Here is a 54,315-nt window from a genome sequence, read left to right on the forward strand (position 1 = left end):
GCCCAAGCGAACGACGCCCTGTCATGACCAACGCCATCCGCCTCGGCCCCCGCTCCCTCACCGCCCTCGCCCTCACCTCCACCGTCGGCGTCGTCGCCTTCGGCTGGCCCTTCCTCGCGCCGCCGGACTCCACGCTCGCCGCCCACGCCCAGGACGCCCCCTGGCTCTTCGCCGGGCTGCTGATCCTGCTCGTCGCCGTCGTGGCCGCGACCATCGCCGAGTCCGGCCTCGGTCCGAAGGCCGTCGCCATGCTCGGCGTCCTCGCCGCGACCGGCGCCGCCCTGCGCCCCCTCGGTGCCGGAACCGCCGGTATCGAGCCGATGTTCTTCCTGCTGCTGCTCAGCGGCCGCGTCCTTGGCCCCGGCTTCGGCTTCACCCTCGGCTCGCTGACGATGTTCGCGTCGGCGCTGTTGACCGGCGGGGTCGGCCCCTGGCTGCCGTTCCAGATGCTGGCGATGGGCTGGTTCACGATGGGCGCGGGACTGCTGCCGGGCCCGGACCGCCTCCGGGGCCGTACCGAACTCGCCCTGCTCTCGGCGTACGGCTTCCTCGCCGCCCTCGCCTACGGCACCGTCATGAACCTCGCCGGCTGGCCCTTCATGGGCGCCCTGGCCTCGGGCATCGCCTTCGACCCGCACGCGGCCGTGCCCGCCAACCTGGCCCGTTTCGTCGCGTACTGTCTGGCCACCTCCCTCGGCTGGGACCTGGGCCGCGCGCTCGTCACCGTCGTCCTCACGCTCGCCCTCGGTCCTGCCGTGCTCAAGGCGCTACGCAGAGCCACCCGCCGGGCCGCCTTCGAGACCGCCGTCACATTCGAGAGCGGTTGAGCGGTGAACCGAACCACATGACCCAGATCACCCACTACCCTACCTAGTAGGGCATATCGGACGCCATGGGCATGCCATAACCGCCTCCGACCTGCACATTGAGAGCCAGGTCACAGGAATCACGTACCCCCCAGATGCGACCACAACTAGTAAAAGGGGTCATTGCAGACACCTTCCGAGCCTGTTTCTCTGGACGACGTCGCACGGCGCCGACAAGCCCCCGGGCCTCGGCGCCGACGCATGACCGCGACTCCCTGTCCCCGAAGAAAAGGTTCCTCGTGTTCGTCTCCCGCCTCGCCCGCCGCATCTCGCCGAAGAAGGCCCTCGCCTCCGCCGCCGTGGCCGCCGCCACCACCGGCATGGTGCTGACCGCGGCGCCCGCCCACGCCGCGACTGCCGACTCCGTGACCCAGGCCAAGGCGATCGCGCACAAGATGATCCCGAATGCCGCGCAGTACAACGCCTTCAACAACATCGTCGCCCACGAGAGCGGCTGGAACGTCACCGCGACCAACTCCTCCTCCGGCGCCTACGGCCTGGTCCAGGCCCTGCCGGGCTCGAAGATGGCCTCGGCCGGCTCGGACTGGAAGACCAGCGCCAAGACCCAGATCGAGTGGGGCCTGCAGTACATGAACTCCCGCTACGGCAGCCCCGCCGGCGCCTGGGCCTTCTGGCAGGCCAACGGCTGGTACTAATCCGGCACGCCGTCGAAGTACCGCACCACCTGGGGCGCCGACACCGCGAACGACCCGAAGTGGTCCACGGCACCCTGATCGACGACCCGCACCCTCGCTCCCTGACCTGCGAGGGTGCGGGCGCATGGGCGGGCGTTGCCGATGGGCACGTCGGTGTCCTCGTCCCCGGCGTACAGCCGCACCGGGACCGCCGGTTTCCAGTCACAGGTGTGGTCGGCCGCGCGCATCGCGGTGAGCAGAGCGCCGGTGGGGTGCTGGAGGCGCTCGTAGGCGGCGGGGGTGAGCAGCTGCTTCACCGTCGGCGCCAGCTGAGCGAGCACGTCGTCCTCCTCGTGGTCTCCGTCGTAGAGGGACTCGACGCGGTCGGCGTAGGGCTTGCGGAACACCTCGCCGGGGGTGTCGTAGAGGTGGTGCAGACGGTTCTGGACCACCAGCCAGTACGAGATGTAGAGGACGCCGCTGGTGTCGTTGACCCGGCCGTCGAACAGGGCCGGCATCTCCGTGCCCTCCAGGTCGTACGGGCCGCTGACCGGGGCGAGCGCCTTCAGACGGAAGTGCTGGTCGGCGCCCTGCGACAGGGCCTTCCCCAGCGCCATCGCCACCTGGCCGCCCTGCGAGAACCCGGTCGCGTAGAGGTTGCCGGTGAGCGGACGGCCGAGCCCGGCAGCGGCCGTCCGGGCCGCGCGCAGCATGTCGAGGGTGGCCGTGACGGAGGACCCGGTGTCCATGTAGGGGTGCAGGCCCGGCCCCTCACCGAGGCCCAGGTAGTCGGGCGCGGCGACCGCGCGCCCGGCGCTCGCGTTCAGATACGACGGCACCCGGTTGAGGTCCTCGCTCGCGGAGGGCGCGTCGGTGCGCTTGACCATGGTGCCGTGAGTGTCGGACACGACGTCGAGGCGGTGCGCCCCGCCCGTGGGGAGGGTGAGCAGGCCGGTCGCGGTGGTCGGTTTCCCGTACGGGTCCACCGTGCGGTACGTCAGCCGGTACGCCCGTACGCCGTACCGCACCGAGTCCGCGACGATGTCCCGCTCCTTCATGTACCGCCGCACCTGCCCGGCGTCATACCGGGCGAGCGGTGTGACGGCGACCAGCTCGCCCCGCCGGACATGCTGCTGCCCACCGGCGACCGCCGCCGGGGCGACCGCGAGCCCGGCGAGCAACAGGGCCGCCGCTCCGGCGAGCCCCCGCCGGGTACGCCAACTGGTCCGATTTTCTTGTGATTTGCGCGTCTCATCACTCATGTCACCGACGCTATGGACGTACGCTTCGCGTCGACATCCGAGAGTCCCCCGCGCCCATGGTGGACTTGGGTGCACCCCGCCCGTCCGGCCGACCGGAGCCTTCATGAGCGAGCAGAGCACGCAGCCGCAGAAACAGACGGACGAGCGCGAGGCGCGCGGACTGCGGCTCGTGGTCGTCCTGTTGGGGCTGACCGTGGTCAGCGGGCTGATCGACGCCGTCAGTTATCTGGGGCTCGGGCACGTCTTCACCGCCAACATGACCGGGAACGTCGTCGTCCTCGGATTCGCGGCGGCCGGGGCGCCCGGCTTCTCCGTGCCGCACACCGCCACCTCGCTGCTGTGCTTCCTGCTCGGCGCGGTGGCCGGCGGGCGGGTCGCGCGGTGGCGGGGCGAGGGCTCGCGCCGTACCTGGGCGCGGCTCACCCTCGCCTCGGAGGCGGTCCTGGTCGGCGCCTCCGCCGCCGTCGCGTTCGCCGCGCCGCACGCCACCGCCACCGTCTACGCCGTGATCGCCCTCACAGCCTTCGCGATGGGCCTGCGCAACGCCACCGTCCGCAAGCTCGGCATCGCCGACCTGACGACGACCGTCCTGACCATGACCCTCACCGGTCTCGCCTCCGACTCCCGCGCGGGCGGCGGCTCGGGCCGGCGCTCACCGCGCCGCAGCGCCTCGGTGGTCGCGATGGCGGCGGGCGCCTGGCTGGGCGCGTGGCTGGTCCTCCACCACGGCCTGGGCATCCCGCTGCTGGTCGCGGCGCTGACGGCGGGGGTGCTGGCGGTGGTGGCGTCGGGCCGGGAGTAGCCGGTCAGCCGAGGTCCACCGGGATCCGGTGGTCGGGCCGTCCGTCCTTGGCCAGGACCCAGTGGTCCCCGGCGACGGCACGGTACAGCCGCATCCCGGAGTCGCCTCGTACGTCGTCGGGCGTCCAGACCCTCCCTCCGTGCCGCTGCGAGCGGCGGGAGAAGACCTCCAACGCGCGCCCGGCCTCCTCCGCGTCGACCACCTCCTCCGCGACGGCCAACATGTAGACCCCCTGCCCGGTCCCGATGGCCGCCGACGAGTCGAACACCGAGATCCCCACCTGCGGCCGGACCGCGATGTTGTGGGAGTGCCGGGCCTCCGGCGAGGAGATCCAGAAGAACGTACGGCAGTCGTCATGCGCGAAGTAGACCGGCGAGCTCCAGGGGCGCCCGTCGGCGTCGGCGGTGGCGAGCACCAGGTACAGGGCGCTGTCGACGATCTCGCCTACGGTCCCGGCCCCGCTCATCGGCCCCTCCGGCGGTAGGTGAGACCGAAGTCCCGCTCCCACTCGCCCGAACCGTCCGCCGGACCCCTCTCCCAGGCGCCCGAGATGGTGTCGCCGTCCTCGCCGAGCCGCCCGACGTACCGCTGTCGGAAGGCGAGCGGTGTGAAGTCCGGCTTCTCGCGCAGCAGCTGCCATACCCCGTCGGCCAAGGTCATGGCGTACATGCGTACGACGCCCCGGGAGTCGTAGTAGTGCTGGGTGTAACCGCCCGTCTCCGGGTCCACGGAGATCACCGACATGCTGACCGGCGCGGGACTCGGCGCCTCGCTGCGCTGGACGAGGAACCGCCCGTCCAGTGTCCACTCGAAGACGCAGCGCCCGGGAGGCGCCTCCATCCCCGGGAAATCGGCCTCCATCACCCACTCACCGACCAGGACGTCCAGCCGCCGTTCCAGGGCTTCCCGCTCTGCCGTCGCGACCACCGCGACCACCTCCTCAACCAAGAGGAAGACACCACCGGCCGACAAAACTCATCGGTCGGCGAGTGTGGTGAGCCGGGCCGTGCGCAGACCGGTCTCCGCCGGATACCGGGTGCGGTTGCCGATCGTGTCGCCCGTCGACTCCTGGGGTGCGCCGATCTCGAACCCCAGACTGCGCAGGAACTCCAGCCCCGGCTCCCATCCCGACGGGCAGGTGGCCGTCACGGTCCCCATCCCCCGCCCGGCCGCCTCCTCGATCAGCCGCCGCGCGACACCCGTACCGACCCCCGCGCGCCGCACGTCCGGGGCGACGAGAAACAGCCCGACCGAACAGCTCGCCGCGTCCGGATGCCGGTCCACCAGATCGGCGAGACCGACGACCTCCTCGCCCCGGCACAGCACCAGCAACCGCTTCTGGTCGACGTCGGCGCCCTCGGGGAGCGCGTAGTACAGGCTCTGTACGTCCGCCGCGAGCGCCGGTGCGCCGGTCGCCGCGACGAAGTAGTCCTCGCACGCCGCGAACAGCCGGGCCACGCCCGCCTCGTCCTCCGGCGCCAACTCCCTGACCTCGATCTCGTCCATGCCTCACGAGTATCCCGAGATCTCGAACCACACCGTCTTCCCGCCCCCGGGCGCGGCCGCCACACCCCACTTGTCGACCACGGCACCCAGAAGCAGCAGACCTCGTCCACTCTCCGCGTCCTCCCCCAACTCGCCGCGCGCGCATGGAGGTTGAGGGCTCCCGTCGGATACCTCCACCCGGATGCCCGCCGTCTGCCGCAGCACCAGCAGCACGCAGCGGCGGTCCGGGACATGCCGTACGACGTTGGCGACCAGCTCGGTCACGGCCAGTTCGACGGAGTCGGTCAGCTCCTGCATGCCCCACTCCGCCAGCAACGCGCGGACGATACGGCGGATGTGACGGGCCGAATGCTCGCTCGCGGTGAGGCAGAGCCGGTAGGTGGGGGGAAGGTAGATGTTCACAGGACGAGGGTGATCCCCGTTGACTACTCTGGGCTACGGGACGAATACAACAAGTCCCGATGTAAGCAGGGTTGGTCGCACAGAGGGGCCGCGCGTGACTCACATCAACACTCTCGACCCAGGTGCTTCGCCACTCGACTTCTACGGCTTCGAGTTGCGCCGGTACCGCGAAGCCGCCGGGCTGACCCAGAGACAACTCGGGGACATCCTCAACTACACGGGTTCGTTGATCGGGCAGATCGAGACCGCACGCAAGCTGCCGACCCTGGAGTTCAGCGAGCGGGCGGAGGCGGCGCTGGGGACGGGCGGGGCGCTGTCGCGGCTCGTCGAGCTGGTAATGCGGAGTCAACTTCCGGCTTGGTTCAGGCAGGTGGCCGAGCTTGAAGTACGGGCCGTCGAGATCTGTACATTCCACACGCACCTGATCCACGGCCTACTGCAGACCAGGGCATACGCACAGGCCGTACTCGGAGCGTTGGACCGAACGGACCTCGACGACCGCACCGCCGTACGGCTCGCTCGTCAGCGCATCTTTGAGAAGGAGGAGCTGCCGCTCTTCTGGGCCGTGATCAGCGAGGCCGCACTATGCCAGGAGATCGGCGGTCCGGAGGTCATGCGAGGCCAACTGGCACATCTGTTGTCCTTTGAAAACGATCCCCGCATCAACATCCAGATCCTGCCCTTCTCGGCCGGGGCGCACGGAGGGCTGCAAGGCTCGTTCGACCTCTTCCGCTTCTCGAGCGACCCCACCATCGTCTACACCGAGGGCTACGGCAGCGGGCATCCAACCGCGAATCCGGACACCGTCAAGGACTGTTCGCTCCGTTACGATCATCTCCGAGCCGCCGCGCTTTCCCTCAAGGACTCGGCGGACTTGATCCGGCGAGTGATGGAGGAACGCTATGGAGAACAAGGCGACTCAGTGGCGTAAGTCCAGCTACAGCGGCGACCAGGGTGGCTCGTGTGTTGAATGCGCCCCCCTCGGCCCCATCACCTGGCGCAAGTCCCCGTTCAGCGGCGACCAAGGCGGCGATTGCGTCGAATGCGCGACCCTCGGTGCCCTGGCGTGGCACAAGAGTCAGCACAGCAGCGATCAAGGCGGCGAGTGCCTCGAGGTCGCCGAACTGCCCGGCGCCACCGTGGCCGTACGCGACTCCAAGAACCCCGTCGGGCCGGTGCTGGCGTTCCGGCCCGACGCGTTTCGTCAGTTTGTTTCCTGGGCCGGTGCCATTCCCGCCTGACGGCGGGATCTCCACTCTCTTCGGGCGAAGAAGAAGCGCAGGACGCCGACGGCCAGGAACATCAGGCCTATTCCGCCCCGGGCCAGGCCTCCGTCCGTGAAGAACCAGTAGAAGGCCAGGCCGGCGAAGAAGGCACAGATCGCGATGACGAGCGGCTCGCGGATGTAGAAGGGCAGGACGCGGAGGATCAGGTTGATCAGCATCGGGCAAGAAGACCGGTCCGGTCCCCCGCCTGTCTACAGCCTCTGAAGGATCGTGCCGGTGGCGAGTCCGCCGCCCGCGCACATGGTGATGAGCGCGAACTCCTTGTCGGTGCGCTCCAGTTCGTGGAGGGCCGTCGTGATGAGGCGGGCTCCCGTGGCGCCCACCGGGTGTCCGAGCGCGATCGCGCCGCCGTTGACGTTGACCTTCTCCAGGTCCTGTTCGAAGACCTGCGCCCAGCTCAACACCACCGACGCGAACGCCTCGTTGATCTCGACGAGGTCGATGTCCTTCAGCGTCATGCCGGCCTTGCCGAGCACCGCGCGGGTCGCGTCGATGGGGCCGTCGAGGTGGAAGTGCGGGTCGGCGCCGACCAGTGCCTGTGCGACGATCCGCGCCCGGGGTCGCAGCTTGAGGGCTCGGGCCATGCGCTTGGAGGCCCACATGATGGCCGCCGCGCCGTCGCTGATCTGCGAGGAGTTGCCCGCGGTGTGGATGGCGGTGGGCATGACCGGCTTCAGGCCGGCCAGGGCTTCCATCGACGTGTCGCGCAGCCCCTCGTCGCGGTCGACGAGCCGCCACATGCCCTGTCCGGCGCGCTGCTCGTCCTCGGTGGTGGGCACCTGGACGGCGAAGGTCTCCTTCTTGAAGCGTTCCTCGGCCCAGGCGACCGCCGCCCGCTCCTGCGAGATGAGGCCGAGCGAGTCGACGTTCTCCCGGGTGAGACCGCGGTGGCGGGCGATGCGTTCCGCCGCCTCGAACTGGTTGGGGAGGTCCACGTTCCACTCGTCGGGGAACGGCTTCCCGGGGCCGTGCTTGGATCCCGACCCGAGCGGGACGCGTGACATGGCCTCGACTCCGCAGCTGATGCCGACGTCGATGACGCCGGCCGCGACCATGTTGGCCACCATGTGGGAGGCCTGCTGCGAGGAGCCGCACTGGCAGTCGACGGTCGTCGCGGCGGTCTCGTACGGCAGGCCCACGGTCAGCCAGGCCGTACGCGCGGGGTTCATGGACTGCTCGCCGGCGTGGGTCACCGTGCCGCCGACGATCTGCTCGACCGCGTCGGCGGGGATGCCGGTGCGGCCCAGGAGTTCACGGTAGGTCTCGCCCAGGAGATAGGCGGGGTGCAGGTTGGCGAGCGCTCCGCCGCGCCTGCCGATCGGGGTGCGTACGGCTTCGACGATCACGGGTTCCGCGGCCATGGGGGATCCTCTCCTCCGGTACCCGCGCGGCGCGGGGGCGTCCCGGCCGGCCCCGCCACGCTGAACTAGTACGTGTTCTAGTTCTGAGTGCAGTCTGCTGACAGTGCGTCCCCAACCGCAAGGGTCGTGCACACAATTCGGGGTGCCGTACCCCTTGCCTCTTGTAGAACCCGTTATTACCTTCACGGCAAACCTGATGGTCCGTCAGAACACCGGCTGGAGTGAGTCCCCATGCCCTGTCCAGCTCTTCCCGACGGGTTCGACTTCACCGACCCCGATCTGCTGCACGCCCGTGTGCCCCTGCCGGAGTTCGCCGAGCTGCGCCGGGCCGAACCGGTCCGCTGGATCCCCCAGCCGGGCAACGTCGCCGGTTTCCAGGACGAGGGGTACTGGGCCGTCACCCGGCACGCGGACGTCAAGTACGTCTCCACACACCCCGAGTTGTTCTCCTCGTACCTCAACACGGCGATCATCCGCTTCCACGAGAACATGCAGCGCGAGGCGATCGACGCCCAGCGGCTGATCCTGCTCAACATGGACCCGCCGGAGCACACCCGGGTGCGCCAGATCGTGCAGCGCATCTTCACGCCCCGGGCGATCCGGGCGCTGGAGGAACGGCTGCGCGAGCGCGCCCTGAGCATCGCCGCGCAGGCCCGCGAACGCTCCGGCCCCTTCGACTTCGTCACCGACGTCGCCTGCGAACTGCCCCTCCAGGCCATCGCCGAGCTCATCGGCATCCCGCAGGACGACCGGGCGAAGATCTTCGACTGGTCCAACAAGATGATCTCGTACGACGACCCGGAGTACGCGATCACCGAGGAGATCGGCGCCCAGTCGGCCGCCGAGCTGATCGCGTACGCGATGAACATGGCGGCGGAGCGCAAGCAGTGCCCGGCGAAGGACATCGTGACCACGCTGGTGGCGGCGGAGGACGAGGGGAACCTGAACTCCGACGAGTTCGGCTTCTTCGTGCTGATGCTGTCCGTCGCGGGCAACGAGACGACCCGCAACGCCATCACCCACGGCATGCACGCCTTCCTCACCCACCCCGAGGCGTGGGAACTGTACAAGAGGGAGCGGCCCCAGACGGCGGCCGAGGAGATCGTGCGCTGGGCGACCCCGGTCAACGCCTTCCAGCGCACCGCGACCCAGGACGTGGAACTGGGCGGCAAGCAGATCAGGAAGGGCGACCGGGTCGGCATCTTCTACGCGGCCGCCAACCACGACCCCGAGGTCTTCACCGACCCCGACACCTTCGACATCCTGCGCGACCCCAACCCCCACCTCGGCTTCGGCGGCGGAGGCCCGCACTACTGCCTCGGCAAGTCCCTGGCAGTCCTGGAGATCGACCTGATCTTCAACGCCATCGCCGACGCCCTGCCGGACCTGACCCTGGTCGAGGACCCGAACCGGCTGCGTTCCTCGTGGATCAACGGCGTCAAGCACCTTCAGGTGCGGGCGGGTTGACGAGCTCGGGCCGGCGGCGTCCCGGAGCCGCCGGCCCGTCCCGCGGATCTCGAGGGAGGCAGGAACATCCCCCTACGCCCCGTTCCTGCCTCCCCCGAGGGCCGCGGCGCGGGCCGGCCGATCCCCTAAGCGGCCAGTACTCCCGCGAAGACCGGGAGATTGCGGATCACGCCCCAGGCGGCCACGAGAGCCAACCACACCCAGCCGGGAAGGACCCGTGAGGGGGACCTGCCGCCGGTGACCGCGCGCAGCCACACCAGGGCGCCGAACGGCAGGAAGACGACCAGGAACGCGTTGTGGTCCAGCGCCGCCACCACATGGCCGTGGGCGAGGTCGTACAGCGCGCGCAGGCTGCCGCAGCCCGGGCAGTCGAGCCCCGTGAGGGCGCGGAACGGGCAGGTGGGGAAGCGGCCGGGACGCGTGGGGTCCCCCAGCGCCGCGGCAAGCATCATGGCAGCCAGCAACCCGGCACCGAGCCATGCCTCACCGACAGGACGGGAGCGGAGCGGCCTCACGGCGCCGGCGGATGCCCGTACGCGGAGGAGTCGCCGGACGCGACGCCGACAATGATCATGATCAGCCAGAAGAGGAGACCGATCCCCACACTCACGAAGACGAGCATCCGGGCCTTCCGCGACGCGTCGGCCGCACCCTGGAAGTCGCCCACCGTGGTGCTGGACCCGGCTTTCGCCGCGAAGACTATGGCGGCGATCCCGGTCGGCAGGAAGCAGAAGAGCGTGACGAGGATGGACGGCACCATGTACGTCCGGGGCGGTGCCGCCGGTGTCCCGAAGGCGGCCCCCCTCCACCGGTCACCGGATGGGTGGCTCTGCCACGGCGACTGCTCCGACGCCGTGGGGTGCGGCTGATTCGGCGGCTCCTCGAAGGGAGTTCCCCGCTCCCATGTCCGGGAGGTGTACGGATCCCAGTCCTCGTTGCCGGGGTGTGGTGGTGGGCGCTTGTCCGCCATGGCCGACTTCCCTCCTCCAACCGCGCAGTGTCATTTCGGAACCCACATGGTGTTACGGGAATCCCAAGCCCAGCGCCCGTCGCGGGCATCCAGGTCCACTGCCTGCTTGTACGCCTGCTCGGGAAGATCAGGGGTGAAGGTGACCCGACCGCCGGTCGGCATCTCGAAGACCAGGCCTCGGGGCGCCGGTCCGCCTTCCGCGGAGGGCCTCAACAGCCGCTGCGTGAACGTCTTCAGCGCCGCGTGGGCCTCCTCGGCGAATTTCCGGAACAGGGTCCGCAGGAACGGCTCCAGCGCTCCGGTCGTGACGAGTACCAGTACGACATCGGCTGCCCCTCTCCGCGTCGGAAGGAGCATGCACGTGGTGTCGACGCCCGCCGCGCGCAGCAGGTCCTGCCCCTCTTCGGCGGGACGGGAGGGGAGGGCCGAGGGCCAGAGGATCTCAACCTCGACGTCGGTCATGATGTGTCCCTTTCGGCCATCCAGTCGGGCAGTGACCAGCGCTCGACGACGCCGGTGCGGGACGCGGTCACCAACGCCTCGGCGTCGTCCAGGAATCCGGCCCCCACCGGCCAGCCGGAGATGTTCCCCACGAAGAACGCGGTCCCGGTGCGCAGGTTCCGTACGGCCACCCCGCCCCCGTCGTCGGCGACTGCGAGTGCCGAGCAGTCGGCGGAGAAAGCCAGTTGAAGGACGGACCGCCGGTAGCCCTTGCGCCACAACTGCCGGCCGTCCCAGCTCCAGAGCCGCACCTGGCCGTCGTGGCAGCCGGTGGCGAGGAAGTCCTCCGTGTGGGCGAGACAGAGAACGGGCCGGGGATGCCGCCACTCCATGACCGTCCGCCCCTGTCCGTCCAACTGGCGTACCGGGCCGTCACTGCAGGCCACGACGACACCCTGGTCGCCGGGGGTGAAGCCGACCGGCCCGAGCGCGATCTTCTCGCCCGACGTCCGCACCCGGGCGTTCTTCGCCGCCCAGCCGGGGGCCGACGAGACGGGCAGGTCCCGCACCCGGACGCCGTGTGTGTCGTAGACCTCGACGCGGTTCTCCACGGTCAGCGCGAGCCAGCGGCCGTCCGCGCTGAAGGCGAGGGTGGAACCTCTTCCCGCCGCCCCGAAGACCAGCGCGGGCGTCTCGGTCTGCAGGTCCCACACGACGACCGTGCCGTCGTCGTGCCGACTGGCCACGTGCCGCCTCCAGGGGCTCCACGCGAGGCTCATCGGGTGTCCGCCGTGAAGGGGCAGGCACTGGGCGACGGGTTCCCCCTTCCTGCCGTCGAGGACTCGGACCAGGCCGTCGTCGCTGGCCAGGGCGAGCAGGTTGCCGGGCCCTCGTATGAAGTGACCGCAGGGGCCGGCCTCGGCGAGGACGGTCCTCCGTGGAGGCGGGGGCGGCGGGGGAAGGGGTGGCGGGGAGGGTGGCGCTGCCGCCTTGGAGGGCGGCCTCCGCGAGGCCGACGACGGCCCGGGGGGCGTCTTCGGGTGGGACGAGAAGATCTGGGTCGTGTCCGACGCGAGGAACAGGACGGGTGTCGCCCATTCCAGGCTGCCCAGGCTCATCTTCACTTCCTCGCGGGAGAGCATCACCGCGCGGTCGACCGGAAGTCCCTCGGCTATCCGCTCGTAGAAGAAGGACGCGAAGACGAAGGCGGCCTGGTCGGTGATCTCGTACTGCATGGCCACGACGGCCGGCACACCCGCTCGTACGAGACTGGCGGCGGTGCTCGAGAAAACGTCCTCGGGTCCGCTCACCGCGGACTCGCAGGCGTTCAGCACGATGAGGCGCAGATGCGGGCTGTACTCGATCAGCCGCTGGAAATCCCTGGCCTGGACGCGCATCGCCGCCCCGTCGGCGCCGGAGAGCTGGATGTATCCGGTGTCGCTCTCCTCGTCGAAACCCCCGTGACAGACGCAGTGCAGGACGTGCCACGTGTCGGAGCGCAGCGCCTGCGCGAGGTCCTGCCACCGGTCTCCGGGCAGCCAGTGGACGTCCACCTTGTCCGAGCTCTGCTGCCGGAAGACCTGGGCGATGCGATCCCGTTCCTTCTTCTCGTCCAGCTCGGGGAGATCGTTCGGGAGCGCCGAGATTCCGAGCACCCGGAGCGGAAGGGAAAGGGGCAGCGGGGATATCGGATCCATGAGCTGGAGGTCTCGTACGACCGGGACACAGAGGGCGAGATAGTCCCCGCGAGACGGATCGACCAGATACTCCCAGGGGATACGGCACACATGCCGGCCGTCCGGCCGCAGAAGCACGCGCATCGGCTTCTTCTCCGCCTTGGCGCGACTTCTGCACCGGTCGAACTGGACGGATATCGAACCCTGCATGATCGATTCCGCCAGACGTTTCCCGAATTCCCGGACGGATTTCTCGGGGGCCGTCGTCCCGCGCGTGACGTTCAGGCTGTACGACTTCGCCAGGGAGAGTTCCACCTGGGACAGGGCGGCGATGAGCTCACTTTCCGAATAGGGAGGAGGTACCCGTACGCTCGCTTCGCCGCACTCAGAAGAGCACTTCACGATCCACTGAGTGTCGCTCTCGATGATGTCGAGCCGAAACGGCAGCTCTTCCATCCCGCCACCTCCGACCCCCCAACACCCCCAGTTCCAGTCCACACCCGATGCTTCGGGGCGTCCACTCGGCCGGGGGGCGGTGCCGGATCAGCCCGGTGACCCCTCCTTCACCAACGCGGGCTCGCTGCTCACCGGGGCAGCCGTCGCGCTCCGCGCCCGCGGTCCCTGCAGCAGATACGTCAGTCCGAAACCGGCGCCGACGACGGCCGCGCCGCCCACCGCGTCCAGCACCCAGTGGTTGCCGGTCGCGACGATCGCGGAGACCGTGAAGAACGGGTGCAGCAGGCCGAGCGCCTTCATCCACCACTTCGGCGCCATGACCGCGATCACCACTCCGCACCACAGCGACCACCCGAAGTGCAGCGAGGGCATCGCCGCGTACTGGTTGGTGAGGGCGGTCAGGGTGCCGTAGTCCGGCTTGGAGAAGTCCTGGACGCCGTGGACGGTGTCGATGATGCCCAGGCCGGGCAGGAGGCGCGGCGGGGCGAGGGGGTAGAGCCAGAAGCCGACCAGGGCGAGGAGGGTGGCGAAGCCGAGGGCCGAGCGGGCCCAGCGGTAGTCCACCGGGCGGCGCCAGTACAGGACGGCGAGGACGGTCAGCGGCACCACGAAGTGGAACGACTCGTAGTAGAAGCCGAAGAAGCCGCGCAGCCAGTCGATCCTGGCGACCGCGTGGTTGACGGTGTACTCGACATCGATGTGCAGGAACCGCTCGATGTCGAGGATCTGGTGTCCGTGCGCCTCGGCCCGCGACCGCCCGCCCGCGTTGGTGCCGCCGGTCGCCGCGAGTCTGACCTTCTGGTAGGCGGCGTAGGTGACGCGGATCAGGAGCAGTTCGAGCAGGAGGTTCGGGCGGGACAGCACCCGGCGCAGCTGGGGCACCAGCGGCACGTGCTTCAGCCGCGCCGGGACCGGCTCCGCGTACTTCGTGGGGACCGGCGCCTGGTAGTACGGCGAGGTGCGCGACAGGAACGGGACCACGGTCGCCGCGGCGAGGGCCGCGAGCAGGACGACGTTGTCGCGCAGGGGGTCCATCGCCGACATGTTCGGCAGCATCATCTTCGCGGGCAGCGTCATCACCAGGACGACGGCGACCGGCCAGACGTACCGGTCCGAGGCCCGCTTGCCGACCCGGCCGACGACCGCGAGCAGCACCCACAGCAGTTGGTGCTGCCAGGTCGTCGGGGACACGGCGATCGCCGCGCAGCCGGTGACGGCGACGGCGAGCAGCAGCTGGCCGTCGCGGGCGTAGCGGACGGCCCGGCGGACACCGAGGACGGCGACGGCGGTGCCGAGCGCGAAGAAGAGGGCGATCTCCAGGGGACCGTTGAGGTCGAGGCGGAGCAGGGCGCCGTGCAGGGACTGGTTGGCGAGGTCGTCGGCCTTGCCGCCCAGGCCGGTGCCGGCCATGTGGTGCACCCAGTAGGTGTACGAGTCGTGCGGCAGCGCCGCCCAGGCCAGCGCGGTCGCCGCGGCGAAGGTGAGCCCGGTGGAGACGGCGGCCTGGCGGCGGCCGGTGAACCACAGCAGCGGGGCGAAGAGCAGCACGGTCGGCTGGAGGGCGGCGGCGAGGCCGATCAGCAGGCCGCTGGCGCGCTCACCTCGGACGACGAAGCAGCCGACCAGCACGAGCAGCACCGGCAGGATGCTGATCTGTCCGAGCCAGAGGGCGTTGCGCACCGGCAGGGAGAGCATCAGCAGGCTGATCGCGACCGGCGCGGCGAGCTGGGAGGTGCGGCGGCTGACGGGCTGGGGCAGGGCGCGGGCGGCGACCAGGCCGAGGGCGACCACCAGCAGCAGGGTGCCGAAGGTCCAGCCCCAGCCGAGGGCCTGTTCGGCCGCGCGGGTGAGCGGTTTGAGGACGAGACCGCCGAAGGGGGTGCCGGTGAACCGCGTGGAGTCATACAGCGACCCCTTGACGTGCAGGACGCCGTTCGGGCCGACCCAGGTCTCCAGATCCGTCAGCCGCTCGCCCCTGGGCGTGCTGAGGACGACGGCCATCTGCCGGACGGCGAGGACCGCCGCGACCAGCCACAGGCCCAGGCGGGCCGCGCGCAGGCGTCCCCTGACCGCCTCGGCAGCCGTTGCCTTGAGGGCATCTGCCGGTCGCCCGCCATGCTCCACGTTCGCCACGCCTCGTCGGCCTCCCGCCCCATTGTTTCTTTCAGCCCCCAGAGGAAGACGCAGGCTACCCCGGCTTCACCTGTCGTCCGGCCTCCTTTTGTCTGGATGACGATAGTCCGCGGGGGGTGGGGTTGCCTCCGGGGGTAGCGAGATGGATCACAGGTAAAGCCCGGGGAAAGCTCTCGGCGGCGGGCAGACGCACCTGCGTAGGCGGCATTTAGGTGCGCTGTGCAACGACTTGGGTACGACCCGTGAGGGCGACAAGTGCGCCTATGGTCGCTTTTCGGCCTGCCGCCAGCGCTGCCGCGTGGGCCCTGCCTCTGTCCCCAACGAAAGGCAGGCGAGCGAAGTCTTGGCCACCGCCACAGCCGCCGTCCCGTCCGTACCCACCCGATCCCGTGAGGTCACCGCCACCGAGCCCGCCCTGGTCCGCCGTGCCGTGAAGGCCGCCGCGCTGGGCAACGCGATGGAGTGGTTCGACTTCGGCGTCTACAGCTACATCGCGGTGACGCTGGGCAAGGTGTTCTTCCCGTCCGGCAACCCGACCGCCCAGCTGCTGTCGACCTTCGGCGCCTTCGCCGCGGCCTTCCTGGTACGGCCGCTGGGCGGCATGGTCTTCGGGCCGCTCGGCGACCGGATCGGGCGGCAGAAGGTCCTCGCCGTGACGATGATCATGATGGCGGCGGGCACGTTCGCGATCGGCCTGATCCCGTCGTACGCGACGATCGGCGTCGGGGCGCCGCTGCTGCTCCTGCTGGCCCGGCTGGTGCAGGGCTTCTCCACCGGCGGTGAGTACGCGGGCGCGTCGACCTTCATCGCCGAGTACGCGCCGGACAAGCGGCGTGGGTTCCTGGGCAGCTGGCTGGAGTTCGGCACGCTGGCCGGCTACATCGGCGGTGCGGGCCTGGTCACGCTGATGACGGCCCTTCTCTCCACGCACGACCTGGTGACCTGGGGCTGGCGCGTCCCGTTCCTGATCGCCGGTCCGATGGGCGTCATCGGCCTGTACCTGCGTATGCGCCTGGAGGAGACCCCGGCCTTCGCGGCGGAGGTCGCCAAGACCGAGTCGAACCGCCCGAAGGTCCCCCTCCGCGAGATGATCACGACCCAGTGGAAGGCCCTCCTCCTCTGCGTCGGCCTGGTGCTGGTCTTCAACGTCACCGACTACATGCTGCTGTCGTACATGCCGAGCTACCTCACCAGTGAGCTCCACTACGACGAGACGCACGGTCTGCTGGTCGTGCTCGCCGTGATGGCCCTGATGATGATCGTGCAGCCCTTCGCGGGCGCCCTCACGGACCGCGTGGGCCGCCGCCCGGTCATCGCGGCCGGCTGCGCGGGCTTCCTCGCCCTCTCCGTCCCGGCCCTGCTCCTGATCCGCCAGGGCAGCCTCGCCGCGGTGGGCCTCGGCATGGGCGCGCTCGGCCTCCTCCTGGTCTGCTTCACCGCCGCGATGCCGTCCGCCCTCCCGGCCCTGTTCCCGACCCGCGTCCGCTACGGCTCCCTCTCCATCGGCTTCAACATCTCGGTCTCCCTGTTCGGCGGCACGACCCCCCTGGTGGTCACGGCCCTGATCAGCACGACGGGCAACATGATGATGCCGGCGTACTACATGATGGCCGCGGCGGTGATCGGCGGAATCGCGGTCTGGTTCATGAAGGAATCGGCAGGCCGCCCGCTCCCGGGCTCGGCACCGTCGGTAGAACGCTGAGCGCACCGACGCAACCCCATCAGCGCGGCCCGCTCCCGGAACACCCCCGGAGCGGGCCGCGCCACCCCTGCCAACAAGCCCCCGCAACACCGGCCCGCCAATGCCGGGAATCCCGGCGTCGGGTCCGAGGAGCACCGCCCCGCGGGCCCACCAGCCTGGCACCCCGCCGACCTCCCTTCGCCTGTTGACCTGGCCGGCCCCCGCCCAGGCCGCAGCAGCCGCAGGCCTGAGCGCCGTACCGCGCTCCCGCGACCAGAACGCCCCCGGAGCGGGCCCCGCTGCGCCCTCCCCCGCGCAACCCCTGCCAAGAAGCCCCTGCAACACCCGCCCATCAGTCCCCGGAATCGCGGCACCAGGGCCTAGGAGCCCCGCCCCGCGGGCCTGGCAGCCCGCCGCCCCACCGACATCCCGCCGCCTGTAGACCCTCACGGCACCCGCCCTGGCCGCAGCAGCCGCAGGCCTGAGCGCCGTACAGCGCTCCCGCGACCAGAACACCCCCGGAGCGGGCCCCGCTGCGCCCGCGACCCCGCCGCGAAGGCCCCGCGCAACCCCCGCCGACAATCCCCGCACCATCCGCCCACCAGTGCCCGGGGTCCCGGCGTCGGGTCCGAGGAGTCCCGCCCCGCGGGCCCACCAGCCCGGCGCACCGCCGACATCCCGTCGCCTGTAGACCATCGCCGGCACCCGCCCAGGCCGTAGCGGCCGCGGGCCTGAGTGCCGTAGCGCGCTTCCGTCTGCGGAACCCGTGATCCGTCCGCTCGTTAGGGAGCCTAGTTAGAATTCTTAACCGACCGCATGGACCAGGCCATCGAAAGGCACAGGGGAATGAGCGAGTCGCAGCTCTGGGGCGCCGTTGACGACTACTTCACCAGCCGGCTCTCGCCCGACGACGAGGTGCTGGAGGCGGCCCTGCGGGACAGTGAGGCGGCCGGGCTGCCGGCGATCGCCGTCACCGCGCCCCAGGGCAAGCTGCTGCAACTCCTCGCCGAGATCCAGGGCGCCCGCACCATCCTGGAGATCGGCACCCTCGGCGGCTACAGCACCATCTGGCTGGCCCGCGCCCTGCCCGAGGACGGCCGGCTGGTCTCCCTGGAGTACAGCGCCAAGCACGCCGAGGTCGCCGTCCGCAACATCGCGCGCGCCGGCCTCGACCGGCTCGTCGACGTGCGCGTCGGCCCCGCCCTGGAGTCGCTGCCCAAGCTCGCCGACGAGAACCCGGCCCCCTTCGACCTGGTCTTCATCGACGCGGACAAGGCCAACAACCCGCACTACGTGGAATGGGCGCTGAAGCTCACCCGCGCCGGCAGCCTGATCATCGTGGACAACGTCGTACGGCAGGGCCGGGTCGCCGACGCGGACAGCACCTCCCCGGACGTCGTGGGCACCCGCGCCGCCATCGAACTCATCGCCGAACACCCCAGGTTGACGGGTACGGCCGTCCAGACGGTCGGCGGCAAGGGGTACGACGGGTTCGCGCTGGCGCGGGTGCTGTAGGCGGCGGAGCCGCCCCACGGGCCCCGGCTAGAACTCGTGGAAGAACCCCACGTTGACGCTGCGCGGGGCGGTGCGGTCGCGGATGACGATCTCGCCGTTGCCGCCCCGGGGCAACGCCACCGTCCCGCCGTAGGCGAGCGGCTGCGCGTACTCCCCGACCACCAGCCGGACCTCCGAGGACGGGTCGGGCTGCGAACCGCGCAGCCAGGTCACCTGCCAGGTGCCCTCCGGCCCGCACACGAACTCCAGATGGACCCGGGAGACGAACAGCCAGTCGTCCGGCGTCACCAGTCGGCACGCGGACTTGTCCCGGCCCACCCGCAGCACGGCACCGGGCTCGCTCGGCGCGTCGGCCATCAGCATGCCCGCCGTGGCCCCCTCTTCCCCGGAGACGGTGGCCATGGTCAGTTCGAGCACGTGCGCTCCTCGTGAAGTGTCCTTACACAGCGGGCGCATGATAAATCGCCCGGCCAGGTCGCGTCCGGCACAATGGAGTCATGACCGAGCGAAAGCCACCGGGCGTCCCGTTCGAGTCCTGGGTCGACAAACAGATCCGCGACGCGGAGAGACGCGGAGAGTTCGCCCAACTGGCCGGAGCGGGCAAGCCGTTGCCCGCCGGAACCGACACCACGTACGACGAACTGTGGTGGATCAAGCAGAAGATGGCCCGTGAGGGCCTCTCGGTCCTGCCACCGACCCTCGCCCTGCGCAAGGAGGCCGAGGACGCCCTCGCCGCGGCGTACGCGGCGCCCTCGGAACGCATCGCCCGCAAGATCGTCACGGACGTCAACGTCAAGATCCGGGACATGATGTTCAAGCCGCCGCCCGGGCCTCCACTCGGGATGAAGCCGTACGACGTCGAAGAGGTCGTACGCGAGTGGCACAGGCGCCGGACGGCGGCGGAAGAGTCGGCGGGAGAGTCAGCCGTGTAGCAGGCGCTCGGCGAGCTCGCGGTAGTCGCGCAGGGCGAGCCGGAGCTGTTCGGTGTCGGGGTGCGTGCCCTTGCCCTCGGCCTCGTCACCGTCCTGCCAGGACGACCGCAGGGTGCGCCGCCGCCGGGTCACGGCCTCCGCGAACCGGCCGGCGATCTCCTCGACCACCTGGTCGGCCTCCCGCACGGCGTTCCGCGGCTCGTCGACGAACCCGGAGACCGCCTGCCGCAGCCGCAGCTCCAGCTTGTCGCACTCCTCGTGAGGGAGCAGACGGGCGGTGGAGCCGGTGCCGGAGGTGCGGGAACTGGTGCCGGAGGTGCTGGAACCCGTGCCGGAGGTCGCGGTGCCGGGACCGGAGGTGGCCGTGCCGGGTTCGGTGAGGTCGCTGGTGTCCGTGACACCCGTGGTGCCGGAGGCAGAGGCTCCGGAGGCACCGGTGTCCTCGGAGCGGGCCTCGTCCGGGGTCGGGAACGGGGGGACCGTCCGGCCGTGGCCGCTGTCGCCGCCCGCCACGTCCTCCCGGTTCCGGTCCGTGGTCTCGCGCTCGGCCTCGTTCGGCGTCGGTGCCGCCGTCCGCCGCGTGGTCCCGTCGGCGTCGGCGCTCTTCCTCGCGCCCGTACCCGGGCCGGTCGTTGCGTCGGTCATGTCGCTCAACTGCCCTTCACATGACGTCGGTTGAGAGCGAACGGCAGGTGGCCGTTCGTTCGGGTGGCCGCCGGGGCCTGGGACTTCTCGTCGGCGTGGTGGATCGGCGAGGTGAGGTCCTCGAAGAGCGCGCGGGCCTCGACCATGGCCTCCCGCAGCTCCTCCGTGTCCGCCCGCTCGCCGTCCCGGCCGCTCGCTCCGACGACGCCGTGGACGCGCCGGTAGCCGTGGACGTGGTGACCGTGGTGCACGGAGATCGCCTCGAGCTGCTCCTCGTACTTGCCGTCCGGGAAGCCGCGCACGGCGGCCAGCTCCGACAGCAGCCGGTCGGCCTCGGCCACCGCCTCCCGCGGCGAGTCGACGAACCGCTCCTGCGCGGCCGCCCAGCGAGCCTCGAACTGCTCGCGCTGAGCCGGCTCCAGCGCCCGCTCGCGCAGCGAACCGTGCCGCTCCACGCGCTCGGTGAGCTCGCGCTCGGCGGCCTGGGTGTCCCCGTTGTGCCGGGCCAGCGTCCGGTCGTACTCGGGCCCGAAGCGCCGCTTCAGGTTCCGGCCGCCGTGCGGGCCCCGGGCGCGCGAGGTCAGGACGGCCGCGACAACGACCACGGCCGCCACGATCACAATCAGAGCAATGATCAAGCCTGTGGACATGGGTGCCTTCCAGTGTGTCGGCCCCTCGGGCCGGTTCTTTGACCGGGTTGCCCGCGAACCCCCGCTCAAACTGCGCCGGAAATCCATGGGACCGGCGTGTCGAATGAGCCGCGGCCCGATCGACGGCAGGGTGAGGGCGCCACCCAGGGCGCCGGATTCCGAGGAGGTCATGATCATGGGTGAGGTCATCGCACGGCTGGCCATGTCGCTGGACGGGTACATCGCGGGCCCCGAGTCGGGGCGGGAGCACCCCCTGGGGATCGGCGGGGAGCGAATGCACTCGTGGGTGTTCGGGCTGCGCAGCTTCCGCCGGATGCAGGGTGTGGAGGGCGGGGCGACGGGCCCGGACGACGACCTGATCGCCGAGCACATCGAGCGGCCCGGCGCGGTCGTGATGGGGCACGGCATGTTCATCACGGGCGAGATCCCGTGGGGCGAGGAGCCGCCCTTCCATGCGCCGGTGTACGTCGTCACCCACCACCCCCGCGAGCCCCTCGTCCGCAAGGGCACGACCTTCCACTTCGTCACCGAGGGGCCCGGGCGCGCGCTGGAGCTGGCCCGCGCGGCGGCCGGCGACAAGGACGTCTCCCTGGCGGGCGGCGCCGACCTGGTCCAGCAGTTCATCCGCGCGGGGTGGCTGGACGAGCTGCTGCTGCACGTCGTGCCGGTGCTCGCCTGTGGCGGTCGCCGGCTGTTCGACAACCTCGGCGACCAGCACATCGAGTGGCGCAAGACCCAGGTCCTGGACTCCCCCGAGGTCACGCATATCCGGTTGCGCAAGGTGCCCGCGTCCGGCTGAGAATGCCGTCCATGACCTGGACCGTAGCCCCGGAGCCCGTCGACTCGGCCGTGGCCGCCGCCCTGTGGCGGGCGTACTACACGGAGGTCAGCGACCGCTGGTACCTCCTGCACGAAGGGCACCGGACGGACCCCGCGGAACTGGAGCGGGAGATCGCCGCCAACCCCGGCTCCGAACTCGCCCCGCCCACCGGGCGGTTGCTCGTCGCGCGGTACGACGGCGTGCCGGCCGGCTCGGCGGGCGTACGGCTGCTGGACGCGGCGACCGCCGAGCTGACCCGGGTGTTCGTGGCCGAGGGGATGCGCGGCAGGGGCGGCGCCCCGCTCCTGGTGAGCGCCGCCGAGGAGGCCGCCCGCGCCCTCGGCGCCCGGCGGTTGGTCCTCGACACCCGCGGCGACCTCGTGGAGGCGCGTGCCCTGTACGCGCGGCTCGGGTACCGCGAGACCGAGGCGCACAACGACGACCCGTACGCCGAGCACTGGTTCCGCAAGGAGCTGGTCAACTGAGCTCGGTCGTCCGGCCCTTCTGCGGCTGTTCGCGTTCCGAGCCGCACAGCTCGTCGTTCAACTCCTTCACCAGTTGGACGAGGTCGGTCGGGCGGTCCGGGCCCCACCAGTCGCCCAGGAGTCCGGCGAGGGAGTCCTCACGGGCCCGGGAGAGCCGCTCGGCGACCTCGCGGCCGGTGTCGCTGAGGACGAGGTCGAGGCCCTCGCGGACGGCCAGGCGCCGTTCCTCGACCTGGCGGGAGGCGTCGAGGATGACCTCCAGCGGCACAGGACCGCGCTCGGCGAGGACACCCGGCTCGACCCAGCCGTAGCGCTTGATCCGCAGCAGCAGCCAGCTCGCGCCCGGCAGCAGGTCGTAGCCCGCCCGCTCGGTGATGGTGCGGTAGATCTCGCGCCGGCCCTCCCGGGTGCCGAGCACGGACAGCGCGCGGCACACCTCGTCGTACGAGGAGCGTTCGACCGGGTTGCTGGCCAGGGTCTCCGTGACGTCGGGCGCGGTGACCGAGCCGCGCAGCTTGTCCTCCTTGAGGAACCAGGCGAGCACGAAGCCGAGCAGCGCGACGGGGGCCGCGTAGAGGAAGACGTCGGTGATGGAGGAGGCGTACGCGTGCACGGCGGGGGCGCGCAGGGCGGGCGGGAGCGAACCGATGCCGCGCGGGTCGGACTTGAGCGCGTCCGCCGAGACCCCGCCCGGCAGCCGGGCGCCCCGGAAGGCGTCCGCGAGCTTGTCGGAGAGACGGCCGGCGAAGACCGTACCGAAGATCGCCACGCCGAAGGACGCGCCGATCGAGCGGAAGAAGGTCGCGCCGGAGGTGGCGACGCCGAGGTCCTCGTAGGAGACCGCGTTCTGCACGATGAGCACCAGGACCTGCATGACCAGGCCGAGTCCGAGACCGAAGACGAAGAAGTACGTGCTCATCACGGCGGTGGAGCTGTTCTCGTCGAGCCGGTGGAGCAGGAGCAGGCCGATCGTGGTGACGGCGGTACCGGCGATCGGGAAGACCTTCCAGCGGCCCGTACGGCTGACGATCTGTCCGGAGACGGTGGACGACAGCAGCAGGCCGAACACCATCGGCAGCATGTGCACACCGGAGAGGGTGGGCGTGACGCCCTGCACGACCTGCAGGAAGGTCGGCAGATAGGTCATCGCGCCGAACATGGCGAAGCCGACGATGAAGCTGATGACGGCGGAGAGCGTGAAGGTGCGGACGCGGAACAGCTTCAGCGGCAGGACGGGTTCGGCGGCGGCCCGCTCGACCTGCACGAACACGACGGCGAGGAGGACGCCCAGCACCGCGAGTCCGACGATCTGCGGCGAGCCCCAGTCCCAGGTGGTGCCGCCGAGCGAGGCCACCAGCACCAGACAGGTGGCGACGGAGGCGATGAGGACGGTGCCGAGGTAGTCGATGACGTGCCGGGTGTCCTTGCGCGGGATGCGCAGCACGGCCGCGATCACGGTGAGCGCGACGACGCCGACGGGGAGGTTGACGTAGAACACCCAGCGCCAGCTCAGATGCTCGGTGAACAGTCCTCCCAGCAGCGGCCCGAGCACACTGGTCGCCCCGAACACGGCCCCGAACAACCCTTGGTAGCGTCCGCGTTCCCGCGGCGGTACGACGTCCCCGACGATCGCCATCGACAGCACCATCAACCCGCCGCCGCCGAGCCCCTGGACGGCCCGGAAGGCGATCAGCTGGGGCATGTTCTGCGCCATGCCGCACAGCGCGGAGCCCACCAGGAAGATCACGATCGCGGTCTGGAACAGCCGTTTGCGCCCGTACTGGTCGCCGAGCTTGCCCCACAGCGGGGTCGCGGCGGTGGAGGCCAGCAGGTAGGCGGTGACGACCCAGGACAGGTGCTCGAGCCCGCCGAGGTCGCTGACGATCGTCGGCAGCGCAGTGGACACGATGGTCTGGTCGAGCGCGGCGAGCAGCATGCCGAGCAGTAGTGCGCCGATCGAGACGAGGACGTTCCCGGGCACGTGCGGGTCCCGCGCCTGCCGTACGTGCCCGGCCACAGCGGGCGCATCCCCTGCCATGAAGGCCTCCCTGGTTTCAAGTCGTTCCGCGGCGTGTTCCGCCGTGATTTCCCATCGTGGTGGGAGTGACCGGATATGGCTTGTCGAGTCCTGCGGAAGGAGGGATTCCGGGGGCTTGTGGGAGATGGGATGGAGAAGATCTGCATAATCCTTGGAGCTCGCGAGGCGAGCGCGTGTCCATGTGGAGGGAGGGACGAACGCGTGACAGACCCGGAGGGTCGGCGGTGCCCGGAGTGCGGAGCACCGAGAGACGCCGACAACACGCCGTCCTGCGCCTGCACCCGGCGCGCGTCCGAGGCCCTGCGTGAGACCCGTACGGCGGAGGCGGCAGCGGCGGAGGACTTCGACCCGCTGCGCATTCGGCCGTACGTGGAGCTGGAGGGCGCCGACGCGGGTACGACGATGCCGTTACGGACGGTCCGCCCCGAGGGACCGGGCCCGGCCGCGACGCCCGTGCCGCAGACTCCCCCCGAGGCCGGGCCCAGCACCCAGGACCTGCGGCTGTTCGAGGCGGGGCCCACGGAACACGAACCGGGGGACGACACCGGACGGCCGCGCGGCCGTCGCCGTACCGTGCTGCTGGGCGCGGCCGGGGCGGTCGTCGCCGTGGTGGCCGCGGCGGGGCTGGCGAGCGGGCTGTTCTCCTACGAGCCGCCCTCCCGGGACGACGCACTGCCGCACGACGTCCGCGCGAGCGTGCCGGACACGTCGCCGAGCACGGCGTCGGTGACGCCGTCGGGCCTGGCGGTCCCGGTGCGGCCGTCCGCCGCGCCGACACCGTCCGTCAGCTCCTCGGCGTCCGCCTCACCGACCCCGTCCACGACACCGAGTTCCTCGCCGACTCCGTCCCGCTCGCCGAAGCCGGCGACGACTCCGCCCACGGTCACGGCCACCGGCACCGTCGGCGCGCCGAACGCCCAGCCCAACACCCAGCCCCCGGTCCTCCGCCCCGGCTCCGAGGGCCCCGAGGTCACCGAACTCGAACTGCGCCTCACCCAGCTGGGCCTCTACACCCGCAAGCCTTCGGGCCACTACAACGAGGGCGTACAGGACGCGGTGACGAGATACCAACAGGCCCGAGGCCTCAGCGTCCCGGAGTACGGGGTCTACGACCTCGTGACCCGGTCACACCTGGAGTCGGAGACGACGGAGCCGTGACGACTCCGGTACCGGCCAACTGGCCGCCCATCCCGATCAGGACGGCCCGTCTCGTGCTCCGCGCGTCCGAGCCCAGGGACCGCGCGGCCTTCGTGAAGCTGTTCTCGTCGCCGGAGGTGGGCACCTACGTCGGCGGCCCCCGACCGCGCGCCGAGCTCGAACAGAAGACGCCGGAAGTTCCCGGACGACGGCCCGGTCTGTTCGTGGTCGAACTCGACGGAGCGATGATCGGCATGATCACGGTGGACCGGCGCGACAAGGAACGCCCGGGTCACGTCCGCCCGGAAGCGGGCGAGACGGAGCTCGGCTACATGTTCCTGCCGCACGCCTGGGGCCATGGTTACGCCGCCGAGGCTTGTGCGGCGGCGCTCGGCTGGTTCAGTGACGTGTCTCCCCGTGAGCCGGTGGTGCTGTGCGCCCAGACCGCCAACGTCCGCTCGACGCGCCTGGCGACGCGACTGGGGTTCGCCCAGGTGGAGCGGTTCGAGGAGTACGGCGCCGAGCAGTGGTTCGGCGTGTGGCGCGGGGGGCCGCTCCGGCAGCGGTCGCCGGACCAAACGGACCTGGTGAAGTCCGCTGCGGTTCGGTAGCGCCCCCGAAGGGGCGCGGGGAACTGCGCGACCGGCCACGATGGCGCCGCGGACGACCGACGACGCATCCGGCACTTCCAGCGGAGCGCTTAGCCGACGTACAGGCGGATTCCTCCGTCCGCGGTCGCCTCCACCCGTACCTGGGTGAGGTCCCGCACCACGACGTCCGGGTCGTGGAAGTCGGCGCGGGCGCCGACGCCCACCACGCGCATCCCGGCGGAGCGGCCGGCCGCGATGCCCGCGGCGGAGTCCTCGAACACCACGCACTGCGCGGGGTCCACTCCCAGTTCGGCGGCGCCCTTCAGGAAGCCCTCGGGGTCGGGCTTGCTGGCGCCCACGCACTCCGCCGTGATGCGGATCTCGGGCAGCTCCAGGCCGGCCGCGGCCATCCGGGCCGTGGACAGGGCCACGTCCGCCGATGTCACCAGCGCGTGGGGCAGGCCCCGCAGCGACGCCAGGAACGGGCCCGCTCCGGCGATCGGCACGACCCCGTCGACGTCCGCGGTCTCCTCCGCGAGCATGCGGGCGTTGTCGGCAAGGTTCTGCTCCATCGGGCGGTCGGGGAGCAGCAGCGCCATGGTCGCGTGTCCCTGACGTCCGTGCGCCACCTTCATCACCTCGTCGCCGTCCAGCCCGTGCCGCTCGGCCCAGCGCCGCCAGATGCGCTCGACGACGGCGTCGGAGTTCACGAGGGTGCCGTCCATGTCCAGCAGGAGGGCGCGGGCGGTCAGGACGGTGGGCACGGTGGTGACCGTCATCGGCAGCTCCAAGACGTGGCGGAAGGGCGCGTCGAGCAGACCCCGGAAGGGACAAAGCGCCCCGCCCGCCGGTCAGGGAAAACGGGCGGGGACCACTTTGTTTCTCCACGGTACAAAACCGGGCCGACATCCGCCACCACCGGGCGGAGAGTTCACCGGCCGTTCAGCTCGGGCCACGGCGGGCGCGCGCCGCTCAGCCCGCGATCGCCTCCCACAGCCCCCACACCCCGAGCCCCAGCATCAGCAGCGCCGCGATCTTGGTGATGAGCGCCAGCGGCACCCGCTTCATCAGCGCCTTTCCGCCGACGATGCCGAGCCCGGCCACCGCCCAAAGGGCCAGTACCGCGCCCAGGCCGACCGACAGCGGGTCGTCGTAGCGGGCCGCGAGGTTCGCCGTCATGATCTGCGTCAGATCACCGAACTCGGCGACGAGGATGAGCATGAAGCCGGCGCCGGCGACCTTCCAGAAGGACTGGTCCTCGGGCCGGCGGATCTCCTCCTCGTCCTCGCCCTTCTGCAACAGCAGCATCGCGGCGCCGGCCAGGAACAGCACCCCCGTCAGCGCGTGCACCAGCCCTTGCGGCAGCAGGGTCAGGACACTGCCGGCGGCCACGGCGAGCACGACGTGCAGCGCGAAGGCGGCGGCGACGCCCGCGAAGACGTACGAGGCGCGATAGCGCGTGCCGAGCACGAGCCCGGCCAGCGCTGTCTTGTCCGGCAGCTCGGCGAGGAAGACGACGCCGAAGACGAGCGCCGTGACGGTGATGCTGATCAAGAGGTCCTCAATCGGTCGGGCCGCCCCACCGAGAGTGATCACGTCTTCGGGAAGACACCTCGGCAGGGCAGCGCACTGGTCACCCGCGCCATGGGCACGGGCATGCACTGCTTGCCGAAGGTCTCGCTGGCGAGGTCCCTGGGACCCGCCTCCGGGCGCCGGCTCAGACGAGCTGAGCAGTATGTCGACGGTCCGGCGAAGAGCTACTCCCCTTCTGCGCCGTCCATGGTACGCGACGCCCGAGCGGGAGAAAGTTCGACCGTGAACCTTGTCGTGTCATGTACGCGTCACTAACTTCTTACCGAACGCTCACCCGTCCGCAACACGGCGCGACGAGCATTCCCCCGCTCGCCCTTCAACGCCCCAGCCCGACAAGGGAGTTCGCATGCCGAAGTTCTACGCGCGTCGACGGCTCAGCATACTCGCGGCTCTTACCGGTCTCATAGCCTCCGCGGCCCTCTTCAACGGCCCGGCCGCCTCCGCCGCCCTGCCCACCCCGGTCAGCGCCGCCACCGCCCGCAGCTACCTCGCCTCGCTCACCGTGGCCACCGAGAACCGCACCGGCTACAGCCGCGACCTGTTCCCGACCTGGATCACCATCTCCGGCACGTGCAACACCCGTGAGTACGTCATCAAGCGGGACGGCAGCAGCGTCGTCACCAACTCCGCCTGCACCGCGACCAGCGGCTCCTGGTACTCGCAGTACGACGGGGTCACCACCACCGACCCGAGCACCTTCGACATCGACCATGTCGTGCCGCTCGCCGAGGCCTGGGACTCCGGCGCCTCGGCGTGGACCACCGCCCAGCGCCAGGCCTTCGCCAACGACGTCACCCGCCCGCAGCTCATCGCTGTCTCAGCCAGCTCCAACCGCTCCAAGGGCGACGACGACCCGGCCGAGTGGGTGCCCACCCGTTCCGCGTACGTCTGCACCTACGTCCGCGCCTGGGTCCAGGTGAAGTACTACTACGACCTCTCCGTCGACTCGACCGAGAAGTCCGCCCTGCAGAGCTACCTCGCCGGTTGCTGATCGTTACGCACGGAGCCTCCCCCTGCACCTCCGTCGTTCCGTACCGTACGGTGCGACGGAGGAGCGTGATCTGGTGGCTGAGCTGCGTCTGGGGCCGTTGCTGAGGTACATCGGCGGCTCGAGTGCGACCGTGTGGGTCGAGGCCGGCCGGCCGGGCACCGCCGAGGTGCGGTGTGCGGACGGCGCCTCCGGGACGGCCCGCACCTTCCAGATCTGCGGACACCACTACGCCCTCGTCCCGGTCACCGGACTCACCCCGGGGGCCGCGACGGCGTACGAGGTCTTCCTGGACGGCACGCGTGTGTGGCCGGCGCCCGACTCCCCTTTCCCGCCCTCCGTCATCCGCGTCCCCGCCGACGACGAGGGCGTCCGCGTCTCCTTCGGCTCCTGCCGCTGGGCCGCCCCGGCCGCCGACGGGAACGACCCCGTCGGCCCGGACGCCCTGGACGCGCTCGCCCAGCGCATCGCGGCCGACCCGGACGGCGAACGCCCCGACGTGCTGCTGCTGTTGGGCGACCAGGTGTACGCCGACGAGGTCTCCGACGCCACCCACCGCTGGCTCGCCGCCCGCCGCGACCTGAGCGAGCCGCCCGGCGGCGAGGTCGCGGACTACGAGGAGTACACCCGCCTCTACTACGAGTCCTGGCTCGACCCCGAGGTGCGCTGGCTGCTGTCCACCGTGCCGACCTGCATGATCTTCGACGACCACGACGTCATCGACGACTGGAACACCTCCGCCGCCTGGCTCGACGACATGCGCGCGACCCCGTGGTGGCGGGAACGGCTGCTGAGCGGACTGATGTCGTACTGGGTGCACCAGCACCTGGGCAACGTGTCCCCGGACGAGCTGGCGGCCGACCCGGTCTACGCGGCCGTACGCGAACTGCCCGACGGAACCGACGAGTTGCGCGCGCACGCCTGCCGGGCCGACGCCGATGCGGCCGCGGTGCGCTGGAGTTACCGGCGTGACTTCGGCCGGGTGCGGCTGCTGATGGTCGACGCGCGGGCGGCCCGCGTCCTGGAGGAGGAGAACCGGGCCATGCTCGACCCGGGCGAGGCCAAGTGGCTGCGCGAGCAGGTGCTGGACGCGCGGGACGCGTACGACCACCTCCTCATCGGCACCTCGCTGCCCTGGCTGCTGCCGCACCTGGTGCACGACGTCGAGGCCTGGAACGCGGCCCTGTGCCGGGGCGACCGCGGGGCTCGCTGGGCTCGGTTCGGGGAGGATCTGCGGCGGAAGGCGGATCTGGAGCACTGGGCCGCCTTCCCGGCCTCGTTCGCCGCGCTGGCGGAGCTGATCGCCGAGGTCGGCTCGGGGGCCCGGGCACCGGCGACGGTGCTGGTGCTGTCCGGCGACGTCCATCACGCGTACGTGGCCGAGCCGACGTGGGTCACCGGCGCCGGGCCGGACGCGCGGGTGCTGCAGCTGACCTGCTCACCGGTGCACAACGCCATTCCGCGGGCGATGCGGTTCGGCTTCCGCTTCGGGTGGAGCGCGGTGGCCCGCGCACTGGGACGGCGGTTCGCCCGGCACGGCAGGTGCGCGCCGACGCCGGTCAAGTGGCGCAAGAAGGGCGGGCCCTGGTTCGGCAACCAGCTCATGTCCCTCGCGCTGCACGGCCGTTCGGCGCGGCTGCGGCTGGAGCAGGCACGGACGGACGGCGAGCTCACGCTGGTGGAGGAGTCCGTCCTCAGCAAGTGACCGGCCGCCTGATCCGGCGGGACCGCAGGTGAACGTCCTGTGCCGATCACATGTGCCCCCCGAGGAACTCCTGTCACACCACGGGCGTACGCTGTATGGCTGTTGATGGCCGCCCCTGCCGCTCCCCCGCGACGCTGCGGCTCGGTACGGGCCACCGGGGGAGTTCACGGGGAGTCGTGGTGCTGGAGAGTTTGGGCTCGCTGACCGGCAGCCCTTGGATCTACGTCATGGTGGCGCTGTCGGTGCTGCTCGACGTGTTCCTGCCCGTCCTGCCCAGCGGTGTGCTGGTGATCACGGCCGCGACGGCGGCGGCCGCGGGCTCGGCCACCGGCACGGTGCCGCACCGGGTCCCGGACATCATCGCCCTCACCCTGTGCGCGGCCTGCGCGTCCGTCCTCGGCGACCTGGTCGCCTACCGCCTCGCCTGGCGCGGCGGCGAACGCCTCGACCGCGCCATCGCCCGCTCCCGCCGGCTCTCCGGCGCGCAGGAACGTCTCGGCGCGGCCCTGGCCCGGGGCGGCGGCGCCCTGGTCATCCTCGCCCGCTTCGCCCCGGCCGGCCGCTCGGTCGTCTCCCTCGGCGCCGGCGCCGCCCACCGCCGGGCCCGCGACTTCCTGCCCTGGTCGGCGCTGGCGGGCCTGGCCTGGGCGGTCTACAGCGTGGCACTGGGGTACTACGGCGGCCAGTGGCTGGGTACGACATGGCTGGCGACCGGGGTGTCGGTGCTGGCGCTGTTCGGGGCGGGGGCCGGGGCGGCGTACGTGGTGCGCCGGCCGGCGAAGGCGTCCTAGCGACGGCGGGCCGACAGCTTCTCGGCCGCTCGGCCTCTCGGCCCCTCGGCCGCTCAGCCTCTCAGGCCGACGCTTTCTGTCCCCGCACCTCGAGGCCGTCCAGCAGTTCCGCCGTGGCCTGCGCGATCACCTCGACGGCGTGGTCGAACACCTCCCGGTTGTGCGCGGCGGGCGCCCGGAACCCGGACACCTTCCGCACGAACTGCAGGGCCGCGGCCCTGATCTCCTCCTCGGTCGCCTCCTCGGGCAACACGGGCGGACGAAGTGTCTTGATGCTCCGGCACATGCGACCAGTCTCACGCATGGGGCACGGCCCTGCCAGGCTCTTCGGCGGCCCGGGCGGTCAGGGAGACTCGTGCAGGTCCGCTCGCCAGTCGTTGGACTTGATCGGGTGGCCCTTCGGGTACTCCAGGTCGACCGGCCCGAGCAGGGTGAACCCGGCTCGCCTGCACACGGAGTTCGACGGTGCGTTCTCCACCTTCGGGAAGGCATGCAGAAAGCGGTGCTCACCAGCCTCCCGGGCGGCGACGATGACGGCCCGGGCCGCCGCGACGGCCAGCCCGCGTCCCTGGAACTCGGGCAGTACGCCCCACCCCGTCTCCCACACCACGCCTTCCCGCCACTCCCGCTCCCAGAACCCGACGGACCCGACCGTCTCCCCGCCCTCCGTCGACACGACCCGGTACATCTGCCCGTCCCCCAACGCGAGGTAGCGGCGGTGGCGCGCGGCGACCTTCTCCTCGCTCTCCGGCCCGCCCAAGTGCTCGGTCATCTCAGGGCTGTTGAGCCTGCGCAACAACCACAGGTCTCCTTCACCCCAAGGCTCGAGCCGCACCTGCTGCTCCCCACCCGTGATCTCCATGCCGCCACCATAGGACCCGGGTCTGACAGTCCCCCGTGTCTAGCCGCGCGGCCTGTCCGGTTCGGCGCCGGTGAGGGTGCGGCCGGCGTCCCACAGACGGGCCGCGACCGTCGGATCCGTGAGGTGGGTCCAGAGCGGTTCCTCGCGGGGCGTGCCGCGCAGGCCGAAGTGGCGGGGGCCCCACAGCTGTCCTCCGCGCACGGTGGGGTCGAGGACCGCCCGGACGGCCGGCCAGGCACCGGCGTCCTTGCCCTGGACGAGGAGGGCGGCGGGGGCCGCGCGCAGACGAGCGGCGGCGGTCACCGCGGGCAGCGGCGGGCGGGCGGGGGTGAGGGCGCCCAGGGCACCGCCGGGGTGGACCACCACGCTGGTCACCGTGCTGCCGTGGGCGCGCAGGCGGCGGTCGAGTTCCAGGCCGAAGTACATCTGCGCCAGTTTGGAGCGTCCGTAGGTGCGCTTGGGCCGGTAGTCCCGGTGGGACTGCAGGTCGGTGAGGTCCAGCCGTTCCGACTTCGCGGCGAAGCTGCCCACGGTGACGACACGGGCCGCCGGCGCGGCCGCCAGCAGCGGCATCAGGTGGGCGGTGAGTGCGAAGTGGCCGAGGTGGTTGGTGCCGAACATCAGCTCATGGCCGTCCCCCGTCTCACGGCGCGGGGGGTCGTCGAGCGCGACCCCGGCGTTGAGGACGACCGCGTCGAGCCGTTCCACCTCCAGCGCCCCCGCCGCCGTACGCAGCGACGCCTGGTCGGCGAGGTCCAGCCGCAGGGCACGCACCCGCGCGCCGGGCACCCGGGACCTGATCGACTCCAGGGCGGTCTCGGCCTTCGCCGGGTCCCTGCTGCCCAGCACGACGGTGGCCCCGGTGGCGGACAGCTGCTCGGCGGTGAAGTAACCGATCCCCGCGTTGCCGCCGGTGACCAGGAACACCCTGCCCTCGGCACGCGGTGGCCGGTGGACGTCCCAGGCGGACGGACTGGAGGACGTGAACGACATGAGGCGGACTCCCTTGCCACGGATGCTGCGAACGTGTGCCACCCACGCTTCCGGCCCCCACCGACACATCGCCCACCGATCCCCGACAGCCGCACCCCACGACCGACATCCCCCCGACAAACCACTCAGCCGTGCCACCCGGTTCGACGGAGGATGTCGAGAACGGCCCACCACCTCCGTCCCGGAGACGGCCGAACCACCCAGGCCACACCCCGGACCCCGCACCCCGCACCCCGCACTCAAGGAGCCCAGCATGACGATCCAGCGGATGGACAACGTCCTCATCGTGGTCGACGACCTCGACGCCGCCATCGCCTTCTTCGTCGAACTCGGCATGGAACTGGAGGGCAAGGGGCCCGTCGAGGGACCGTGGGTCGAACAGGTCATCGCGCTGGACGGCGTCCGGCAGGACGTCGCGATGCTGCGCGTCCCGGGTGGACACGGCCGCATCGAACTGGCGAGGTTCCACACGCCGAGGGCGGTCACCGCCGAGCCGAAGGACGCGCCGGCGAACACGCTGGGCATCCGTCGCGTCATGTTCGCCGTCGACGACCTCGACGACACCCTCACCCGCCTGCGCACCCACGGCGCCGAACTCGTCGGCGAAGTGGTCCGGTACGAGAACGTCTACCGCCTCTGCTACGTCCGCGGCCCCGAGGGCATCGTCGTCGGACTCGCCGAGGAAATCGGCTGAACGGCGGGGCGATGAGTTCGGGGGCCCGGGACGGTCTACCGGTCGTGGGCGGGTCAGGAGGCTCGTCGCGAGGGCGGCGGCAGGTCGCCACCGATCAGGAGGGCAGCGCGATGAGCGGACGTAGGGGCAGGGTGACCTGCGATCTCTCGATCTCGGTCGACGGGTATGCGGCGGGGCTCAACCAGAGCGAGGAGCGGCCGTTCGGTGACGACGGCGGTGACGGGTGGGGCGGCAGGCTGCACGCCTGGATGTTCGAAACCCCCGAGGAGAACCGGACCGAGTTGGGGCGGATGACGGCCGCCAAGGCGTACGTCCTGGGCCGCAACATGTTCGGCCCGGTGCGGGGCGCGTGGGACCGGGAGTGGAACGGCTGGTGGGGCGAGGATCCGCCGTTCCACGCCCCGGTCTTCGTGCTCACCCACCACCCGCGCGGCCCGCAGCCGATGAAGGGCGGCACCACGTTCCACTTCGTGACCGACGGAATCGAATCCGCGCTGGCACGCGCGCGTGAGGCGGCCGAGGGCGGCGACGTGTCCGTCCAGGGCGGCGCGACCACCGTCAACCAGTACCTCGCCGCGGGCCTGATCGACGAGCTGCGGCTGCACATCGTGCCGTTCACGCTCGGCGCCGGCACGCGGTTGTTCGACGGCGTCCCCGCCCTGCGTCTCGAGCAGGTGGAGTCCCGGGCGGCGAGTGCGGTCACCCACGTGACCTATCGCGTGCGGTCCTGAACGGAGGACGGTGGCACCGAACCGCCACTGCCCGAACTCCTCTCACCTTCGTTCGTGTGAACCCCCCTCGTTCGTGTGAACCACCCGAAGGAACTCGCATCCCAAATTCGAACAGGCGTAGCATTGTGGCGTGGCAACGACCTATGACTTCCCCAGTGACCTCCTCGCCGGTCAGGAGGAGCTGCCTCAGGTCCGGGCCGAGCTGTCGGCCCTGCTCAAGCGTCTCCCCTGGTCGGTCGAGCCCCTGGACGGTTTCAGCGACACCGGCGGCTGGCGCAAGGTGGAGCGGCCCGCCTCCCCGGGGTGGACGCCCGACGAACAGGCCGAGGTCGAGAAGCTCCGCCGCCGTGAGCACGAACTGGCGGTGTTCGTCACCACGCACCGCTTCTGGACCGAGGTCACGACCGACGACCGGGTGGACGCCCGCACGAGGCTGAAGCACGCGCGCGAGGAGAGGGAGACGGCGCGGGAGTGAACGCGGAAGACCCCGGCCGAGACGGCCGGGGTCTTCTCATCCGGTGGGCGCGGACGGTTTCGAACCGCCGACATCCTGCTTGTAAGGCAGGCGCTCTACCCCTGAGCTACGCACCCGAGACGAGTCGACAGCCTACCTTGCCGGAGGCAGTGCCCCGCAAACCCGTTTCGAACATCCTGCCCGGTACATCCTGCCCGGTCGGGGGGATAACCCCACCCCGCATCCGGGAGCGTCCCGGATCCCCCTCCCGCTCCCCGCTCCGTACGGTCGTAGAGCCTCAACAGTCCGTTTCGGGAAGCAGTCCGTTGCGGGAAGTCCGTCTCAGGGGGAGATCGTCATGGCCAGTCGCAGCAACGTCGCCCGGGGGGCGCTGGGTGTCGTCGCCGTCGCGTTGATCGGGGGGACCGCCGCGTGCGGAGCCTCCGCCGGGGACGACAAGACGCCGGACCACCGGACGTTCGCCCTGGCGGGAAAGACGCTCACCGTCGACTCCGACGACTCGGCGCTGGAGATCGTCGCCGCGGACGGCAACAAGGCGGGGCAGGTCGAGGTGACACGGTGGTTCCAGGGATCCGTGGCGATCGGCAAGGGCCCCAAGGTGACCTGGTCGATGAAGGACGACCGGCTGACGCTGCGGATGAAGTGCTCCGGTGTCGTCGCCGACTGCTCGGCCAAGCACCGGATCGAGGTCCCGCGCGGTGTCACCGTGAAGGTCGAGGACGGCGACGGGAGCGTGCGGGCCCGCGGCTTCGAGGACGCCCTGAGCATTCGTACGAGCGATGGATCCGTGCACGTCAGCGACTCCACGGGACCCCTGACGCTGCGCACCGCCGACGGATCCGTGCACGCCGACGTCTCCTCCCGGCAGGTCCGGGCCGCGAGCGGCGACGGCTCGGTGCACCTCACCCTGGGCGCCGTACCGGACCTCGTCGACGCCGGCAGTCACGACGGTTCCGTCACCGTCGCGCTGCCCCGGGCCACGTACCGGGTGACCACGAAGACCGGTGACGGCTCGGTGGACGTGTCGGTGCCCCGGGACGACTCCAGCTCGCACGTCGTCTCCGCGCGCACCTCCGACGGCAAGGTCACGGTGAAGACCGCGAACTGACCGGCCCGTGTGTTCGTCCTTCACGGGTGGGAGAATGAAACCCGGTACCCGCCAGGACGGATGACAGCACGGGAGAGGGATGTGACGGCGACACCTTCCGAGCCGTACTCGCCGTCGGTGCCACGCGCACACCGCAAGGCGCTCACGGACACCCTCACCCTCCTCGCCCTCCCCCTCGTCGCCGCGCCCGTGCTGCTCTCCGCGTTCGCCGGCGGCGGGACCCGGCGCTGGTTCGGCGGGCGGGCGGAGAGCCAGCGGGCGGAGGCGCAGGCGGCGAAGGACGCGGCGGCGGCCGCGTTCTACGAGCTGGACACCGCCCAGCGGGACCTGCGGATCTCGATCGAGACGATCACGGCCGTGGACGACTCCCCCGCCGCCCGCCGGGTCGTCTCCGACTTCGAGGCGCTGGGACGGCGCATCGACGAGGTCAGCCACCGCTACATCGACGCCGTCGACGCCCACGACCTCGACCGGGACGACCTGGAGGCCTCGGCCGCCGCGCACGCGCGCACCGAGCTGACCCGGGCCAAGGACGAGCTGCTGAACGTCAAGCGGGAGCTGGACCGTTTCGGCGACAGCCTCGGCCCGCTCCTCGGCAAGGCGGAGACCCAACTGGCCCGGCTGGCACCGGCGGTGGAGCGGGCCCGGCAGGGGCTGCTGGCCGCCTCGAACGCCCTGGACGCGGTACGGGGATCGGGTCTGAGGGCGGACGATCTCGCCGCCCGTCTCGCCGCGCTCGGCCCCGAGCTGACCAAGCTCAACCAGGGCGCCGGACAGCACGGCGTCCCGCAGACGCTGGAGCGGGCCGAGCGGGTGGCCCGGGAGGCCGGGGCGGTCCGGGCGGAGGCCGAACGCCTGCCCGAGAAGGCGGCCGAGATCGACCACCGTCTGGTCTCCCTGCGCACCCGCGCCGAGGCGCTCACCACCCGGGCCGGCCAGGTGGAGCCGGTCCTCAGCGAGCTGCGGCGGCGCTTCTCGGCGGCGTGCTGGCAGGACCTGCAGCACGTACCGGAGCAGGCGGCGGAGAACGTCCGGCAGGCCGAGCTGAAGCTGAAGGAGGCGCAGGCGGCCCGGGACGCCCAGCGCTGGCCGGACGCCACGGCCCTGCTGTCGACGGTACGGGCCCTGCTGAACACCACCGACGAGTCCGTCTCGGCGGCCCGGGACCGCCTCCAGCGGCTGAACGCCGTACAGAAGGACCCCCAGCAGGAGATCGACAGAACCCGCTTCGCGATCCGGGACGCCCAACGCCTGGCGATGACCGGCCGGTCGACCCCCGATCCGCGCCACGCGCGTCCCCTGGACGACTCCGTGGCACGGCTGGGCCGGGCGGTCACCGCCCTGGAGGGCCGCCACCCCGACTACTGGCACTTCCTCACCGAGACGGAGGCGGTCCGCCGGACGGTCGCGGACGTGGTCGCGCGGATCCGGGAGGAGCGTGGGGGCGGCCACTGAGCGACCGCCCCCGGGGCAGCCGGACTAGCTGCGGTAGGCGTAGTACGCCGAGTTCGGGTACGAGGCGGTCAGGCTCGACAGCGTCCGCCGGTGGGTGTCCGTGTCGTGGTACGTCAGATACGGCACGCCACTGGAGCTGCGGTACGTCGTCATCATGGCGTGGTCCTTCGACCCGTCCTTGTCGAAGTCCATCTGCAGCACGTCCCCTCGGGCGGGGGTAGGCGGGGCGTAAGCGGCGTAACGCCGTCCAGGGGAACCGTTTGGGTGCCGCCCGGCGGTGGCGCGGGCGGCGGTGGTCAGCCGGTCGGCCCGTGCGTTGCGCTCTCCCGGTCACGACCGGAAAATATCAACGATCTTCGCAGCTTCTCCACATGCGAATCCGACAGGAACGATCGCATACCGAACAGGAGGGAACATGGCAACCTTGTGACTTGGGTCACGGGTTCCGCCTTTATCCCCCCGCTAACCTGGGCACATGCCTCGATACGAATACCGCTGCCGGACCTGCGGCGACACCTTTGAAGTCAGCCGGCCGATGGCCCGCTCCTCCGACCCCGCCTCCTGCCCCGCCGGACATGAGGACACGGTGAAGCTTCTGTCGACGGTGGCCGTCGGGGGCACGGCGTCCACCCCCGCGGCGGCACCGCGGGCCGGCGGCGGGGGTGGAGGCGGGTGTTGCGGTGGAGGGTGCTGCGGCTAACCGACGGTCGTCGAGGTCGCCTTGAGGAACTCCCGCAGGATGCGCTCCCCCGCCAGGACGCCCCGCTCCGGCAGTGCCGTGATCGCGGGGGCCGTCCAGTCGGCCTCCGCCAACTCGCCGTGGCCCGGGCGCCAGCCCCGGTCCGCGGCGAGGAGGAGGTCGGCGTCCAGCAGGGAGTCGCCCGCCGCCAGGGTCAGCTCCGCGCCCGTCCTGCGGGCGACCTCCCTCATCGCCGCGCTCTTCGTCAGGGGCTTCGGCACGGCGTAGATCTTGCGGCCCTGGAGGGAGACCGTCCAGCCGCGGTTCTCCGCCCAGACCGCGAGCTCCTTCACCCACTCCTCCGGCAGCAACTCCCGCTCGACGACCAGATAGGCGAACAGGTCCTCGGCGACCCGGTGTTTGCGCACCCAGGCCGGGTCGGCCGTGGCCAGCAGATGCTCGCGGACCTCGTCCAGCGGGGCGCACTCGTCCGCCAGCCGGGCCGTGACCCGGGCGTGCCAGTCCAGGTCGGAGACGCCGTCCACCATCATGTGGCCGCCGTTCGCGCAGATCGCGTACGTCGGGGCGGGGCCCGGCAGGTTGATGCGCAGGTACTGCTTGCGGGTACGGGTCGTCGTCGGCACGAACACCGCCGCGTCCCCCAGGTCGGTCAGCAGCGCGGCCGCCGTCTCCGTCATGAACGACAGCGGCCTGCTCTCGTGCACCTCGACACAGAGCAGCCGGGGCGCCCGCGCGTCCGGCATGGTCAGCGCGAGGGCCGCCGGGGAGTAGATCAGCGTCCGGTCCAGGTCGCTCGCCACCAGCACCGGCATCAGACGTTCACCGCCAGGCCGTCGGCACCGGTCGCACCGCGCGTGTACTTCGGATGGATCAACCCCACGCAGGTGTACGGCAGTTCGTCGACCTCCTCGACGGGCACCCCCCGCTGCCCGGCGAGCAGCCGTACATGGTCCAGGTCGGCGCCCGCTCCGGCCCGCGCCAGGATCTTCCACGGCACCCGGCGCAGCAGCACACGCGTGGTCTCGCCGACGCCCGGCTTGACGAGGTTGACGTCGTGGATGCCGTACTCCTCGCTGATCCGCTCGACGGCCGCCCAGCCCTCCCAGGTGGGCTCGCGGTCACCGGACAGCAGCTCCTTCGCCTGCGCGTCCACCGCGTCGACGACCTCCGGGAAGCGGGCGGCCACGGCGTCGACGAACTCCAAGGAGACGTCCGCGCCCGCCAGTTCACGGTAGAACTTGGCGCCGTGGAAGTCGTGCGGGCCCACCAGGTCCGCGCGCAGGACCGTGCGGGAGATCAGGCCGGAGACGGTCGAGTTGAGGCAGGCCGAGGGGATCAGGAAGTCCTCCCGGGTGCCGTACGTCCGTACGCAGGAACCCGGGTCGGCCAGGACCGCGATCTCCGGGTCGAAGCCGGTGATCCCGTCGGAGGCCTCGAACTCCTTGACGGCGTCGGCGAGTTCGCGGGTGATCGCGCCCTTGCCGGTCCAGCCGTCGACGAACACCACGTCCCGCGGGTCGTGCCGGTCGGCGAGCCAGCGCAGGGCGTTGGCGTCGATGCCGCGTCCGCGCACGATGGAGACGGCGTAGTGCGGCAGGTCCAGTCCGTGCCGGAACCGGCCCCAGCGGCGCATCAGCACGCCCACGGGCGTGCCGGCGCGGGCCAGCGAGACGAGCACGGGCCGGGGCGACCGCTCGGCCAGCACGAGCTCGGTGACGGCGCCGACCGCCTGCGCGAGACGGGACGCGGTCGACTCCAGGGCCACGTGGAAGAGCTCCTGGTACTGCTCGCTGGGCTGGTACTCCACCGGCAGCGACTCCGCGTAGTGCGCGCCGCCACTCTGGATGGCCTCCTCCCGCTCCTCGGTCGGCGCCTCCAGCGTCACGTCCGAGAGGTCCTGGAGCAGCCAGCCGACCTCGTCGGGCGGGTACGAGGAGAAGGCTGGGCCGCGGAGGGGCTCGGGCAGCATGGCGTGCCTTTCGGGGACGTCGGGGACGTACGAGGGCACGACCACGAGCAGGACGTGCGGGGTGTGGGCGGCGAGCTGGGCCAACAGGCCGTCGGGGGCGTGGAGTTGAGGGGTGTCCGCGCGGGAGTCGACGACCGCGACGACGGCGTCGAAACCGGCGCCGGCGACGTTGTAGGCGTAGCGGTCGCCGGGGCCGTCGGCCGGGTCGTCGTGGGCGGGGAAGACCAGGCGGCTGCGTATCGCGTAGCCCGGGTCGTCGACGGCCAGAACCGGTGAGCGGGTGGTGGTGGAGTAGGTGACCTCGGCGTCGGTGATCTGTTCCAGTTCGCGGGCGAGGCGGAGGGGGGCGTACATCAGTTCCTCGAAGCCGAGGATGTGGACGCGGCGGGCGTCCTGGGGGAGTGCCTCTGCCAGGCGAGCCGCCATGGCGGGGAGGGCGTGTTCGAGGCGGGTGCGGTGGCTTGGTGTGAAGCCGTGACGGCCGCCGTCGGGGAGGTTGCGGGGCCACAGGAGGTCTACTCGCTTGGCTGCCGGGTGCGGGTTTGTGGGGGCTGGTCGCGCCCACGCGGCGGTAGCCGCAAATTCAGCACAGCCCCGCGCCCCTGGGTGGGTCACCTCGAACCGAGCCACAAGGTCCTGTCCCTTTGCCAGCACGTCCACCGGCAGCTTGACAGTGCCGGAAGCGGCCGTCACCAAGTCCACCCTCGCGCCTATCTGCCTCGCGAAGTCCTCCAGGCGGTCCGCGTCAGCGGGTGAGCGCATGTCGACCAGGGCCACCACCACGTACCGCCCGCGCGGGTACCGCTCATGAAGGTCCCGCACGGTGTTGAGGACCGTGTTGCCCGTCGAGAACTCGTCGTCGACCAGGACCAGGGGGCCGTCTCCCGCGAGCAGGCCGGGGTTCTCCGGCAGCAGGAGGTGGGAGGTGGCGTGGGAGTGGGACTCCTCGAAACCGCCCGCGGGTGCCACCCCCGGTACCGGGCGGCGGGTGGAGTGGAGGTAGGGGGCGGAGCCGATGCCGTCCGCGACGGAGTGGCCGAGGCCCGTCGCCGTTTCCGCGTAGCCGAGGACGACCGCCTCGGCCGCCTCCTCGGCGCCCAGGAGAGCGCGTACCCGGCGACCCAGGGCGAACCCGTGGCCGTAGACGACCGACGGCGACTGCGGGACGTGTTTGCCCAGGACGTTGGAGACGAGGAGGTGCGCCCGCTTGGGGTTGCGGCGCAGGGCCAGGCCCAGGAGGTCTTTGAGCTCGTCTTCGCCCACGAGTTCGAGCCCGAGTCGCTCGGCGACCCAGGTCCCGGACCAGACCCCGTCGTTACTTGCGTTGATCATGATTCCCTGATTGGTGAGGTTCAGCCGGGGATGCCGGCGGCGAGCAGGTCCACGAAGCTGACGTCCTCGCGCGCGACGCCGAAGACCTCGGCCCGGAGCATGGTTCGCTCGGCCCAGGCGCGGTGCGGCTTCACCTCGTTCATCTTGTTCGTGTACGCCGATCTGAGCACGCCCCCGCCGCCCCGCTCGGGCCGCAGGATGTCCACGGCGTCGCTGAACTCCTCGTGGCTGACCACGGACAGCGCGTGCACGGGCAGGACGTGGGTGGGGTGGATGCAGGTCTTGCCCAGCAGGCCGTTGGCCTGGTCCAGGGAGATCTCCCGCAGCAGCCCGTCCATGGCGTGCTCGATCAGTTTCTCGCGCAGTTCGACGGCCTGCCCCTCGAGGAAGGGGCTGGTGCGCAGGAGCGGCTTGAACATGCGCTCCGGTACGCGGAAGTACTCCCAGACCGGCCCGGTCACCGTGAAGCCGGTGCCGTCGGCCCGGCCCAGCATGTTCACCACGTCGGCGATCACGGAGGCGACGATCTGGACGTCGTAGGCGGTCATGTCGGGGGCCCGGCGCAGGCCGTAGGAGGCGCAGAAGTCGGTGACGCCGAGGCGCAGCGCGAGCACGCGGTCGCGGTACTTGTCGACGGTGCGGGCGATGCCCTCGAGGGCTGCCACCCTCGACTCCCGGTACATCAGCTCGGGGGTCTCCAGCACGGGCATCCCGAACAGCCGGTGGCCGCTCGCGCTCTCGGCATGTGCCAGGGCCTCCAGGAAGGGGATGCCGCGCTCCTCGGTGAACTTCGGGAACACGAATCCGGACAGCAACCGCACGTTCGCGCCCAGTCGCGACACGAGGTCGGGGATCTGCTCGGCCGTGCGGACCCGGATGAACAGCAGCGGGAGGCAGCCGGAGTCCCTGGTGGCCAGGTCGGCGAACTGGCGGACCAGGTTCTCCTCTCCCGCCAGCACGTCCGCGTCGTCGATCGAGTCCTCCAGGCACAGCACCATCGAGACGACGCCGTGCCCGGCCTGTTTGACGATGTCGTCGGCCAGCCGGGGCCGGGTCGCCGGGCTGTAGAGCGTTGCGCCCAGGGCCGCGGAGAGCAACCGGGCCGGGGAGTCCGTGCCGAACTCGCACGGCTCCTGGTGGAACAGACGCCGCCGCACCTCCGGGGCGATGTGCCCGAAATGACGCATAAAACTCCCCCGTGGCACAAAGTAAGCCTGTGGATTCTGAGAACAGGTGGCCGGTAATAGTACGTACCGGCCCATGTCAGGGGTTCCCGTCGGGCATGAATTTCCGGTAACGCCCGCGGACACACCCGTAGTGCGGTGCCGCCCCCGCGTTGTCGTGACCAGGACCGAGAAGGCAGGATGACCGCTATGACGCACGCGATGCTGAAAGGGTCGAACGTCCCGCTCGAGGCCACGGCGGTGCGCGCCGTGCTGCGCTGGACGCCCGGGCAGGGGGTCCCGGAGGTCGACGCCTCCGCGCTGCTCCTCAACCCCGACGGCCGTGTGCGCTCCGACGAGGACTTCGTCTTCTACAACCAGCCCCGGCACCCCTCCGGGAAGGTCAGGCTCCTCGGCAAGAAACGCACCGCCGAGGGTCCCACCGATACGATCCAGACGGATCTGGCCGGTGTCGAGCCCGACGTCAGCCAGATTCTCCTGGTCGCTTCGGCGGACGACGTCACCTTCGACCGCGTACAGGGCCTGCGCATCCTGCTGTACGACGCCTCGGTCGCCGACAGTGAGCCGCTGGCCTATTTCGACATCACGCCCCAGACCGGCAAGGAGACGGCGCTGATCTGCGGCGAGCTCTACCGCCGCGACAAGCGCTGGAAGTTCCGGGCGCTGGGCGAGGGCTACTCCAACGGCCTCAAGGGTCTGGCCACGGACTTCGGCATCTCGGTCGACGAGTCCGACCCGGAGCCGTCGGCCGCGCAGCCCCAGCCGCTGCCGCCGGAACAGCCCACCGGGGTCCCGCCCCAGCCGGCCTACGGCTTCCCCCCGCAGCCCGCCACGACCCAGCCCGCCTACGGCTACCCGCAGCCCACCCCGGCGACGACGGCGGCGGGCCCGGGCAACCAGTCCGGCTACGGCTATCCGCCGCCGGTGGCGACACTCCCGAACCCGGACTTCCGGCTGCCCCCGCAGGGGCCGCAGTTCATCCGGCCCTGACGGGTGCGGGGCGCTATACCTTGGTCTTGTAGCCCCGCCCCCACTGCAGCCCCCAGCCGTACAGCCGGTCCAGCTCCGCCTGGAAGCCGTAGACGAACTTGACCTCCCGTCGCACGACCAGCTCCTTCTTCACGTTCTCGATCATGACGACCGCGCAGGACCGGGCCTGGGGGTGCCGTTCGTCGAGGTGGATCTCGATGCGCGGCCCGTTGCTCGGGTACAGCGTCACGATGGCGTGCGTGCGGTCGAACGCCGGGGTCTGGTCGTAGATGTACACGAACACCAGCAGGCGCTTGATCTGCTCCCGGTGGTCGAGGTTGATGTACATGTCCTCGCCGGAGCCCGACCCGAACCGGTCGTCGCCGCTGAGCTTGACGTACGGCGGCGCGTTGACGTCCCCGAAGTAGGCCCCGAGGGGCTGTACGACGCCCTTGGAGCCGTCGGTCAGCTCGTACAGGCATCCCAGGTCGAGGTCCACGTTGACCATGCTCTGGCTGTGCCCCATGACCTCCGGGGGGCGCAGCGCCTTGAGCGGGTGCCGCAGCAACGACTCGCGCTGCGAGCCGCCTATGTCGGACGTCCGCATCCGCCAGCTCAGGTTGACCCGCAGATGCCCGCTCGCCGCCTGCTGCTTGGTGAGGGACACGTAGTGGTGCCGTTTGGTCAGCTCGATCGCGTTCGTCGCCGCGCTGCCCGAGTCGAAGTCGACCTCACGGCCGCGCCACAGTCCGTCCAGAAAGCCCATTCCCGCCCCCACTAGTGCCCCGCACGTCACCCGAACGACCGGCGGGGCGGCCGGAGGCCCGGCCGCCCCGCTCAGAGCGTTCCCTCACCCGCATGTGTGTCACACCCCGGCGAGCGAGCCAGAGCTGAACCGAACCCTGACCGAGCCCTAAATGGGGGCCGAGACCTCAGCCTTCTCGTCCGAGCCCGTCCCTTTTCCCTCGGCCTCCGCCAGTTTCTGGTTGCGGCGCACGGAGGACCAGAAGGACCAGCCGATCAGGACGACGCCGACGAGGCCGGTGATGACCTCGTTGATCTGGTACTGGATGGTGACCATGAGGATCACGGCCAGCGCACCGATCGCGTAGTGCGCGCCGTGCTCCAGGTAGACGTAGTCGTCGAGGGTGCCCTGGCGGACCAGGTAGACGGTGAGCGATCGGACGTACATCGCGCCGATGCCGAGACCCAGGGCCATCAGGACGATGTCGTTGGTGATGGCGAAGGCGCCGATGACGCCGTCGAAGGAGAAGGACGCGTCCAGCACTTCCAGGTACAGGAACATGAAGAAGGCGGCCTGGCCGGCCAGGACGATCGCCGGCTTCTCCCTGCCGCTGCGCTCGGCCTCTTCCTCCTCCTCGTGCTCGCGTTCCTCCTCGGCCTCCAGGCGGTCCTCGAAGAAGCCGGAGAGGCCGCCGACGACCATGTACGTGATCAAACCGGCGATGCCGGCGATCAGCACCGTCTGCGCCTTGTCGACGTGGCCGCCGCCGTGCTGGTGGGCGTGGGTGGCGAAGGTGAAGGAGGTGATCAGCAGGACGATCAGGGCGATGCAGACCGACAGCATGTCGACCTTGCCGAGCTTCGCCAGCGGGCGCTCGATCCAGCGCAGCCACTGGATGTCCCGGTCCTCGAAGATGAAGTCCAGGAAGATCATCAGCAGGAACATGCCACCGAACGCGGCGATCGCCGGGTGGGCGTCGGTGACCAGCTGCTGGTACCGGTCCTTGTTGTTGAGGGCGAGGTCGACGGCCTCGACGGGACCCATCTTGGCGGTGACCGCGACGATGACGACGGGGAAGATCAGTCGCATGCCGAACACGGCGATGAGAACGCCGACCGTGAGGAAGATCTTCTGCCAGAAGGCGTTCATCTTCTTCAGGATCCCGGCGTTGACCACAGCGTTGTCGAACGACAGGGAGATCTCGAGGACGGCGAGGATCGCGACGATGCCGAATGCCTCCCACCCCCCGTAGAAGACCGCGGCGACCAGGCCGAGCGCGGTAATCGCGAACGACCAGCCGAAGGTTTTCAGAAGCACTGGCTACCCAATCGTGTGTGGTACGGGTCTCGCCGCGCCGTACCCGGCTTTACGAAACATTGACTCCGAAGTCTAGAGCGATGCCCCGGAGCCCCGACGCGTACCCCTGACCGACCGCACGGAACTTCCACTCGCCCTGGTAGCGGTAGACCTCGCCGAAGATCATGGCCGTTTCCGTGCTGGCGTCCTCGCTGAGGTCGTAGCGGGCAAGTTCCTGTCCGTCGGCCTGGTTGACGACACGGATGAAGGCGTTGGAGACCTGGCCGAAGGTCTGGCCGCGCTCGTCCGCCATGTGGATCGAGACCGGGAAGACGATCTTGTCGCACTGGGGCGGCACCTTGGCGAGGTCGATCAGGATCGACTCGTCGTCGCCCTCGCCCTCACCGGTGAGGTTGTCGCCGGTGTGCTCCACCGAGCCGTCCGGGCTCTTGAGCTGGTTGTAGAACACGAACCACTCGTCGCCCAGCACCCGACCCCCGCTGCACAGCAGCGCGCTGGCGTCCAGGTCGAAGTCGGCGCCGGTGGTGGAACGCGCGTCCCAGCCCAGCCCGATCATCACCTGGGTGAGGTTCGGCGCGGCCTTGGACAGGGAGACGTTGCCCCCCTTGGCGAGCGTGACGCCCATGATGCTGGTCCCTCCCCGAGTCGGTGCTTCTCTGCTGCTTGTCCTGCGCGTCCGGCGCCGCGCGTAAACGGCGCGGCGCCGGACGGGCGAGGTGCTTCTCAGACGTTGACGCCGAAGTCCTGGGCGATGCCGCGCAGGCCCGAGGCGTAGCCCTGGCCGATGGCACGGAACTTCCACTCCGCGCCGTTGCGGTACAGCTCGCCGAAGACCATGGCCGTCTCGGTGGAGGCGTCCTCACTCAGGTCGTACCGGGCGATCTCCTGTCCGCCGGCCTGGTTGACGACGCGGATGAACGCGTTGCGGACCTGGCCGAAGGACTGCTGGCGGTTCTCGGCGTCGTAGATCGACACCGGGAACACGATCTTGTCGACGTCGGCCGGGACGCCCGCGAGGTTGACCTTGATGACCTCGTCGTCGCCCTCGCCCTCACCGGTGAGGTTGTCACCGGTGTGCTCGACCGAGCCGTCGGGGCTCTTGAGGTTGTTGAAGAAGACGAAGTTCTGGTCGTTGGCGACCTTGCCGGCATTGTTCAGCAGCAGCGCGCTGGCGTCGAGGTCGAAGTCGGTGCCGGTCGTCGTCCGGACGTCCCAGCCCAGACCGACGAGCACCGCGGTCAGGCCCGGGGCCTCCTTGGTCAGCGATACGTTGCCGCCCTTGCTGAGGCTGACTCCCACGAGTCCTCCATTGGTTTCCAGGGCGGGGAGCCCCGCCGTGCGTTTGACATCGGATCAACGAATCGATCCTAGTGACGGGTTCCCGTCGTACGCATGGCTTGCCACCGAAGAATCACAGGGTGTCGAGGGCCTTGACGTACTCGTTCAGGTCACGGGCGTCGGGGAGGGCGTTGACGACGGTCCAGCGCACCACGCCGTCCTTGTCGATGACGAAGGTGCCGCGCACCGCGCAGCCCTTGTCCTCGGCGAAGACGCCGTACGCGCGGCTGACCTCGCCGTGCGGCCAGAAGTCGCTGAGCAGCGGGTACTCCAGGCCTTCCTGCTCGGCGAAGACGCGCAGGGTGTGGATGGAGTCGTTGGAGACGGCGAGCACCTGGGTGCCGCGGTCCTCGAACTGCGGCAGGTTGTCGCGCACCTCGCACAGCTCACCGGTGCACACACCGGTGAAGGCGAAGGGGTAGAAGAGCAGGACCACGTTCTTCTCGCCACGGAAGTCGGAGAGCTTCACCGTGGCGCCGTGGTTGTCCTTGAGCTCGAAGTCGGGGGCTTTGTCGCCGACCTGGATCGCCATCGAGGTTCCGTCCCTTTCGGTGGGCTGTTCGGGTGGCATCCACCCTACGCAGCGATCACCGGGGGCCGGCGGACGGGCCGAGTACGACGCCCGGCCCGTCCGTGGGTGGCTATTTCTTGGACTTGGCCGCCTTCGGCGTCACCAGCCGGCTGCCGCTCCAGTCCTTGCCCACGCTGACGCTCTTGGAGGCCGACAGCCCCGCCGTCGTCGCGGCTTCGGAGATGTCGCTCGGCTCGACGTATCCGTCCCGGCCGGTCTTCGGCGTCAGGAGCAGGATCGACCCGCCTTCTTCGATGTACGTGGTGGCGTCCACCAGCGCATCGGTCAGGTCGCCGTCGTCGTCGCGGAACCAGAGCACCACGGCATCGGCGACGTCGTCGTAGTCCTCGTCCACCAGGTCACTGCCGATGACTTCCTCAATGGCCTCGCGGAGTTCCTGGTCTACGTCGTCGTCGTAGCCGATCTCCTGGACCACCTGCTCGGGCTGGAACCCCAGCCTCACGGCAGGGCTCGTCTCCGCGTGGTCCGCGGTCGCGCTCACGGGTTGCCTCCTGATCTTGTCTTTGGGTATGTCTCAGCCACGCGCGTGCGCGAAGCATTGGCCGTAGTCCACACGGGCGGGGCGGATCGCGCAAGTACCCGGCCGTTCAGACCGCCGAAACGGTGACGTTCCTGGCCGTGTCACCGCAACTCCAGCCACGACGCCCACGCCGTCAGTGACCTACACCACACCGTTGTGCCCGCTTTGCGGCATTAGGAACCCGGGACTCCTGTTGCGGATCTCGGTTACCTCTCAGTAGAGATGACGTTTGCTTTCCCGAGGTACACGATGGGGAACGGTGCAGGCACACCGAAAAGCAGCTCAAAAGCAGCCCTCAGGCCCACAGCAGCCCTCTGACAGGTAAGGAACAGCGTGGCTTCCGGATCCGATCGCAACCCGATCATCATTGGCGGCCTTCCGAGTCAGGTTCCTGACTTCGATCCCGAGGAGACCCAGGAGTGGCTCGACTCCCTCGACGCCGCCGTCGACGAGCGCGGCCGTGAGCGGGCCCGCTACCTGATGCTGCGGCTGATCGAGCGGGCCCGCGAGAAGCGCGTGGCCGTGCCCGAGATGCGCAGCACGGACTACGTGAACACGATCCCGACCAAGGCCGAGCCGTTCTTCCCGGGCAACGAGGAGATCGAGCGGAAGGTCCTGAACGCGACCCGCTGGAACGCCGCGGTGATGGTCTCCCGCGCCCAGCGCCCCGGCATCGGCGTCGGCGGCCACATCGCCACGTTCGCCTCCTCGGCGTCCCTCTACGACGTCGGCTTCAACCACTTCTTCCGGGGCAAGGACGACGGTCTCGGCGGCGACCAGGTCTTCTTCCAGGGCCACGCCTCCCCCGGCATCTACGCGCGCGCGTACCTGCTCGACCGGCTCAGCGAGGAGCAGCTGGACGGCTTCCGCCAGGAGAAGTCCAAGGCCCCCAACGGCCTGTCCTCCTACCCGCACCCGCGCTCGATGCCGGACTTCTGGGAGTTCCCGACGGTGTCGATGGGCCTCGGCCCGATCGGCGCGATCTACCAGGCGCGGATGAACCGCTACATGCACGCGCGCGGGATCGCCGACACGTCGAAGTCGCAGGTGTGGGCGTTCCTCGGCGACGGCGAGATGGACGAGCCGGAGTCGCTGGGCCAGCTGTCCATCGCCGCCCGCGAGGGCCTGGACAACCTGACCTTCGTCGTCAACTGCAACCTGCAGCGCCTCGACGGCCCGGTGCGCGGCAACGGCAAGATCATCCAGGAGCTGGAGTCGGTCTTCCGGGGCGCCGGCTGGAACGTCATCAAGCTGATCTGGGACCGCTCCTGGGACCCGCTGCTGGCCCAGGACCGCGACGGCATCCTCGTGAACAAGATGAACACCACGCCGGACGGCCAGTTCCAGACGTACGCCACCGAGTCCGGCGCGTACATCCGCGAGCACTTCTTCGGTGACGACCAGCGGCTGCGCGCGATGGTCGAGAACATGACCGACGACCAGATCCTGCACCTGGGGCGTGGCGGTCACGACCACCGCAAGATCTACGCGGCGTTCAAGGCGGCCACGGAGCACAAGGGCCAGCCCACGGTCATCCTCGCCAAGACCATCAAGGGCTGGACGCTGGGCCCCAACTTCGAGGGCCGCAACGCCACGCACCAGATGAAGAAGCTGACGGTCGACGACCTCAAGCGCTTCCGCGACCGGCTGCACCTGCCGATCTCCGACAAGGAGCTGGAGTCCGGCGCGCCGCCGTACTACCACCCGGGCCGGAACTCGGAAGAGATCCAGTACATGCACGACCAGCGCAAGCAGTGCGGTGGTTACGTCCCCACCCGTGTGGTGCGCTCCAAGCCGCTCGCGCTGCCGGACGACAAGACGTACGCGACCGTGAAGAAGGGCTCGGGCCAGCAGTCGATCGCGACGACCATGGCCTTTGTCCGCCTCCTCAAGGACCTCATGCGGGACAAGGAGCTCGGGCGTCGCTTCGTACTGATCGCGCCGGACGAGTACCGCACGTTCGGCATGGACTCCTTCTTCCCGAGCGCGAAGATCTACAACCCGCTCGGCCAGCAGTACGAGGCGGTGGACCGCGATCTGCTGCTCGCGTACAAGGAGTCGCCGACGGGCCAGATGCTGCACGACGGCATCTCCGAGGCCGGCTGCACCGCCTCCCTCATCGCGGCGGGCTCGGCCTACGCGACGCACGGCGAGCCGCTGATCCCGGTCTACGTCTTCTACTCGATGTTCGGTTTCCAGCGCACGGGTGACCAGTTCTGGCAGATGGCCGACCAGTTGGCGCGTGGATTCGTCCTGGGCGCGACCGCCGGCCGCACGACCCTGACCGGTGAGGGTCTGCAGCACGCGGACGGCCACTCGCAGCTGCTCGCCTCGACGAACCCGGCGTGCGTCGCCTACGACCCGGCGTACTCGTACGAGATCGCGTACATCGTGCAGGACGGTCTGCGGCGGATGTACGGCGGGTCGGAGGAGCATCCGCACGGCGAGGACGTCTTCTACTACCTCACCGTCTACAACGAGCCCATCCAGCACCCGGCCGAGCCGGCGGACGTGGACGTCGAGGGCATCCTCAAGGGCATCCACCGGCTCTCCGAGGGCACCTCCGGGTCGATCCCGGCGCAGGTCATCGCCTCCGGTGTGGCCGTCCCGTGGGCGGTGGAGGCGCAGCGGATCCTCGCCGAGGAGTGGAACGTCAAGGCGGACGTCTGGTCGGCCACCTCCTGGAACGAGCTGCGGCGCGAGGCCGTGGCGGTGGAGGAGCACAACCTGCTGCACCCCGAGGAGGAGCAGCGGACGCCGTACGTCACGCAGAAGCTGTCGGGGGCGCAGGGGCCGTTCGTGGCGGTGTCCGACTGGATGCGGTCGGTGCCGGACCAGATCGCGCGGTGGGTGCCGGGGACGTACCAGTCGCTGGGGGCCGACGGGTTCGGCTTCGCGGACACCCGGGGAGCGGCACGCCGGTTCTTCCACATCGACGCGCAGTCGATCGTGGTGGCGGTGCTGACGGAGCTGGCGCGGGAGGGGAAGGTGGACCGGTCGGTGCTGAAGCAGGCGATCGACCGGTACCAGCTGCTGGACGCGTCTGCCGCGGATCCCGGGGCGGCGGGCGGCGACGCGTAGTGCCGTGACCGGGGGCCGGTGAGTCGAAGGGCGGCGGGACCGTGGTCCCGCCGCCCTTCACTGTTTCCTTACGATGCGGGCATGGAGCAAGAAACGGCGCAGGCGCGCTGGGAGCACCTCACCCAACGGCCGCTGCTGGGGCTGGCCGTGGTGTTCGCCGTCGCGTATGCCGTGCCGATCGTGGACCACTCGGCGGGACATGCGCTGACGCAGATGTGCACGGTGGTCGAGTGGGTGGTGTGGGGGGCCTTCGCCGCGGACTATGTGACGCGGCTGGCCCTTGCCCGGCGCCGCAAGGAGTTCGTGCGCCGGCACTGGATAGACCTGTGCGCGGTCGTGCTGCCGATCCTCCAGCCGCTGCGGCTGCTGCGGATGGTCGCGACGCTGATGCTGGTGGGGCGGCGGGCCCGGATGGCCAACCAGATCAGGCTGACGACATACGTCGGCGGGGCGGTCGTCGGGCTGCTGATGTTCGGCTCGCTCGCCGTGCTGTCGGTCGAGCGGGACTCACCGGACGGGAACATCCGGACGCTGGGTGACGCGCTGTGGTGGTCGTTCACGACGATGACGACCGTGGGGTACGGCGACCACGCCCCGACCACCGGTCTGGGACGCATGATCGCCGTCGGCCTGATGCTCTCCGGCATCGCGCTGCTGGGTGTGGTCACCGCGAACATCGCCGCCTGGTTCCTGGCCCGCTTCGAGAAGGACGACGCGGAAGAACAACGCCAGACCCAGGCCATCGAGTCCCTGACGGAGGAAGTCCGAGCCCTCAGAGCCGAGGTCGCCGCCCTCCGCGAACTGTCGGGCAGACCCTGACAAGAACACCGGGCCCGGGTCCCTGGGCATGAGGCGGGCCCCCGGTCCATCCACCGGGGGCCCTTCCCTCACCTTGCCCCGGGTCAGAACAAGCCGTTGCCCGGGGTGGCCGCCCCTGCCAACCACACGATGGCCAGGAGCGTGTCAATGGCGCCCAGTACGAAGGCGACCAGGGCCGGAAGCGAGCGGCTGCCCGCCCAACTGCGGCCCATGGCGAGCCAACCACAGACGATCGCCACGGGGCCGAGGATGATCCCCAGCACGAAGAACCCAGCGACCGCACAGATGACTCCGATGATTCCGAGCGTTGCGCGATCCGGCCCGGTCCGTGACCACGTCCGGCTACGTGACCGGGGGTACCTGCGCGTTCCGTGTCCGAAGCCCGCCATCATCAACTCCCTGAACCCCGGGGTCTGTTCGGGGTTCAAGCATGCGAGTACCCCCGGATCGGCGATTAATCATCGGGCTGTCGGCGCGCTGTCCCCCTCCGGCAGCGCGCCGCAGCACCGGTCCGCCCTCTCCGGAGGGCATGACCCACTGTGACAGGCGGCGCACAGCGGAAGCGAGGGATCTTTAGCCGCTTCACCCTGATAGGGGAAGTTCCTTGAATTCCCCTCAGATGTGGCCCACTCCGGCGCCCGCGTCCGCGTTGGCACCCCGCTTGGTGAGCAGGGCGACGAAGACCGCGACCACCGCGACACCGCAGGCCACGAGGGACGCCAGGCTCATCCCGGAGATGAAGGTGTCGTGCGCGACGTCCGCGATCTTCGCGGCGATCGCCTCCGGCGTGCCCTTGGCCACCGGCGCCACACCGACCTGGACCGCCTCGGAGGCCTGGTCCAGCTGGGCCGGGGTGAGCGGCGGAAGATCGGCGTCCTTCCAGTTGCCCGCGAGGTCGCCGTCGACCTTGGAGGCCATGACGGCACCCAGCACCGCCGTACCGAGGCTGCCGCCGATCTGCATCGCGGCCTGCTGCAGACCACCGGCGACACCCGACAGCTCCATGGGCGCGTTGCCGACGATGACCTCCGTCGCGCCGACCATGACCGGCGCGAGACCGAGGCCGAGCAGGGCGAACCAGAGGGACATCACGGCGCTGCCGGTGTCCACCTTCAGCGTCGACATGCCGTACATGGCGATCGCGGTGGCCGCCATGCCGCCGGCCAGCGGGATCCGCGGGCCCAGCTTGGTGATCAGCGCGCCCGCGAGCGGCGAGCCGACGATCATCATCCCGGTGAGCGGGAGGAGATGGAGACCGGCGTCGATCGGCTTCATGCCGTGCACGTTCTGCAGGTAGAAGGTCACGAAGAACAGGCCGCCCATGAACGCGATGGCCATCAGGACCATGAGGACGACGCCCGCGGAGAGCGGGACCGAGCGGAACAGGCCGAGGGGGATCAGCGGCTCCTTGACCTTCGTCTCCCAGAAGGAGAAGAGGGCGAAGCCGAGAAGGGAGGCGGCTATGAACGTCCATGTCTTGCCGTCGCCCCAGCCCCAGGTCGGCGCCTTGATCAGGGCCCAGACCAGGCAGAACATGGCGCCGGAGAGCAGCGCGATGCCGAGGATGTCGAAGGAGCGCGGCGCGTTCTCCGCGCGGTGGTCGAGCAGGATCAGCAGGCCCAGCACCAGGGCGATGGCACCGACCGGCACGTTGATGAAGAACACCGACTGCCAGTTGACGTGCTCGACGAGCACTCCGCCGAGGATCGGGCCGCCGGCGGTGGAGGCGCCGATGACCATGCCCCAGATGCCGATGGCCATGTTGAGCTTCTCGGCCGGGAAGGTGGCCCGCAGCAGGCCGAGCGCGGCCGGCATCAGCAGCGCGCCGAACAGGCCCTGCAGCACCCGGAAGGTGACGACCGCGGCGATGCTGTTCGACAGGCCGATGGCGCCCGAGGCGGCGGCGAAGCCGGTCACGCCGATCAGGAAGGTCTGGCGGTGCCCGAAGCGGTCACCGAGCTTGCCCGCGGTGATCAGGGAGACCGCGAGGGCGAGGAAGTAGCCGTTGGTGATCCACTGGACGTCGGCGAAGCTCGCGCCGAGGTCCTTCTGGATGGCCGGGTTGGCGATGGCCACGATGGTGCCGTCCAGGGCCACCATCATGACGCCGACCGCGACCGTGATGAGAGTGAACCAGGGATGGCCGCGCAGTCCGGACGAGGACGGCGACCCGTCCGACGGGACCTCCGGCGCGTCGCCCCCCGACCCCGTCGTGTCGATGGTCTGACTAGTCATGCGTTCGAGGCTAATGGCAGTCACTGACAGTTGACGAATCAAATCAGAAGTCGGTAACTGACACTCATGGAAACACTGCGCGAACGCAAGAAGCAGCGCACCCGGGACGCCCTGCTGAGGGCAGCCGTCGAACTGTTCACGACCCGCGGCTACGAGGGCACCACCGTCGACGACATCGCCGAGGCCGTCGACGTCTCGCAGCGCACCTTCTTCCGCTACTTCGCCGGCAAGGAGGAGGCCGCGCTCGCCCTCCAGGAGCTGGTGGTGACGCGGTTCGTCGAGGCGGTCCGCGAGCGGCCGGCCGGCGAGGCGCCGATGGAGGCGCTGCGGCAGTCGGTGCTGGAGGGCTGGGGGACCCTGCAC

59 protein-coding genes, 1 tRNA gene and 1 pseudogene (2 of these 61 cut by a window edge) are annotated in these 54,315 nt (G+C 70.5%); 27 read left to right on the forward strand and 34 right to left on the reverse strand.

Annotated features, from left to right (window positions below):
- The 3 genes from ABZZ74_RS11070 to ABZZ74_RS11080 form a co-directional block, all read left to right on the forward strand.
- On the forward strand, positions 1-27 hold the 3' end of the coding sequence (locus ABZZ74_RS11070) for an ATP-binding cassette domain-containing protein (protein WP_356763402.1). The gene continues 1,728 nt to the left of window position 1, outside the view; 27 of the gene's 1,755 nt are visible here — the last part of the coding sequence; its start codon lies off the left edge, out of view; it ends in the stop codon at positions 25-27.
- Positions 24-827: an ECF transporter S component gene (locus tag ABZZ74_RS11075; RefSeq protein ID WP_356763404.1), complete on the forward strand. Its 804-nt coding sequence runs from the start codon at positions 24-26 to the stop codon at positions 825-827. The genes ABZZ74_RS11070 and ABZZ74_RS11075 overlap by 4 nt, the downstream gene beginning before the upstream one ends.
- A gap of 278 nt (positions 828-1,105) precedes the next feature.
- A complete protein-coding gene (locus ABZZ74_RS11080; protein ID WP_356763406.1) occupies positions 1,106-1,522 on the forward strand; it encodes a transglycosylase SLT domain-containing protein in 417 nt (138 codons plus the stop codon).
- Here ABZZ74_RS11080 and ABZZ74_RS11085 read toward each other — a convergent pair.
- The gene (locus tag ABZZ74_RS11085; RefSeq protein WP_356763408.1) at positions 1,519-2,763 is read right to left on the reverse strand and encodes an alpha/beta hydrolase; all 1,245 of its coding nucleotides are present in this window, start codon (positions 2,761-2,763) and stop codon (positions 1,519-1,521) included. The genes ABZZ74_RS11080 and ABZZ74_RS11085 overlap by 4 nt on opposite strands.
- 103 nt (positions 2,764-2,866) lie before the next feature.
- On the opposite strand from ABZZ74_RS11085, the gene ABZZ74_RS11090 reads away from it, so the two are divergent.
- On the forward strand, positions 2,867-3,565 hold the full coding sequence (locus tag ABZZ74_RS11090) for a YoaK family protein (RefSeq protein WP_356763410.1): 699 nt from the start codon (positions 2,867-2,869) through the stop codon (positions 3,563-3,565).
- A 4-nt stretch (positions 3,566-3,569) separates the two neighbouring features.
- On the opposite strand, the gene ABZZ74_RS11095 is transcribed toward ABZZ74_RS11090, so the two are convergent.
- From ABZZ74_RS11095 to ABZZ74_RS11110, 4 genes are read right to left on the reverse strand one after another with little or no spacing between them, the layout of a single operon-like run.
- Positions 3,570-4,031: a pyridoxamine 5'-phosphate oxidase family protein gene (locus ABZZ74_RS11095; protein ID WP_356763412.1), complete on the reverse strand. Its 462-nt coding sequence runs from the start codon at positions 4,029-4,031 to the stop codon at positions 3,570-3,572.
- Positions 4,028-4,492 carry a hypothetical protein gene (locus ABZZ74_RS11100; protein ID WP_356763414.1) on the reverse strand — a complete coding sequence of 155 codons (465 nt, stop codon included), beginning with the start codon at positions 4,490-4,492 and terminating at the stop codon, positions 4,028-4,030. The genes ABZZ74_RS11095 and ABZZ74_RS11100 overlap by 4 nt, the downstream gene beginning before the upstream one ends.
- 48 nt (positions 4,493-4,540) lie before the next feature.
- Positions 4,541-5,071 (reverse strand): GNAT family N-acetyltransferase, encoded by a 531-nt coding sequence (locus tag ABZZ74_RS11105; RefSeq protein WP_356763416.1) that lies wholly within the window; start codon positions 5,069-5,071, stop codon positions 4,541-4,543.
- A 3-nt stretch (positions 5,072-5,074) separates the two neighbouring features.
- Positions 5,075-5,473, reverse strand: a complete 399-nt coding sequence (locus ABZZ74_RS11110) for an ATP-binding protein (protein ID WP_356763418.1) — start codon at positions 5,471-5,473, stop codon at positions 5,075-5,077.
- 94 nt (positions 5,474-5,567) lie between these two features.
- On the opposite strand from ABZZ74_RS11110, the gene ABZZ74_RS11115 reads away from it, so the two are divergent.
- Complete coding sequence (locus ABZZ74_RS11115) at positions 5,568-6,404, forward strand: helix-turn-helix transcriptional regulator (protein WP_356763420.1); 837 nt, start codon at positions 5,568-5,570, stop codon at positions 6,402-6,404.
- On the forward strand, positions 6,376-6,714 hold the full coding sequence (locus ABZZ74_RS11120) for a DUF397 domain-containing protein (RefSeq protein ID WP_356763422.1): 339 nt from the start codon (positions 6,376-6,378) through the stop codon (positions 6,712-6,714). The genes ABZZ74_RS11115 and ABZZ74_RS11120 overlap by 29 nt, the downstream gene beginning before the upstream one ends.
- On the opposite strand, the gene ABZZ74_RS11125 is transcribed toward ABZZ74_RS11120, so the two are convergent.
- Together ABZZ74_RS11125 and ABZZ74_RS11130 are read right to left on the reverse strand one after the other, a co-directional pair.
- Entirely contained in the window at positions 6,678-6,917 is a 240-nt protein-coding gene (locus ABZZ74_RS11125; protein WP_356763424.1) for a hypothetical protein, read from the reverse strand. The genes ABZZ74_RS11120 and ABZZ74_RS11125 overlap by 37 nt on opposite strands.
- A gap of 33 nt (positions 6,918-6,950) precedes the next feature.
- Complete coding sequence (locus ABZZ74_RS11130) at positions 6,951-8,120, reverse strand: steroid 3-ketoacyl-CoA thiolase (protein ID WP_356763426.1); 1,170 nt, start codon at positions 8,118-8,120, stop codon at positions 6,951-6,953.
- A gap of 231 nt (positions 8,121-8,351) precedes the next feature.
- Here ABZZ74_RS11130 and ABZZ74_RS11135 point away from each other — a divergent pair, with 231 nt between their 5' ends.
- Entirely contained in the window at positions 8,352-9,587 is a 1,236-nt protein-coding gene (locus tag ABZZ74_RS11135; protein ID WP_356763428.1) for a cytochrome P450, read from the forward strand.
- A gap of 125 nt (positions 9,588-9,712) precedes the next feature.
- Here the strand turns inward: ABZZ74_RS11135 and ABZZ74_RS11140 are convergent, their stop codons facing one another.
- From ABZZ74_RS11140 to ABZZ74_RS11160, 5 genes are all read right to left on the reverse strand, one after another.
- The gene (locus ABZZ74_RS11140; protein ID WP_356763430.1) at positions 9,713-10,039 is read right to left on the reverse strand and encodes a DUF2752 domain-containing protein; all 327 of its coding nucleotides are present in this window, start codon (positions 10,037-10,039) and stop codon (positions 9,713-9,715) included.
- Between the two features lie 59 nt (positions 10,040-10,098).
- Entirely contained in the window at positions 10,099-10,557 is a 459-nt protein-coding gene (locus ABZZ74_RS11145; RefSeq protein WP_356763432.1) for a CD225/dispanin family protein, read from the reverse strand.
- Between the two features lie 30 nt (positions 10,558-10,587).
- Positions 10,588-11,019, reverse strand: a complete 432-nt coding sequence (locus tag ABZZ74_RS11150) for a hypothetical protein (RefSeq protein ID WP_356763434.1) — start codon at positions 11,017-11,019, stop codon at positions 10,588-10,590.
- Positions 11,016-13,130, reverse strand: a complete 2,115-nt coding sequence (locus tag ABZZ74_RS11155) for a CHAT domain-containing protein (RefSeq protein ID WP_356763436.1) — start codon at positions 13,128-13,130, stop codon at positions 11,016-11,018. Before ABZZ74_RS11155 ends, ABZZ74_RS11150 begins: the two co-directional genes overlap by 4 nt.
- Positions 13,131-13,217: 87 nt before the next feature.
- Positions 13,218-15,263 carry a bifunctional glycosyltransferase 87/phosphatase PAP2 family protein gene (locus ABZZ74_RS11160; protein WP_356763438.1) on the reverse strand — a complete coding sequence of 682 codons (2,046 nt, stop codon included), beginning with the start codon at positions 15,261-15,263 and terminating at the stop codon, positions 13,218-13,220.
- 343 nt (positions 15,264-15,606) lie between these two features.
- Here ABZZ74_RS11160 and proP point away from each other — a divergent pair, with 343 nt between their 5' ends.
- Entirely contained in the window at positions 15,607-16,965 is a 1,359-nt protein-coding gene (gene proP / locus ABZZ74_RS11165; RefSeq protein ID WP_356763440.1) for a glycine betaine/L-proline transporter ProP, read from the forward strand.
- An 825-nt stretch (positions 16,966-17,790) separates the two neighbouring features.
- Complete coding sequence (locus ABZZ74_RS11170; RefSeq protein ID WP_356763442.1) at positions 17,791-18,459, forward strand: O-methyltransferase; 669 nt, start codon at positions 17,791-17,793, stop codon at positions 18,457-18,459.
- A gap of 27 nt (positions 18,460-18,486) precedes the next feature.
- Here ABZZ74_RS11170 and ABZZ74_RS11175 read toward each other — a convergent pair whose 3' ends face one another.
- The gene (locus ABZZ74_RS11175; protein WP_356763444.1) at positions 18,487-18,876 is read right to left on the reverse strand and encodes an FHA domain-containing protein; all 390 of its coding nucleotides are present in this window, start codon (positions 18,874-18,876) and stop codon (positions 18,487-18,489) included.
- A gap of 80 nt (positions 18,877-18,956) precedes the next feature.
- Between ABZZ74_RS11175 and ABZZ74_RS11180 the strand changes: the two genes are divergently transcribed.
- Entirely contained in the window at positions 18,957-19,391 is a 435-nt protein-coding gene (locus ABZZ74_RS11180) for a DUF1992 domain-containing protein (protein ID WP_133041282.1), read from the forward strand.
- Here ABZZ74_RS11180 and ABZZ74_RS11185 read toward each other — a convergent pair.
- Positions 19,380-20,036, reverse strand: coding sequence for a hypothetical protein (locus ABZZ74_RS11185; RefSeq protein WP_356763446.1), 657 nt, complete (start codon positions 20,034-20,036; stop codon positions 19,380-19,382). The two genes, ABZZ74_RS11180 and ABZZ74_RS11185, sit on opposite strands and share 12 nt — an antisense overlap.
- A 5-nt stretch (positions 20,037-20,041) precedes the next feature.
- Positions 20,042-20,686, reverse strand: a complete 645-nt coding sequence (locus tag ABZZ74_RS11190; protein ID WP_356763448.1) for a hypothetical protein — start codon at positions 20,684-20,686, stop codon at positions 20,042-20,044.
- A 175-nt stretch (positions 20,687-20,861) separates the two neighbouring features.
- Here ABZZ74_RS11190 and ABZZ74_RS11195 point away from each other — a divergent pair, with 175 nt between their 5' ends.
- Entirely contained in the window at positions 20,862-21,485 is a 624-nt protein-coding gene (locus tag ABZZ74_RS11195; RefSeq protein ID WP_356763450.1) for a dihydrofolate reductase family protein, read from the forward strand.
- A gap of 11 nt (positions 21,486-21,496) precedes the next feature.
- On the forward strand, positions 21,497-21,991 hold the full coding sequence (locus ABZZ74_RS11200) for a GNAT family N-acetyltransferase (protein WP_356763452.1): 495 nt from the start codon (positions 21,497-21,499) through the stop codon (positions 21,989-21,991).
- Here ABZZ74_RS11200 and ABZZ74_RS11205 read toward each other — a convergent pair.
- Complete coding sequence (locus ABZZ74_RS11205) at positions 21,984-24,029, reverse strand: MDR family MFS transporter (protein ID WP_356763454.1); 2,046 nt, start codon at positions 24,027-24,029, stop codon at positions 21,984-21,986. The genes ABZZ74_RS11200 and ABZZ74_RS11205 overlap by 8 nt on opposite strands.
- Positions 24,030-24,230: 201 nt before the next feature.
- Between ABZZ74_RS11205 and ABZZ74_RS11210 the strand changes: the two genes are divergently transcribed.
- On the forward strand, positions 24,231-25,187 hold the full coding sequence (locus ABZZ74_RS11210; RefSeq protein ID WP_356763456.1) for a peptidoglycan-binding domain-containing protein: 957 nt from the start codon (positions 24,231-24,233) through the stop codon (positions 25,185-25,187).
- The gene (locus ABZZ74_RS11215; protein WP_356763458.1) at positions 25,184-25,777 is read left to right on the forward strand and encodes a GNAT family N-acetyltransferase; all 594 of its coding nucleotides are present in this window, start codon (positions 25,184-25,186) and stop codon (positions 25,775-25,777) included. The genes ABZZ74_RS11210 and ABZZ74_RS11215 overlap by 4 nt, the downstream gene beginning before the upstream one ends.
- A gap of 89 nt (positions 25,778-25,866) precedes the next feature.
- Here ABZZ74_RS11215 and ABZZ74_RS11220 read toward each other — a convergent pair whose 3' ends face one another.
- Both ABZZ74_RS11220 and ABZZ74_RS11225 read right to left on the reverse strand, forming a co-directional pair.
- Complete coding sequence (locus ABZZ74_RS11220) at positions 25,867-26,535, reverse strand: HAD family hydrolase (RefSeq protein ID WP_356763460.1); 669 nt, start codon at positions 26,533-26,535, stop codon at positions 25,867-25,869.
- Positions 26,536-26,728: 193 nt separating this feature from the next.
- Positions 26,729-27,310 carry a TMEM165/GDT1 family protein gene (locus ABZZ74_RS11225; protein WP_356763461.1) on the reverse strand — a complete coding sequence of 194 codons (582 nt, stop codon included), beginning with the start codon at positions 27,308-27,310 and terminating at the stop codon, positions 26,729-26,731.
- A gap of 385 nt (positions 27,311-27,695) precedes the next feature.
- Between ABZZ74_RS11225 and ABZZ74_RS11230 the strand changes: the two genes are divergently transcribed.
- The 3 genes from ABZZ74_RS11230 to ABZZ74_RS11240 all read left to right on the forward strand — a co-directional run bounded on the left by ABZZ74_RS11230 (position 27,696) and on the right by ABZZ74_RS11240 (position 30,833).
- Complete coding sequence (locus ABZZ74_RS11230; protein ID WP_356763462.1) at positions 27,696-28,340, forward strand: HNH endonuclease family protein; 645 nt, start codon at positions 27,696-27,698, stop codon at positions 28,338-28,340.
- Positions 28,341-28,413: 73 nt separating this feature from the next.
- Entirely contained in the window at positions 28,414-30,042 is a 1,629-nt protein-coding gene (locus ABZZ74_RS11235; RefSeq protein ID WP_356763464.1) for an alkaline phosphatase D family protein, read from the forward strand.
- 179 nt (positions 30,043-30,221) lie between these two features.
- Entirely contained in the window at positions 30,222-30,833 is a 612-nt protein-coding gene (locus tag ABZZ74_RS11240; protein ID WP_356763466.1) for a VTT domain-containing protein, read from the forward strand.
- 61 nt (positions 30,834-30,894) lie between these two features.
- Here ABZZ74_RS11240 and ABZZ74_RS11245 read toward each other — a convergent pair whose 3' ends face one another.
- Genes ABZZ74_RS11245 through ABZZ74_RS11255 form a run of 3 tightly spaced genes read right to left on the reverse strand, consistent with a single transcriptional unit; the run spans position 30,895 to position 32,688 of the window.
- Positions 30,895-31,119, reverse strand: a complete 225-nt coding sequence (locus tag ABZZ74_RS11245; protein WP_356763468.1) for a DUF2277 domain-containing protein — start codon at positions 31,117-31,119, stop codon at positions 30,895-30,897.
- Between the two features lie 57 nt (positions 31,120-31,176).
- Entirely contained in the window at positions 31,177-31,695 is a 519-nt protein-coding gene (locus tag ABZZ74_RS11250; protein ID WP_356763470.1) for a GNAT family N-acetyltransferase, read from the reverse strand.
- Positions 31,696-31,734: 39 nt separating this feature from the next.
- Positions 31,735-32,688 carry an SDR family NAD(P)-dependent oxidoreductase gene (locus tag ABZZ74_RS11255; protein WP_356763472.1) on the reverse strand — a complete coding sequence of 318 codons (954 nt, stop codon included), beginning with the start codon at positions 32,686-32,688 and terminating at the stop codon, positions 31,735-31,737.
- A 253-nt stretch (positions 32,689-32,941) separates the two neighbouring features.
- Between ABZZ74_RS11255 and ABZZ74_RS11260 the strand changes: the two genes are divergently transcribed.
- The 3 genes from ABZZ74_RS11260 to ABZZ74_RS11270 all read left to right on the forward strand — a co-directional run bounded on the left by ABZZ74_RS11260 (position 32,942) and on the right by ABZZ74_RS11270 (position 34,588).
- A complete protein-coding gene (locus tag ABZZ74_RS11260) occupies positions 32,942-33,382 on the forward strand; it encodes a VOC family protein (RefSeq protein WP_356763475.1) in 441 nt (146 codons plus the stop codon).
- Positions 33,383-33,492: 110 nt separating this feature from the next.
- A complete protein-coding gene (locus ABZZ74_RS11265) occupies positions 33,493-34,113 on the forward strand; it encodes a dihydrofolate reductase family protein (protein WP_356763477.1) in 621 nt (206 codons plus the stop codon).
- Between the two features lie 130 nt (positions 34,114-34,243).
- Positions 34,244-34,588: a hypothetical protein gene (locus tag ABZZ74_RS11270; RefSeq protein WP_356763479.1), complete on the forward strand. Its 345-nt coding sequence runs from the start codon at positions 34,244-34,246 to the stop codon at positions 34,586-34,588.
- A gap of 44 nt (positions 34,589-34,632) precedes the next feature.
- Here the strand turns inward: ABZZ74_RS11270 and ABZZ74_RS11275 are convergent.
- Positions 34,633-34,704, reverse strand: a tRNA-Val gene (locus ABZZ74_RS11275).
- 221 nt (positions 34,705-34,925) lie between these two features.
- Here ABZZ74_RS11275 and ABZZ74_RS11280 point away from each other — a divergent pair.
- Together ABZZ74_RS11280 and ABZZ74_RS11285 are read left to right on the forward strand one after the other, a co-directional pair.
- The gene (locus ABZZ74_RS11280; RefSeq protein WP_356763481.1) at positions 34,926-35,696 is read left to right on the forward strand and encodes a DUF4097 family beta strand repeat-containing protein; all 771 of its coding nucleotides are present in this window, start codon (positions 34,926-34,928) and stop codon (positions 35,694-35,696) included.
- Positions 35,697-35,777: 81 nt separating this feature from the next.
- Positions 35,778-37,151, forward strand: a complete 1,374-nt coding sequence (locus tag ABZZ74_RS11285; RefSeq protein WP_356763483.1) for a hypothetical protein — start codon at positions 35,778-35,780, stop codon at positions 37,149-37,151.
- A 24-nt stretch (positions 37,152-37,175) separates the two neighbouring features.
- Here the strand turns inward: ABZZ74_RS11285 and ABZZ74_RS11290 are convergent.
- Positions 37,176-37,358 (reverse strand): annotated as a pseudogene (locus tag ABZZ74_RS11290) (amidase domain-containing protein); the annotation flags it as partial.
- Between the two features lie 268 nt (positions 37,359-37,626).
- Here ABZZ74_RS11290 and ABZZ74_RS11295 point away from each other — a divergent pair.
- Entirely contained in the window at positions 37,627-37,851 is a 225-nt protein-coding gene (locus ABZZ74_RS11295) for a zinc ribbon domain-containing protein (protein WP_133041264.1), read from the forward strand.
- Here the strand turns inward: ABZZ74_RS11295 and ABZZ74_RS11300 are convergent.
- From ABZZ74_RS11300 to ABZZ74_RS11310, 3 genes are read right to left on the reverse strand one after another with little or no spacing between them, the layout of a single operon-like run.
- Positions 37,848-38,663 carry an HAD family hydrolase gene (locus ABZZ74_RS11300; protein ID WP_356763485.1) on the reverse strand — a complete coding sequence of 272 codons (816 nt, stop codon included), beginning with the start codon at positions 38,661-38,663 and terminating at the stop codon, positions 37,848-37,850. The genes ABZZ74_RS11295 and ABZZ74_RS11300 overlap by 4 nt on opposite strands.
- Positions 38,663-41,152, reverse strand: coding sequence for a phosphoribosyltransferase (locus ABZZ74_RS11305; RefSeq protein WP_356763487.1), 2,490 nt, complete (start codon positions 41,150-41,152; stop codon positions 38,663-38,665). Before ABZZ74_RS11305 ends, ABZZ74_RS11300 begins: the two co-directional genes overlap by 1 nt.
- A gap of 20 nt (positions 41,153-41,172) precedes the next feature.
- On the reverse strand, positions 41,173-42,339 hold the full coding sequence (locus ABZZ74_RS11310; protein ID WP_356763489.1) for an HpcH/HpaI aldolase/citrate lyase family protein: 1,167 nt from the start codon (positions 42,337-42,339) through the stop codon (positions 41,173-41,175).
- Between the two features lie 186 nt (positions 42,340-42,525).
- Here ABZZ74_RS11310 and ABZZ74_RS11315 point away from each other — a divergent pair, with 186 nt between their 5' ends.
- Positions 42,526-43,326: a TerD family protein gene (locus ABZZ74_RS11315; protein ID WP_356763732.1), complete on the forward strand. Its 801-nt coding sequence runs from the start codon at positions 42,526-42,528 to the stop codon at positions 43,324-43,326.
- Positions 43,327-43,339: 13 nt separating this feature from the next.
- Here ABZZ74_RS11315 and ABZZ74_RS11320 read toward each other — a convergent pair whose 3' ends face one another.
- The 6 genes from ABZZ74_RS11320 to ABZZ74_RS11345 form a co-directional block, all read right to left on the reverse strand.
- A complete protein-coding gene (locus ABZZ74_RS11320; protein ID WP_356763491.1) occupies positions 43,340-44,071 on the reverse strand; it encodes a Tellurium resistance in 732 nt (243 codons plus the stop codon).
- A gap of 147 nt (positions 44,072-44,218) precedes the next feature.
- Positions 44,219-45,367, reverse strand: coding sequence for a DUF475 domain-containing protein (locus ABZZ74_RS11325; RefSeq protein ID WP_356763493.1), 1,149 nt, complete (start codon positions 45,365-45,367; stop codon positions 44,219-44,221).
- A gap of 49 nt (positions 45,368-45,416) precedes the next feature.
- Complete coding sequence (locus ABZZ74_RS11330; protein WP_356763495.1) at positions 45,417-45,992, reverse strand: TerD family protein; 576 nt, start codon at positions 45,990-45,992, stop codon at positions 45,417-45,419.
- Positions 45,993-46,090: 98 nt separating this feature from the next.
- A complete protein-coding gene (locus tag ABZZ74_RS11335) occupies positions 46,091-46,666 on the reverse strand; it encodes a TerD family protein (protein ID WP_133041257.1) in 576 nt (191 codons plus the stop codon).
- 112 nt (positions 46,667-46,778) lie between these two features.
- A complete protein-coding gene (locus ABZZ74_RS11340) occupies positions 46,779-47,237 on the reverse strand; it encodes a peroxiredoxin (RefSeq protein WP_208779636.1) in 459 nt (152 codons plus the stop codon).
- Between the two features lie 109 nt (positions 47,238-47,346).
- Complete coding sequence (locus tag ABZZ74_RS11345; RefSeq protein ID WP_133041255.1) at positions 47,347-47,778, reverse strand: DUF3052 domain-containing protein; 432 nt, start codon at positions 47,776-47,778, stop codon at positions 47,347-47,349.
- A 372-nt stretch (positions 47,779-48,150) separates the two neighbouring features.
- Here ABZZ74_RS11345 and aceE point away from each other — a divergent pair, with 372 nt between their 5' ends.
- Both aceE and ABZZ74_RS11355 read left to right on the forward strand, forming a co-directional pair.
- Positions 48,151-50,898: a pyruvate dehydrogenase (acetyl-transferring), homodimeric type gene (aceE, locus tag ABZZ74_RS11350; RefSeq protein WP_356763498.1), complete on the forward strand. Its 2,748-nt coding sequence runs from the start codon at positions 48,151-48,153 to the stop codon at positions 50,896-50,898.
- 81 nt (positions 50,899-50,979) lie between these two features.
- The gene (locus ABZZ74_RS11355; RefSeq protein ID WP_356763500.1) at positions 50,980-51,717 is read left to right on the forward strand and encodes a potassium channel family protein; all 738 of its coding nucleotides are present in this window, start codon (positions 50,980-50,982) and stop codon (positions 51,715-51,717) included.
- A gap of 83 nt (positions 51,718-51,800) precedes the next feature.
- On the opposite strand, the gene ABZZ74_RS11360 is transcribed toward ABZZ74_RS11355, so the two are convergent.
- Entirely contained in the window at positions 51,801-52,109 is a 309-nt protein-coding gene (locus tag ABZZ74_RS11360) for a small hydrophobic protein (RefSeq protein WP_133041252.1), read from the reverse strand.
- A 223-nt stretch (positions 52,110-52,332) separates the two neighbouring features.
- The gene (locus tag ABZZ74_RS11365) at positions 52,333-53,952 is read right to left on the reverse strand and encodes an MFS transporter (RefSeq protein ID WP_356763502.1); all 1,620 of its coding nucleotides are present in this window, start codon (positions 53,950-53,952) and stop codon (positions 52,333-52,335) included.
- A gap of 66 nt (positions 53,953-54,018) precedes the next feature.
- On the opposite strand from ABZZ74_RS11365, the gene ABZZ74_RS11370 reads away from it, so the two are divergent.
- Positions 54,019-54,315: the 5' end (the start) of a TetR family transcriptional regulator gene (locus tag ABZZ74_RS11370; RefSeq protein WP_356763504.1), read on the forward strand. It continues 330 nt past the right edge of the window; the window shows 297 of its 627 coding nt (coding positions 1-297); it begins with the start codon at positions 54,019-54,021; its stop codon lies off the right edge, out of view.

This window comes from Streptomyces sp. NPDC006476 (assembly GCF_040612015.1).
GTDB classification, from domain to species: Bacteria; Actinomycetota; Actinomycetes; order Streptomycetales; family Streptomycetaceae; genus Streptomyces; species Streptomyces griseorubiginosus_B.

Excerpts from the sequence above, each read along its gene's own strand:
- ABZZ74_RS11075 (WP_356763404.1), top strand. The coding sequence starts at position 24 with ATGACCAACGCCATCCGCCTCGGCCCCCGCTCCCTCACCGCCCTCGCC.
- ABZZ74_RS11085 (WP_356763408.1), bottom strand. The coding sequence starts at position 2,763 with ATGAGTGATGAGACGCGCAAATCACAAGAAAATCGGACCAGTTGGCGT.
- ABZZ74_RS11090 (WP_356763410.1), top strand. The coding sequence starts at position 2,867 with ATGAGCGAGCAGAGCACGCAGCCGCAGAAACAGACGGACGAGCGCGAG.
- ABZZ74_RS11095 (WP_356763412.1), bottom strand. The coding sequence starts at position 4,031 with ATGAGCGGGGCCGGGACCGTAGGCGAGATCGTCGACAGCGCCCTGTAC.
- ABZZ74_RS11105 (WP_356763416.1), bottom strand. The coding sequence starts at position 5,071 with ATGGACGAGATCGAGGTCAGGGAGTTGGCGCCGGAGGACGAGGCGGGC.
- ABZZ74_RS11120 (WP_356763422.1), top strand. The coding sequence starts at position 6,376 with ATGGAGAACAAGGCGACTCAGTGGCGTAAGTCCAGCTACAGCGGCGAC.
- ABZZ74_RS11125 (WP_356763424.1), bottom strand. The coding sequence starts at position 6,917 with ATGCTGATCAACCTGATCCTCCGCGTCCTGCCCTTCTACATCCGCGAG.
- ABZZ74_RS11130 (WP_356763426.1), bottom strand. The coding sequence starts at position 8,120 with ATGGCCGCGGAACCCGTGATCGTCGAAGCCGTACGCACCCCGATCGGC.
- ABZZ74_RS11135 (WP_356763428.1), top strand. The coding sequence starts at position 8,352 with ATGCCCTGTCCAGCTCTTCCCGACGGGTTCGACTTCACCGACCCCGAT.
- ABZZ74_RS11140 (WP_356763430.1), bottom strand. The coding sequence starts at position 10,039 with ATGATGCTTGCCGCGGCGCTGGGGGACCCCACGCGTCCCGGCCGCTTC.
- ABZZ74_RS11145 (WP_356763432.1), bottom strand. The coding sequence starts at position 10,557 with ATGGCGGACAAGCGCCCACCACCACACCCCGGCAACGAGGACTGGGAT.
- ABZZ74_RS11150 (WP_356763434.1), bottom strand. The coding sequence starts at position 11,019 with ATGACCGACGTCGAGGTTGAGATCCTCTGGCCCTCGGCCCTCCCCTCC.
- ABZZ74_RS11155 (WP_356763436.1), bottom strand. The coding sequence starts at position 13,130 with ATGGAAGAGCTGCCGTTTCGGCTCGACATCATCGAGAGCGACACTCAG.
- ABZZ74_RS11170 (WP_356763442.1), top strand. The coding sequence starts at position 17,791 with ATGAGCGAGTCGCAGCTCTGGGGCGCCGTTGACGACTACTTCACCAGC.
- ABZZ74_RS11180 (WP_133041282.1), top strand. The coding sequence starts at position 18,957 with ATGACCGAGCGAAAGCCACCGGGCGTCCCGTTCGAGTCCTGGGTCGAC.
- ABZZ74_RS11185 (WP_356763446.1), bottom strand. The coding sequence starts at position 20,036 with ATGACCGACGCAACGACCGGCCCGGGTACGGGCGCGAGGAAGAGCGCC.
- ABZZ74_RS11190 (WP_356763448.1), bottom strand. The coding sequence starts at position 20,686 with ATGTCCACAGGCTTGATCATTGCTCTGATTGTGATCGTGGCGGCCGTG.
- ABZZ74_RS11195 (WP_356763450.1), top strand. The coding sequence starts at position 20,862 with ATGGGTGAGGTCATCGCACGGCTGGCCATGTCGCTGGACGGGTACATC.
- ABZZ74_RS11200 (WP_356763452.1), top strand. The coding sequence starts at position 21,497 with ATGACCTGGACCGTAGCCCCGGAGCCCGTCGACTCGGCCGTGGCCGCC.
- ABZZ74_RS11205 (WP_356763454.1), bottom strand. The coding sequence starts at position 24,029 with ATGGCAGGGGATGCGCCCGCTGTGGCCGGGCACGTACGGCAGGCGCGG.
- ABZZ74_RS11220 (WP_356763460.1), bottom strand. The coding sequence starts at position 26,535 with ATGACGGTCACCACCGTGCCCACCGTCCTGACCGCCCGCGCCCTCCTG.
- ABZZ74_RS11230 (WP_356763462.1), top strand. The coding sequence starts at position 27,696 with ATGCCGAAGTTCTACGCGCGTCGACGGCTCAGCATACTCGCGGCTCTT.
- ABZZ74_RS11245 (WP_356763468.1), bottom strand. The coding sequence starts at position 31,119 with ATGTGCCGGAGCATCAAGACACTTCGTCCGCCCGTGTTGCCCGAGGAG.
- ABZZ74_RS11250 (WP_356763470.1), bottom strand. The coding sequence starts at position 31,695 with ATGGAGATCACGGGTGGGGAGCAGCAGGTGCGGCTCGAGCCTTGGGGT.
- ABZZ74_RS11255 (WP_356763472.1), bottom strand. The coding sequence starts at position 32,688 with ATGTCGTTCACGTCCTCCAGTCCGTCCGCCTGGGACGTCCACCGGCCA.
- ABZZ74_RS11260 (WP_356763475.1), top strand. The coding sequence starts at position 32,942 with ATGACGATCCAGCGGATGGACAACGTCCTCATCGTGGTCGACGACCTC.
- ABZZ74_RS11265 (WP_356763477.1), top strand. The coding sequence starts at position 33,493 with ATGAGCGGACGTAGGGGCAGGGTGACCTGCGATCTCTCGATCTCGGTC.
- ABZZ74_RS11280 (WP_356763481.1), top strand. The coding sequence starts at position 34,926 with ATGGCCAGTCGCAGCAACGTCGCCCGGGGGGCGCTGGGTGTCGTCGCC.
- ABZZ74_RS11295 (WP_133041264.1), top strand. The coding sequence starts at position 37,627 with ATGCCTCGATACGAATACCGCTGCCGGACCTGCGGCGACACCTTTGAA.
- ABZZ74_RS11300 (WP_356763485.1), bottom strand. The coding sequence starts at position 38,663 with ATGCCGGTGCTGGTGGCGAGCGACCTGGACCGGACGCTGATCTACTCC.
- ABZZ74_RS11305 (WP_356763487.1), bottom strand. The coding sequence starts at position 41,152 with ATGATCAACGCAAGTAACGACGGGGTCTGGTCCGGGACCTGGGTCGCC.
- ABZZ74_RS11310 (WP_356763489.1), bottom strand. The coding sequence starts at position 42,339 with ATGCGTCATTTCGGGCACATCGCCCCGGAGGTGCGGCGGCGTCTGTTC.
- ABZZ74_RS11315 (WP_356763732.1), top strand. The coding sequence starts at position 42,526 with ATGACGCACGCGATGCTGAAAGGGTCGAACGTCCCGCTCGAGGCCACG.
- ABZZ74_RS11320 (WP_356763491.1), bottom strand. The coding sequence starts at position 44,071 with ATGGGCTTTCTGGACGGACTGTGGCGCGGCCGTGAGGTCGACTTCGAC.
- ABZZ74_RS11330 (WP_356763495.1), bottom strand. The coding sequence starts at position 45,992 with ATGGGCGTCACGCTCGCCAAGGGGGGCAACGTCTCCCTGTCCAAGGCC.
- ABZZ74_RS11340 (WP_208779636.1), bottom strand. The coding sequence starts at position 47,237 with ATGGCGATCCAGGTCGGCGACAAAGCCCCCGACTTCGAGCTCAAGGAC.
- ABZZ74_RS11355 (WP_356763500.1), top strand. The coding sequence starts at position 50,980 with ATGGAGCAAGAAACGGCGCAGGCGCGCTGGGAGCACCTCACCCAACGG.
- ABZZ74_RS11360 (WP_133041252.1), bottom strand. The coding sequence starts at position 52,109 with ATGATGGCGGGCTTCGGACACGGAACGCGCAGGTACCCCCGGTCACGT.
- ABZZ74_RS11365 (WP_356763502.1), bottom strand. The coding sequence starts at position 53,952 with ATGACTAGTCAGACCATCGACACGACGGGGTCGGGGGGCGACGCGCCG.